This is a genomic window from Cryptosporangium phraense (assembly GCF_006912135.1).
In the GTDB taxonomy this organism is placed as follows: Bacteria; Actinomycetota; Actinomycetes; order Mycobacteriales; family Cryptosporangiaceae; genus Cryptosporangium; species Cryptosporangium phraense.
Map to the genome: position 1 here is coordinate 171338 of NZ_VIRS01000011.1, position 57671 is coordinate 229008.

The window sequence follows — 57671 nt, forward strand, 5'->3', positions numbered from 1 at the left end:
GTGCCCTCGTACATCACCTGGGTGACGCCGTTGCTCAGCGGCCCGTAGACGATGTAGCTGTGGCCGGTGACCCAACCGATGTCGGCCGCACACCAGTAGATGTCGGTCTCCGGCTTGAGGTCGAACACCGCGTGGTGGGTGTACGAGGCCTGCGTGAGGTAGCCGCCGCTGGTGTGCAGGATGCCCTTCGGCTTCGCCGTGGTGCCCGACGTGTAGAGGATGAACAGCGGGTTCTCGGCGTCGAACGTCGAGTACTCGTGGGTGTCGGGCTGCCGGTCGACGACGTCGTGCCACCACACGTCGCGGCCCTCGGTCATCGCCACGTCCTCGCCCGTGCGCCGGACGACGAGCACCTTCTCGACGCCGGTGCCGGCGATCGCCTCGTCGGCCGCGGGCTTGAGCGCGGACGGCTTACCGCGCCGGTAGCCGCCGTCGGCCGTGATGACGACCTTGGCCTGGGCGTCGTCGATCCGGTTGCGGAGGCTGTCGGCGGAGAATCCGCCGAAGACGACGCTGTGCGCCGCGCCGAGCCGGGCGCAGGCGAGCATCGCGACCGCGGCCTCCGGGATCATCGGCAGGTAGATCATGACCCGGTCGCCGGTGCGGACGCCGAGCTCGTGCAGCGCGTTGGCGGCCTTGGAGACGTCCTTCTGCAGGTCGCGGTAGGTGATCGTCCGGGTGTCGCCGGGCTCACCCTCCCAGTGGATCGCGACCCGGTCGCCGTTGCCGGCCTCCACGTGCCGGTCGACGCAGTTGTAGGCGACGTTCAGCTTCCCGCCGACGAACCACTTCGCGAACGGCGCGTTCCACTCCAGCGCGGTGTGCCAGGGCTCGGACCAGGCGAGCCGTTTCGCCGCGTCTTCCCAGAAGCCGATCCGGTCGTCCGCGGCCCGCTCGTAGGCGTCCGCCTTGACGTTGGCGGCCTCGGCGAACGCGGCCGACGGCGGGAACGTGCGCTCCTCGCGGAGCAGGTTCGAGAGCGTGGCCTCGGAAGAGGCTTCTTCGGTCATGTGCGGGACCTCCTCGTTGTGGCCGTTTTCAACTTAGTGCCGCTCGCGGTCGCGCACACCACGTGGGCGCAGGTTGCGGCGTCGAGCGGTGTGCGCGGAGCGGTCGGCGGCGTCTCAGCCGGGCGGATCGCGGCGTCTCAGCCGGGCGGATCGCGGTGTCTCAGCCGGGCGGATCGACCTCTCCGGCCGTCCGGTGGATACCTCGCTCGGTCGTCGATCCGCTGCAACCGGCGTGGCCTAGCGTCCGGGGCCGGTTGGGAAATTGGAGAGGCATGCGTTTACGCCCGGTGTTCGTGGTGCTCGTGTTGTCCGTCGTGGCGCTGCTCGCCGCCACCGGCATCGGTTTCGGGGCGGCGTTCGCGCTGCGGGGTGATTCCGGCGCCAGCCGTTACGCGAGCCCGCGGTATCCCACCGACACCGACGACCTGCCGCTGTTCACGTCCGACGTCAGCGAGTCCGCCCCCGGCCGGTCGGTCTTCCTGCTCGAGACGGTCGGGATGTTCAGCGACAGCCACGTCCTCTTCGCCGCCGACTCCGACCGCGTCCGCGGTGTCGACGCGATCACCGACCGCTCCGACCCGGAGTACGACATGGTCACCACGCAGCTCGCCCCGGACGGCAGCCGGCTCGCGATCGGCGACGCCACCGGCGACGGCACCGACGTGCTGGTGGCTGATCTGGCGACCGGCGCCGAGCGGCGCTTCCCCGTCGAGGCCGGCCCGGCCGGCCAGATCGAGGTTCTGGCCTGGTCGGCCGACGCTACGCAGCTCGCGGTCGCGGCCGGCAGCCTGTACGTCCTCGACGTGACGAGCGGACGGTGGACGCAGATCGGCACGCCGGACGCGCCCAGCGAGGAGACGTCCGAGCTGTTGCCGGGGGAGGAGCCGCTGCCCGACGGCGAGGATCCGCCCGCGCTGTCGTCGGGGTCGCCCGACGTGTACGGCGAGCCGGGCGGGGTGCAGGCCGCGTTCTCGCCCGACGGGCAGTCGATCGTGTACGACGACGGCGCGGACATCGAGGTGTACCCGACCGACGGATCCGGGTCGCCGGTGCTGCTGACCGACCGGGCCGTGCGGCTGGCCGGCCCGAACGCGTGGTCGCCCGATGGTCGTCGGGTGCTGGTTCTGCGCGACGAGTCCACCGATGTCGACGAGACGACGTCGCTGCTGGCGATCGACGTGCGGTCGAAGCAGGCCGATCGGGTGGCGCGGTTCGGGTACGTCGAGTTCAGCGATCCGGCGCTGGTGGGGTGGCGCGGGGCCGGCCAGGTGCTGCTGGCCGGGATCGACGAGAACGGGTCGGAGGTCGTGGATGCGTACGGGTTGGACGGAAAGCGCGGAGCGCGGGTTCTGACGTTCGGGTACTCGACGTTCTCGGTGCAGGTCGCGGCGAAGCTGTTCGAGGAGTCGACGGCTCGGGGCGGCGGGTTCTCGGGTGGGCCGACGCCGACGGGTTGGCGGGTGGCTGTCGGGGTGGCGGCGGGGGTCGTTGCGGCGTTGGGGTTCTCGGTGATCGGTGCGGCGGTAGGAGTACCGCTGGCCGTGCGTCGGCGCGCAGGGCGCCGGGCCGCGGCCTTCGGGACCGCGGCCTTCGCGCCGGTGGCGGGTCCGGGCGGCTGGTCCCCGCCGGTCGGGCCGGCCGGGCTCTGGCCTCCGCCCGGCGGGTCGGCCGGGCAGTGGCCTCCGCCGGCCACCGCGCTCCCGCCCTGGATGCCCCCGCCGCCTACGTCGCCGGCTGGGCCGCCGCACGGCGTACGGCCCGCGGCAGGCCCAGGGGCGGCAGGCGCGGCGGTGGCGAGCGGGGCGGCGGCGGGCGCAGGGTTCACCCTTGCGGCGCGGTCGCGCGGCGCGCAGTCGGGCGCTGCTCCGGCGGGCGGTGGAGGGTTGTCCTCGGCCGCGCTGGATGGTCTCGGCGGTGCGGAGCCCACCGCCGCATCGGAGGCCGCCCATCCGGATTCGCTTGCCGCCGGGCCGGCGGGATCGCTTCCCGGCCGACAGGCGGGTTCGCCTTTCGCGGGTCAGACGGGGGCGGTGCCCGCTGGGGAGGGGGTGGGGGCCGGGGTGGAGTGGGTGTTGCCTCGGTGATCGGGGCGGGCGGATAACGTACGGGGCGTGCCGGATCCCCTTGCGCCGCTGCTCGACCTGCCCGGAGTCGCCGACGCCGCCGCCGGGGCGCGGAAGCAGATCGACCAACTGTTCGGGCACCAGGTCCTGCGCCGGAACTCCGGCCCGGTGAGCGTCGAAGCCGCGCTCCGCGGCGCCCACGCCTCGGCGTCGCTCGAAGGCGCCCGCTACGACCTCGAGGCAGTCCGCGCCGGCGCGGTCACCGACCCGGTCGTCCAGGGCTCGCTCCGCATCGCCGGCGCGATCGGCTCCCTCGTCGACACCTGGCCCAAGGCGCCACTGCAGGTCCTGGCCCGCCTGCACGTGCTCGCCGCCCGCGACACGCTCCCGCCCGACGCGCTCGGTCGCCCGCGCACGGATCCCGAGGTCGCGGCCCGGTTGGCCGCGCTCGGCGACCTCGTCACCGGCGGCACCGACGCCCCCGCGGTGATCCTCGCCGCGATCGTCCACGGCGAGCTCCTCGCGCTCGCCCCGTTCGACGGTCCGGGCGGCCTCGTCGCCCGCGCCGCCGCCCGCCTGACGCTGATCGCCAAAGGACTCGACCCGAAAGCCGTCTCGGTACCCGAGATCGGGCACCTCGCCCGCGAACCCGAGTACATCGGCGCGGCCAACGCCTACGCGACCGGCACGTCGGACGGCGTCCGCAACTGGCTGCAGCATTGCTGCACGGCGGTCGCCCTCGGCGCCGACGAGGGTTTCGCGATCTGCGAGGCGATGTCTCAGTAACGGCGGGGAGGCCCGTAGCCTCCCGGCGGTCCGTAGCCGGGAATCGGCGGTGCCGGGTACGCGTCGGCCTGCGGCTCCGGCCGTCGCCTGCGCGTCCCGCCGCCCGGCGTCCGCATGAAGACCTGTCGGACGCCGCTCGGCGGCGGCCACAGCACGGCACCACCCGCACCGGACGCGGTGAGCACCGTTCCCAGCAACAGCACCACGGCGGCGAGCAGCATCAGGTAGCCGCCGAGGTCGAGTGACAAGGTCGAGGTGACCTTGATGCCGGTCGAGGTGGTGGCGGGTCGGTCGTCGCCGAACATCACGGTCTTGGACGAGACGCCGAGGCAGAACAGGATCAGCAGCGTCAGGCTGCTGAGCAGGACGCGGACCTGGGCGGGGCGGAGGCCGAGCACGCCGAAGCGGTCGCGCCGGAAGACCCGGAGCACGCCGAGCACGGCCGCGACCACCGCCGCGAGGATCGCGACCCAGCTGAGCGGGGCCAGGAACGTCGCCGAGGTCCAGGCCGTCCACGAGGTCGGGAGGTCGGCGCGGTCGGCGATCGCTGTGTAGCGACCGTCGGTGTAGGAGACGAACGGCAGCTTCGAGAACGCCAGCACCAGCAGGCCGCCGACGACCGTGAGCAGGTCGCCGACCGTGGCCGTGGGCGTGCCGGCGCGAGCGCTGCCGCGGGCCGTGAGACGACCGGCGGCGCCGGGGATGGGCTCGGTGACGCTCTCGGTCGGCGGCATCGGCCGCGACATCGGGGGTGCTGACATCGGGGGTGCTGACATCGGCGGGGGAGCCGGGCGGGCCGGCGGCCGGCCGGATGGGTGGCCGGGTGCGTGGCCGGGTGCGTGGCCGGGTGCGCCCGGCGGGGCCGGGCGGGGCATTCGGGCGGGGAACGACTGAGAGGGCTGCCTGGTGACCGCGGACCACGGGGGAGCGGAGTCCGACCGAGGCGGGGAATCGTCCTCCGGTAACGGCTTGACCAGGGGAGTGGTCAACGGGTCGCCGCCGTCGAACGGGTCCCGGGCCCGGGGTCTCTCCGGGCGTGGACGCGGATCCATCGTGGTGCTCCCCTCAAGCCACTCCAGCCCCGCAGGCAGCATATCGACGCATACCGAACCTGTGAGGAGTATTGAGGGAGGGCCGAGTATTGAGGGAGGCCGAGTATTGAGGGGGGCCGAGCGCGGGCGGGCGGCTCGCGCGCGTCAGGCGGGCCGAGCACAAGCGGACGGCGCCCCGCGTCGGGACGCCGTCACGCACAGACTGTCTGGGCTACCAAGCGTGCACCCTCTCCGACGAACGCGGATCCCGTCGAATCCGCCTCGACGCGCCGTACGCGGCTGGTCGCGCGTGGGTACCCCGGAGCCTGTGCCCGAGCTCCACGGTGTGGCGCCCGTCACACCTTTCTACGCCGGTTCCGCGGAACACGGAAGGCCCCTTGAGCAGTACGTTCATACTCCGACGGCGCGTCGCCGTCCGTACCAGACCATCCCGGCGAGCGCGGCCGCGCCGACTCCGAAGCCGACCGCGGCGGTGGCGAGCACCGGAGTGGACGGCCGGACGAATCGGGTCGGAAGGGTCACCGGACGGCGGAACAGCAGCACCGGCCAGTCGTGCTCGGCGGCCGCCTTGCGCAGGCCGCGGTCGGGGTTGACCGCGAACGGATGCCCGACCGTGCTGAGCATCGGGACGTCGCTCACCGAGTCGGAGTAGGCGTAGCAGTCCTCGAGGACGTAGCCCTCGCTGGCCGCGAGGTCGCGGATCGCCGCGGCCTTCGCCGGACCGGCGGCGTAGTACTCGATCTCCCCGGTATACCGCCCGTCGACGACCTTCATCCGGGTCGCGACCACCCGGTCGACGCCGAGCAGCGCGCCGATCGGCCGCACGACCTCGTCGCCGGATGTGCTGACGATGACGACGTCACGCCCGGCCGCGCGGTGTTCGCCGATCAGGGCCGCGGCCTCGGCGTAGATGGTCGGCTCGATGAGCTCGTGCAGGGTCTCGGCGACGATCTGGCGGACCTGGCTGACGCTCCAGCCGGTCATCATCGACGTCACCGCGTCGCGGATGCGGGCCATCTGGGCCTCGTCGGCCCCGGCGCGCTGGAACATCAACTGTGCGTAAGCACTTCTGAGCATCGCCCGGCGGGTGATCAGGCCGCCCTGATAGAACGGCCGGCCGAACGCGAGCGCACTCGACTTGGCGATCACGGTCTTGTCGAGGTCGAAGAAGGCCGCGCTGCGGGCCTGCGCCGGCTCGACCGTGCGGGCACTGTCCACAGTTGTCTGATCGTCGCCTGTCGGCTCGTCGCCCACGCTGGCGCTCTCGCTCATGCCTCGGAGTGTAAGACCGGACCTGAACCGACGGCCCCCTCGACTCCGGCGTTCGGTTAGGGCATTGTTGGCAGGGGTATGTGCCAGAGCGTTGGCGGCCTAAGAAAATTCTTACGAGACTTGTTTCCGACCGGGTTCGGTTGCAGATCTCCCTCGGTTTGTTGAAGAATGTCAGAGGGGCGCTCTGTGTCGGGAAGCGGAGAAGAGTAGGCGTTCTCAGTCGGCTTCGACACCTCTAACGGCCTGGTTGACCGCACCCCCCCCGCGGTCATCTGGGCGGGTTCGGCTCGGCCCCCCCGGAGCCGGACCCCGGACGGTCCCCGCCCACCCCCCCGGCGGGGACCGTCCCCTTTTCTCCACAAACACCTTCGAGTCCAAATCGGGCAATGTGTGCCGCTTTGTGAGCACTGGATTTCTCGAAAGTTCTTGCTGATGCGTTTCTGGATCGGTTCTTCCGGTCTGCTTCGGTAATGAGCAGCGAAAACGTCATCCGCGCAGTTTTGGTGTGATAGCACGCGACGCGAAGAATTCGGCAGTTGTCCACCGAGTGATCGCAGGTTTCTGTGGCCTGTGGACAACATTCCGACAGGTGCTGGAGTTCGCGACGGTTGGTGGGTCGAAACCGCGATCCACCCGCCGGAGGATTCATGCCGTCGCCCGAGGCACGCCCGTTGGTCTGCGTCCGCGATCCTGAGCTTGCGGATCACCTGTTGCGTTTGGCCGCCGCTGCGGGCACCGACGTGGAGGTGCCCGTCGATCCGGCCGCGGCCCGGCCACTGTGGACCGGTTCGGGTCTCGTCGTCGTCGGCGTGGACGTCGCGGACGAGTACGCCGCGGCCCGGTTGCCGTACCGGATCGGGGTGGTTCTGGTCGCCGACGAGCGGGTGCTCGGGCCCGACGATCCGGTCGTCTGGCGGCTCGCGGCGGACCTCGGCGCCGAGCACGTGGCGTTCCTCCCGACGGCCGAAGCGTGGCTGATCGATCGGTATACCGATGCGGTGAGTGACCGTTCGGTCGACGGGCGGGTCGTCGCGGTGATCGGCGGCCGCGGTGGGGCCGGAGCCAGCGTGCTCGCGACCGCCCTCGCGGTGACGGCCGCTTCCGACGGCGCGCGGACGATGCTCGTCGACGCCGACCCGCTGGGCGGCGGGCTGGATCTGCTGCTGGGCCGGGAGCGGGTGGCCGGTCTGCGCTGGCCCGACCTGGCCGCGACGTCGGGGCGGGTCAGCCCGCCGTCGCTGCACGAGGCGTTGCCCAAGGTCGGCGAGCTGCGGGTGCTGTCGTGGGACCGCGGTGACGTCCTGACGATTCCGCCGGAGGCCGCCGGTGCGGCGCTGGAGGCCGGTAAGCGGGGCTCGGACCTGCTCGTGGTCGACCTTCCGCGTCGGCTCGACGACGCGGCGGTCCTGGCGCTGCAGGCCGCTGATCTGACGTTGCTGGTCGTCCCGGCCGAGGTGCGGGCGTGCGCGGCGGCGTCGCGGGTGGCGCGGGCGGTGCGTCCGCACTGCGGGCGGTTGGCGTGCGTGGTGCGGGGGCCGGCGCCGGCCGGCTTGCGTTCCGAGGAGCTGGCCGCGGCCCTGGAGTTGCCACTGGCCGGAGTGCTGCGGGCCGAGCCGAAGCTGGCGACCGCGCTGGAGCGGGGCGATGTGCCGGCCGGCAACGGGCGCGGCCCGCTGGCCGGTTTCTGTCGCCGGTTGCTGGCCGACCTGGACGATCTGGTGGGGCCGTCGTGAGCGCGGAGGTCGCCACCGGAGGGTTGGCCGAGCGGGTCCGGCGTCGGTTGATCTCGGAAGGGAGCCTGCCGACGCGAGCGGCGGTGACGACCGCGGTGCGCGCCGAGTACGGCTCGCCGATCGGCGACCGGACGCTGCTCTCGCTCGGAGCCGACCTGCACGCCGAACTGGTCGGCGCCGGTCCGCTCACCGCGCTGCTGGCCGAGCCCGACGTCACCGACGTGCTCGTCAACGGCCCGGGCGAGGTCTGGGTCGATCGCGGCGCCGGGCTCCAGCGCGTCCACTGCGACCTCGGTGACGACGCGAGCATCCGCCGGCTCGCCCAGCGACTGGCCGCGTCGTGCGGACGCCGGCTCGACGACGCGTCGCCGTTCGTCGACGCCCGGCTCCCCGACGGAACGCGGTTTCACGCCGCGCTGCCGCCCGTCGCCGTCGGTACCGTGCACCTCTCGCTGCGGACGTTCCGCCCGCGCGGGTTCAGCCTCGACGAGCTGGTCGCGGCGGGCACGCTCACGCCGGCCGCGGCCGCGATCGCCAGGGCCGTGGTCGACGCCCACCTGGCGTTCCTGGTCAGCGGCGGAACCGGCAGCGGCAAGACCACGCTGCTGGCCGCGCTGCTCGGTGAGATCGCGCCGGACGAGCGGCTGATCGTCGTCGAGGACGCGACCGAGCTCCGGCCGGCTCACCCGCACGTGGTCTCGCTGGAGGCCCGGCCCGCGAACGCCGAGGGCGCCGGCCTGATCCCGCTGCGGACGCTCGTCCGGGAGGCCTTACGCATGCGCGCCGACCGCATCGTCGTGGGCGAGTGCCGAGGTGGCGAGGTGGTGGAGCTGCTGGCCGCGCTGAACACCGGCCACCGCGGCGGGGCGGGCACGCTGCACGCGAACACGCTGGACGACGTCCCGGCCCGGATCGAGGCGCTCGGCCTGATGGGGGGTCTGGGCCGTGATGCGGTGCATGCCCAGCTGGCGAGCGCGGTGCAGGTGGCGTTCCACATCGTTCGGTATCCGTCGCAGGCCGGTGGGCGGTTGGTGACCGAGATCGGCGTCCTGGCGGCGGGACGGGACGGCCGGGTTCGGGCGTGGCCGGCCTGGCGGAGGGACGGCGGTCCGACGCCGGGCCTGGACCAGCTGCGGGCGCTGCTGGAGTCGCGGGGTGGGGCGTGGTGAGCGGTGTGCTTCCGGTGGCGGTGATGTTGGCGGTGGTCGGGCCGTCCGGGGTTCGTGGGCGGCTGCGGATGGTGGCGGTGGCGGGGCGGGGACATCGGCCGGGCTCGGCGGGCGAACGAGGATTTCGGCGCGAGGGACGGCTGGTGGGGGCGCGGCGACTTCGGGATCGGCATACCCGACCGGGTGTGGGAGCGGCGGTGGCCATCCTCGCCGTCGCGGTCGGCGGCGTCGTGATCGGAGGCCCGGTGCTGGCCGGTGCTGTCGTCGCCTACGGGGTTGCCGGGCGGTACGCGCTGGCCCGGAGGCGCCGGGCGAAGGCCGAGGAAGCCGTGCGGGCGGCCGCCGCGGTGGCCCTGGCCGGGCTGGCCGACGACCTCCGAGCCGGCGCCACGCCGCACATCGCCCTACACACGGCGCTGGCCGCGCTGGACCGGCTCCCGGTGCCAGCGGCTGTGGCGTCCGCGTTGGCGGCCGTGCGCGCGGCCGTGGTGCGTCACCCGGCCGGGGACGTGGTGGCGGCCCTTCGAGCGGTGCCAGGGCCGCTCGAGCCGGCGTTCGGTCGGTTGGCCGCGGCCTGGGCCCTGACCGACAGCGGGATTCTCCTGGCCGACGTCGTCGCCCAACTCGACGTCGAACTCCGGCGACTACGGCGCGCGACCGACCGGGCCGCGTCCCAGACCGCGTCCGCCCGAGCGACGGCCCGGCTGATCGCCGCACTGCCGGTGTTGGGCCTGGGGGTGGGTGAGCTGCTGGGCGCTGCGCCGCTGGCGGTACTCACGAGGACGCCGGCCGGAGCCGCCTGCGCCGCGGCCGCGGTGGTGCTCCATCTGACGGGGTTCGCGCTGGCCGCCCGCCTGAGCCGGGTGACGACCGAATGAGGGCGGCAGCGGTGTTTCCGGTGGGACTGCTCCAGGGACGTGGACCTTGCGCGGCCTACGACCGTCGCTGTGACCGCGACCGGAGTGCCGCCTGCGACCGCCGGGCTGACCGCGATCGGAGTACCGCCTGCAAGCGCTGTCCCACGGTCGACGGTCACGCGGCAAGGGTCGTCCGGCGGCGGGTCGGGGAGCCGGGATCGGCGGTGGCGGGATGACGGCGCTGTCGATGGGTGCGGCGGTGACGCTGTTGATCGCGGCGGTGGTGGTGATGCTCGGTCGGCGGCCGTCGCCACGGCGGCGGCTGGCGCGCGCCTTCGGTGCGGATTCCGCGGCGCGGCGCGGCGGACTTCGTGGAGCCCCAACGTCCGGGGAGGTGGCCGGACTGCGGGGGCGGTCGGTGCGACCGTCTGAGCCGTGGTTGCGGTTGCTTCCGTGGCTGTCTCAGCCGGAGGTGCGGCGATGGCTGCCCGGGCTGTCTCAGCCCGAGCTGCAGCAGTGGGGGCCGTCGTCGTCTCGGGAGCGGTCGGGGGCAACGTCGGTCGGTCCGTCCGGGCGTCGGCCGGGTCCTCACCGGATGATGCAGGCCGGGGCGCCGATCGGCGTCGGGATCGTGGTGGCGCTCTTCGTCGGCGGGTGGGTCGGGCTGGTGCTCGGCGCGATCGCCGGCGTCGGCGGGTGGTACGTCGTCCGGAGGCTGCCGGCAGTCGGCGACGGACAGGCGGCCGCCGCCGAGCTGCCGTACGCCATCGACCTGCTGGCCGCCGTCCTGAAGTCCGGTGCACCACTCGACCGAGCGGTGTCGCTGGTCGGTTCCGCGGTCGGAGGCCCGTTGGGAGAGCGGCTCGAGGAGGTCGGACGGTCGCTACGGCTCGGCGTGCACGGAGAAGCCGGATGGTCCGCGCTAGCCGACGTCGCCGGTGCGGCCGGGTTCATCCCCGCCGCGGTCCGGGCCGCCGAGAGCGGCGCGGCGCTGGCCGCGGCCTGCGTCCGGTGCGCGGCCGACCTCCGCGAGCAGCGCGAAGCCCGAGTCGACGCAGCGGCCCAACGCGCGGGCGTCCTGGTCGTGCTCCCGCTAGGACTCTGCTTCCTACCAGCGTTCGTGCTGGTCGGAGTGGTGCCGATTCTGCTCGGGGTGCTCGATGACGTCCTGGGGTGAGCCGGGGAGGTCCCGGCGTACGAGAGGAGAAGGTCATGATTCGGAGGCTTCGGTTGCTCGGCGAGGCCGGGATGACCACGGCGGAGTACGCGGTAGGCACGGTAGCCGCCGTGGCGTTCGCCGGGATTCTGCTGAAGGTGGTGACGTCCCCGGCGGTGCAGACCGCGCTGACCGCGATCATCACCAAGGCGCTGAGGAGCTAGCCCACCGCCCAGGCCGCCGCCCGCCCAAGCGCCCCCGAGACCGACCCCGGCCGGCCGAGGACGCCCCAAGCGGGCGGCGGCCCCCACCGCCGCCCGACGCGCCGCCGCCCGACGCGCCGGTTGGACCGCCGGCCGACGCGCCGCTGGCCGATGCGCCGACCGTTGGGCCGCCGGCCGATGCGCCGCCGGCCGACCCGCCGCTGGCCGACGCGCGGACCGCTGGGCAGCCGACTGCTGGCGGGCCTGGCGGTGGTCGGCCTGGCGCCGACCTGCCGATGACCGAGCCGCCGATGACCGAGCCGCCGCGGGCCGAGCCGCCGCGGACCGCCGCGCCGACCGCTGGGCAGCCGACTGCTGGCGGTCCTGGCGGTGGTCGACCTGGCGCTGACCCGCGGGGCGCCCGCGCGCTGGGCACCGACCCGCGGGGCGCCCGCGCGCTGGGCGCTGGCCCACCTGCCGCTGGCCCGCATGGCGGTGGCTGGCCCGGTGCTGGCCGACTTATCACTGACCCGCCCGCCGCTGGGCAGCCGCGGGCGGGGTGCGCCGGCGCCAACGGTCGCTTGCGCGGCTGGTGTGCGGCAGCCACAGGGTTGCCATTAGATCGGTGCGTGGCTGTCCCGAGGGCGGCTTCCGATCAGTACGCGGCCGTCGTGAGAGCGGCGTCCGAGCGGTGGGCGGTCACGGCCGGGGTGCTGCTCGTTCTATGCCTGGCCATCGCCGATATGGCAGTTGGGTGGGTCATGGTCGTCCACGGGCTAGTGACCGGGCGGTGCGCGGCCACCGACCAGCCACCGCACGGGTTGTGCCCGGACGCCGACCGGCTGCCGCGCGAGTGGTACCCGGACGCCGACCGACCGCCGCGCGAGTGGTACCCGAACGCCGACCGGCCGCCGCGGGGGTGCTGCCCGGGTGCCGACCGGCCCCTGCACGGGGTGCGCGGGGCGCTCGCCCCGCGCGGGGCGCGCGGGGCGGCCCTCAATTGGTCGTCTCGCAGGAAGGCCGCGGCCGTGGTCGGGACGGTGCTTGCTCGACTCCGGGCGATTGGCTGGAGGGTGCGCCGCTTGGGTGCGGTCGCCAGCGGGGTGGTGCGCGGGCCGGGCGCGGCCGTGGGTGGGGCGGTCGGGTCGGTTACCGCGGAGTTGGCGGCCGCGATTCCGGTCGTGGTGTTGCTGTTGACGGCGGGGCTCACCGCGTTGGGTGCGACTACCACTCAGCTGCGGTGCGTGGACGCGGCTCGGGAGACCGCACGTGCGGCGGCTCGTGGGGATGCGGATCCCGTCTCGGTCGGGCGGCGACTGGCTCCCGCGGGCGCTTCGATTCGGGTTGAGGCTACGGAGGACCTGGTCACAGTGACCGTGTCCGCGCCCGCTGTCGGGCCTCTGTGGCCGGGTCGCATCGACGCGACTGCGGTTGTCGAGCCAGAGCCTCCGGTCGGCGGATGATCCCGCCACTGAAGGCCGACGCCTTCGACGGTCGGGCTGCGCGCTTCCGGGCTGCGTGCGGCGGGATTTTTCGGGTTCGGCGGGGTGGAGGTAGTGCTTCGGTGGTGGCTCTGGCGGTTGGGCTGGCGTTGTTGAGCGTTGGGCTCGGGCTTCAGGGGGTTGGTGCGGCTGTAACTGCGCGGCATCGTGCGGCTTTGGCGGCCGATCTGGCCGCGCTGTCTGGTGCGCTTCATGTCCCCGAGGGCGCGACCGCTGCTTGTGCGCGTGCCGGTGAGGTTGCTCGACTCAATAGGGCTCAGCTCAGTCGCTGTGAGGTGATTGGTCGCGACATCGTTCTGACGGCTGAGGTCGTGCCTCCCGGCCCAGCTGCCCGCGCAGGCAACGCCCAGGCCCGAGCCCGAGCCGGCCCCATCTAGAACGCCAGCGCCCGCTCGAAGCCGGGAGTCCGGCCAAGGTTGCTCGCCGACCCGGCCGAGGCCGAGGCTCTGGCCCGCCCGGATGCGACCGGCCGGGGACCGGTTCGCCGGGATGCCCACCCGCGGCGGTGCCGGCCTGCGGAATCCGCGCCTGCAAGGACACCGGCCTGTGGGGCTGCCGGCCCGAGTGTGCCGGCCTGCGGCGTTGCCCGCCGTCGGCGGCGCCGGCCTGCGGAAGTGCCCGCCTGCGGCGATTCGGGCCTGCGCGGGTGCCGGCCTGTGGGGCTGCCGGTCCGCGAGAGTGCCCGCCTGCGGCGTTGCCCGCCTTCAGCGATCCCGGCCCGCGGAAGTGCCCGCCCGCCAGGGTGCCGGTCCGCGGAAGGGCCCGCCCGCCAGGGTGCCGGTCCGCGGAAGTGCCCGCCTGCGGCGATGCCAGCCCGCGGCCGTGCCCGCCCGTGGAGAGGCCAGTCCGCCAGGGATGAGGCCGCCAGGAGTAGAGACCCGCCGGCCCGAGACCGCCGCCAGGCGCCCGGCCGATCAGGGCACCAGCCGCCTACCGGCGCACAACCACCAGCCCATAACTCCCACGCACTACGACGCCGGCGAAACGCTGCTCATGTTGAAATCCGGAACCCGCAAAGCCGGCATCGCCGTCCGATGAAAGTAATCCCCCCACTCCCGCGAAAACGCCGCCCCCGTCTCCGAAGCCCCACTGAACCTCGACAACAGATCCACCGGCGACTCATTGAACCGGAAATTATTCACCGCCCCCACCACTTCGCCACCCTCCACGAGATAGACCCCATCCCTGGTCAACCCCGTCAACAGCAGCGTCTGCGGATCAACCTCCCGGATGTACCAGAGGCACGTCAGCAACAACCCGCGCTCCACCCCACCCACCAGCGCATCGAGCCCACCCGACGCCCCACCGACCTCCATGACCAGGTTCCCGATCATCGGCGTGACCGGCAGCCCGGTGATCCCCGCGGAATGGCGCGTCTGCATCAGCGCGCGCAGCTCGCCGTCGCGGATCCAGTCCGTCGGCTCCAGCGCCAGCCCGTTGTCGAAAACGCTCGACGTCCCGGACGACGCCTGCGCCAGCACGAACGGGGCCGACTCCAAGCCAGGAAAAGACGCGTCGGACCGCAGCGTCACCGGGTGGGGCGTCAACCGCTCACCGACCCGCGTGCCCGCGCCCGGGCGGGAGAACACGGTCCGGCCCTCGAACGCCGACCGCGCGCCCATGTTCCAGTACGCGTAGATCATCAGGTCCGCCACCGCGGTGGGCGGCAGCACCGTGTCGTACCGGCCCGGCTCCAGCGACACCTTCCGCGCCGACCACTCGAGCCGCTGGGCCAGCGAGGCATCCAGGGACTCGACCGACACGTCGGAGAAGTCCCGGGTCGCCTGCCCGACCCAGGCCGACCGGCTCAGGTCGTCCGCGACCTTGCCCGTGATCCCGATGTGCCCCTGAGGCTGCACGTGCCGCAACCGCAGCCCGGTGGAGGATCCCAGGTAATAGGTGTCGACCTCGTGCTCGACGAACCCGTACAGCAGCCGTCCGGCGCTGCGCGCCGCGTCGAACGCGTCCCCCAACGCCGGCGCCACCGACGAGAAGACCTCGATCGACGTCTCCGACGGCGCCGCATCCCAGTCGGACGCAGCGCCGCCCGCAACCAACGGCTGGGCGTCGTCCGCGGCGCCGTTGCTCCGGGCGGTCTCTTCCGAGGCCCGGACCAGCGCTTCCAGCTCGTCCGACGACACCGCGGTCCGCGACACCGCGCCGCTGGCCACGCCGGTACCGGTGCCGACCGTCGAGATCACGGTGATCGACCGCGACCGCATGACGCCGTTCGTGGTCAGCGTGTTCGTGGCCCAGCGCAGGTTCGCACTCGTCGACTCCCCGGCGATGACGATGCACCCGTCGCTCTTCGAGAGCGAAAGCGCCTGCTCAACCAGATTCTGCGAGGTCATCGGCCGCCCTCCTGCACGGTGTTCAAAACAGAGATGTCCCGGAACAGCGCGCTCGGGCAGCCGTGCGACACCGGCGCGACCTGTCCCGGCTGCGCCTTGCCGCAGTTGAAGGCCCCGCCCAGCCGCCAGGTCGACGGCCCGCCGACCGCCTCCATCGAGCCCCAGAAATCCAGCGTGTTGCTCTGGTAGGCGACGTCGCGCAGCTGTCCGGCCAGCCGGCCGTCGCGGATCTCGAAGAACCGCTCGCCGGTGAACTGGAAGTTGTAGCGCTGCATGTCGATCGACCACGACTTGTCGCCGACCACATAGATCCCACGGGAGACACCCGCGATCAGGTCCGCCGTCGAAACCTCAGCCGAAGAAGGCGCCAGAGAAACGTTCGCCATCCGCTGGATCGGTACGTGCCCCGGCGAGTCCGCATACGCGCACCCGTTCGAGCGGGAGACGCCCAGCGACGAGCCCAGCAGACTAGCCATCCGCCGGTCGAGCTGATACCCGACCAGCGTGCCCTTCCGCACGATGTCCCACGACTGCCCGGCCACGCCCTCGTCGTCCCAGCCGACCGTCGACAGCCCGTGCTCGACGGTCCGGTCGCCGGTGATGTTCATGACGTCCGAGCCGTACTTCAGAACGCCGAGCTTGTCCGGCGTCGCGAACGACGTGCCCGCATAGTTGGCCTCGTAGCCCAGTGCCCGGTCGAGCTCGGTGGCGTGCCCGACCGACTCGTGGATCGTCAGCCACAGGTTCGTCGGGTCGATCACCAGGTCGTAGCGCCCCGGCTCGACGCTCGGCGCCGCCATCTTCTCGGCCAGCAGCGACGGCAGCGACGACAGTTCGGAGTCCCAGTCCCACCCGGTGCCGGTCAGGTACTCCCACCCCCGCCCGGCCGGCGGGGCCAGCGACCCCATCGTGTCGAACCGGCCGCTGGACGCGTCCACCGACAGCGCCGAGATCGACGGCGCCAGCCGGACCCGCTGCTGGGTGATCGAACTCCCGGCCGTGTCGGCGTAGTACTTGCCCTCGAGCACCTGGGAGAGCCCGGCCGTGACGTGGGAGACGCCGGAAGCCCCCAGCAACCGCTGCGAGTACTCCGCCAGCAGCGCGACTTTCTCCTGCTCCGGGACGTCGAAAGGGTTGGTCTCGTAGGAGGAGACCCACCGGGCGTCGCGGTAGACCGGCTCGTCGGCGAGTTCGACGCGTTCGGTGTTCATCCGGGCGCTGACCTTCGCCACCTGCACCGCGGTCTCGGCCGCGGCGACCACGGCCTCGACGGTCAGGTCGACGCCGGACGCGAATCCCCAGGCGCCGTCGTGGACGACCCGGACGGCGAACCCGACGTCCTCGCCGTCGTGGCTACCCTCCAGGCGGCCGTCGCGGAGCGACAGGCCCTGCGAGCGGATGCGCTCGAGGCGGAAGTCGGCGTGGCTGACGCCGAGGTCACGGGCCTTCTGCAGCGCCGCGTCGGCCAGAGCCGCGCGGGGGAGGGCCAGGAATCGCTCATCGATCTCGTGCGGCACGCCGCCGACACTATCCCGGAAGACCGCGCGACCTCAGTACCGAGGCGGCGGGGGCGGGTACTCGTCGTTCGGGGGATAGGGGTGGGCGCCGGACTGGTAGACCGTGCCGGTGGACCGCGGTTCGTCCCGGTACGGGTCGACCGTCGGGTACTCCTCGGTCTTGTGGTCCATCGTCGGGTACGCGTCCGTCGGGTGGTTGTCTCCGCGGTACGGCTCCGGCTGCCGGTGGCCCTGGTACGCGTCCGGCGAGGCCGGCGGGTACGGGTCGGGCTGCTGGTGGGTCTCGGCGCGCGCCCGGAGGGCGGCCTCCTCGTGCCGGGCCGCGTCCTCGCGGCGCGCGGCCTCGGCCCGCTCCCAGTTCGCGAGCTCCTCCTGCCGACGCGCCTCGTCCTGCCTGCGCGCCTCCTCCTGCCGACGAAGGTCGTCCTGCCGACGTGGGTCGAGATCGGGCTCCCGGGCCTCGCGGTACTCCCGAGGCTCTGGACGGTCGACGTCCTCGTGCTCGCGGGCATCGGCCACCGGAGCAGCCGCGGCCGCGGCCTTGCGGGCCTTCCGCTCCCGACGCCGACGCGCGGACACCGCGAAGCCCCACTTGATGAACCACAGGCCGAGCATGAACAGGACACCGATGGCCACCCCGACCAGGACCAGCGTCCGCCCGTTGAGGTTCGGGATGTTCAGGCCGAAGAAGTGGACGTTGGCGGTGTCGCCAGGCTGCAACGCCAGCCCCACCCCGAGGGCTATTGCCACTGCGGCGAGCAGCAGGCCCAGCAGAACCATGGTCCGCGTCCTCTCCGAATCAGCCCGGTTCCCCTGCAACCGACCCGTCGGTCACAGAGGGCGTTGCCCCCCGACTTGGTGGCCAAAACTACTCTGCTCAGCCCGGCCGCGCCGCACGCGGTCGACGACTGCGGTGAGCAATCGGATCGCCCCGGCTTTGTCCAGTGGATCATTTCCGTTGCCGCATTTGGGGGAGTGCACGCAAGAGGGGCACCCAGCAGCGCATTCGCACGCCGAGATCGCGTCCCGGGTGGCGGTCAGCCACTCGTCGGCGGCCGCGAAACCGCGCTCCGCGAACCCCGCCCCGCCGGGGTGCCCGTCGTAGACGAACACGGTCGCCAGCCCGGTGTCCTGATGGGACGCCGTGGACAGGCCACCGATGTCCCACCGGTCGCACGAAGCCACCAGCGGCAGCAGGCCGATCGCCGCGTGTTCGGCCGCGTGCGCGGCCCCGCCGACGTCGTCCACGACCGACGCCAGCTCCAGGATCGAGTCGGTCATCGTGTACCAGACGGCCCGAGTGCGCAGTAGCTGCGAGGGCAGATCCAGTGGCTGCTCGTCGATCACCTCGCCGGTCGCGATGCGTTTCCGCTGGTACGAGACCACCTGGTTGGTGACGTCCACGGTCCCGAAGCACAGTTCGACACCGTCGAACGACAGCGACTCGGAGACCGACACCACCGACAGATCCGTCACGTCCTGCGACTGCGTGTACCAGTCCGGCTCGGCCCGGTGCACCAGCGCGACCAGGTGCTCCAGGTCGAGCTCCTCCACCACGAACGTCTCGCCGCGGTGCAGGTGCACGGCCCCGGTGTGCACGCTCGACGGCGCCGACCCGGCGTCCACGGTCCCGAGCAGCCGCCCGGTCGACGCCTCGACGATCGACACCGGCTCGCCGCCGGTGCCCCGCAGGTCGGCGTCGGGCCGGCCGCGCGAGGTCCAGTACCACCCGGCCGGCCGCCGGCGCAGCACACCCTGCTCGACCAGCGCGTCCAGCGCGGCCCGGGCCGGCGGACCCCCGAACAACGGGAGGTCGGCCTCGGTCAGCGGCAGCTCCGCCGCCGCGCAGGCCAGCTGCGGCCCGAGCACGTACGGGTTGCTCGGATCGAGCACGGTCGCTTCGACCGGTCGGCCGAAGACGGCCGAGGGGTGGTGCACCAGGTAGCTGTCGAGCGGATCGTCCCGGGCGACCAGCACCGCGAGCGCGTCCCGGCTGCCCCGGCCGGCCCGGCCGGCCTGCTGCCAGAGCGACGCCAGCCGCCCCGGGTAGCCGGTCAGTACGACGGCGTCCAGCCCGGTCACGTCGACGCCCAGCTCGAGCGCGTTCGTGGACGCCAGGCCCCGCAGCGTCCCGGACCGCAGCGCCGCTTCCAGCTCGCGCCGGTCGTCGGCCAGATAGCCAGCTCGGTAGGCGTCCACCTGATCGACCAGTTCCGGGACGGCCTCGGCCAGCGCTCTCTTGGCGCCGAGGGCGACGGCCTCGGCGCCGCGGCGGGAGCGGACGAACGCGAGCGTCCGCGCGCCGACCGACACCAGGTCGGCGAGCAGGTCGGCGGCCTCGGCCGTCGCCGTGCGCCGGGCCGGAGCTCCGCGCGGACCGACGAACGGACTGACCGGCGGTTCCCACAGCGCGAACGTGGTCGCACCGCGAGGCGAGCCGTCTTCGGTGACCGCCTGCACCGGGCCCCCGATCAGCGCCGCGCCCGACGAGGACGGCGACGCGACCGTCGCCGAGGCCAGGACGAACACCGGGGTGGAGCGGTACCGCGCGCAGATCCGGCGCAGCCGGCGCAGGACATGGGCCACGTGCGACCCGAACACCCCGCGGTAGGCGTGGCACTCGTCGACCACGACGAAGCGCAGCCGGCGGAAGAACGACGCCCAGGCGTCGTGCCGGGGCAGGATCCCGCGGTGCAGCATGTCGGGATTCGTCAGCACCAGCCGGCTGTGGGCCCGTACCCAGTCCCGCTCGGTGTCGGGCGTATCGCCGTCGTAGAGCGCGGGCCGGACGCCGTCGGCGAGATCGAGCAGCCCGCGCAGCTGGTCCGCGGCCAGCGCCTTGGTCGGCGACAGGTAGAGCGCGATGGCCCGCGGGTCCGACAGCAGGGCCGTCAGCGTCGGCAACTGGTACGCCAACGACTTTCCGGACGCCGTCCCGGTCGCGACCACGACCGACCGACCGGAGTGCGCCGCCTCGGCCGCCGCCACCTGATGCGCCCACGGACGGGTCACCCCGCGGGCCGCGAACGCGTCACGCAGGGCCGGCGGTGTCCAACTCGGCCAGTCGACCAGGACGCCGGGCCGGGCCGGGATCCGCTCCACGTGCGTGACCGGGTCGTCGGAACGGCCGGCCCGCACCCGGTTCAGCCACTCCTCGGGGCCGGCCGTCAGAGTCGGATGCAGGGACACGGCAAGCACTCTGCCAGATTTGTTGCCACGTATGTTCGAGGGATCGCGCCGCGCCCCCGCATCGGATCAACTCGTAGTTGCGGGCGAGGTGGTTGAATCGAGCCCAGCTGGCACCGGCATCCTGGAGGGGTCTTCGTGGAGCTGTCGTTGACGACACGTGCCGTGGGGCGCCACACGGTCCTCGCGGTCGGCGGTGAGATCGACGTCTACACCGCGCCGCAGCTCCGGGCGGAGCTCATCCGCCTGGCCGATGCCGGCTACGCGCACATCGTCGTCGACATGGAGCGGGTCGACTTCCTCGACTCGACCGGCCTCGGTGTGCTGGTCGGTGCGTTGAAGCGGGCCCGGGCGGTCGGCGGCTCGGTGGAGCTGGCGTGTTCGCAGCCGAAGATCCTGAAGATCTTCAACGTCACCGGGCTGGAGAAGGTCTTCGGCATTCATCCGACCGTCGAAGAGGCGGTTGCGGCCGGTTGATGCGCACCGTGAGGCTCGCGTTCTCTCCGACACCCGCTCACGTCCGTACCGCCCGGTTGGTCGCGGTCGCGACGGCGCGGAATGCGGGCGTGGCCGAGAGTGTGCTGGACGAGATCCGGCTCGCTGTCGGTGAGGCGTGCTCTCGGGCGGTGGGGCTGCACGTGCAGCACAAGCGGTCCGAGTTGATCGAGGTGGAGTTCACCGACGGGCCTCGGTTCGAGGTCGTGGTGCGTGATTCGGCGCCGGCCGATCAGGCGCTGCAGGCCGATCTCGCGGTTCCGAGTCCGTTCGTGGCCGGTCCCGCGTTCGCGGAGACCGAGTCCGAGGAGGAGGTGGCCGCCGGCGTCGGCCTGGCCCTCCTGACGGGCTTGGTGGACGACGTGACGGTGACTCCCGCCGTCGACCGCGACGGCACCGTCGTCCACATGACTTGGGCCGTCGCGGCCCGCTAGCAACTAGCACGTGGGTGACTAACGCGCGGTGACCGGGCCGGGTGGTGTCCGGCGGCGGTGAGGGGCGAACCGGATCGATTCCGACGTACCGGGATCGTAGTCATTAGGGCCGGTCACGGCAGATGTGATCGATCTCGCACCGCAGGTCGCGATGCACCCTGTGGTCAACGTCACCTAGACTCCCCAAATCCCGGCGGAGAGATCCCCAGTCCCCATTCGTTACCGCCGGGCCCCCAGCGCAAGCTTCTGGTGCAGCGCGTCGTTGCGCTCGCCCGTTTCAGGAGGACGCATGGATGAGGGCGTAGACCTCAGTGGCAGCAATGTCACGTATGTGGTCATAGCCGCCGCGATCGCCCTACTCGCTCTCGGCGTAGCCGCCGCTTTGGTTCGGGTAGTGCTGTCAGCGGGCCAGGGCACGTCGAAGATGCAGGAGATCGCGGCCGCGGTCCAGGAGGGCGCGTCCGCGTATCTGGCCCGGCAGTTCAAAACGCTCGGGATCTTCGTCGTTGTCGCGGTGATCCTCCTGTTCGTACTGCCGGTCCCGGGCGACGAGACCTCGGTGCGCATCGGGCGCTCGATCTTCTTCATCGTCGGGGCGGTGTTCTCGGCGTTCATCGGCTACGTCGGCATGTGGCTGGCGACGCGGGCGAACGTCCGGGTGGCGGCCGCGGCCCGGGAGGCCGGCGGTGCGCCCACCGCGATGCGGATCGCGTTCCGCACCGGCGGCGTCGTCGGCTTCTTCACGGTCGGGCTCGGCCTGCTCGGTGCGGCGGTCGTCGTCCTGATCTACCGGGGCGACGCGCCGACCGTGCTCGAGGGCTTCGGCTTCGGCGCCGCGCTGCTCGCGATGTTCATGCGGGTCGGCGGCGGCATCTTCACCAAGGCCGCCGACGTCGGCGCCGACCTCGTCGGCAAGGTCGAGCAGGGTATTCCCGAGGACGACCCCCGCAACGCGGCGACGATCGCCGACAACGTGGGCGACAACGTCGGTGACTGCGCGGGCATGGCCGCCGACCTGTTCGAGTCCTACGCGGTGACGCTGGTCGCGTCGCTGATCCTGGGCAAGGTCGCGTTCGGCGAGGAAGGCCTGGTCTTCCCGCTGATCGTGCCCGCGATCGGCGTCGTGACCGCGATCATCGGCGTGTTCATCACCCGCCTGCGGGCGAGCGACAAGAACGGCATGACCGCGATCAACCGGGCGTTCTTCATCTCCGCGCTGATCAGCGCCGTCCTCTGCTCGATCGCCGCGTTCGCGTACCTTCCCTCGAAGTTCAGCGACTTCGACGGCGTGAGCGACACGATCGCCAACCACGACGGCGACCCGCGGGTCCTGGCCGTGGTGGCGGTGCTCATCGGCATCGTGCTGGCGGCGGCGATCCAGCTGCTCACCGGTTACTTCACCGCGGTCGGCTCGCGCCCGGTGCGTGACATCGGCAAGACCGCGCTCACCGGCCCGGCGACCGTCGTGCTCTCCGGCATCACGGTCGGCCTGGAGTCGGCGGTCTACACCGGCCTGGTCATCAGCGCCGGCGTGTTCGGCGCCTACCTGCTCGGCGGTGGCGTCACGGTGATCTCGCTGTTCGCGGTGGCGCTGGCCGGTACCGGCCTGCTCACCACGGTCGGCGTCATCGTCGCGATGGACACGTTCGGCCCGATCTCCGACAACGCGCAGGGCATCGCCGAGATGTCCGGCGACATCGACGAGGCCGGCGCCCGGACGCTGACCGACCTGGACGCGGTCGGCAACACCACCAAGGCGATCACCAAGGGCATCGCGATCGCGACCGCGGTGCTCGCCGCGACCGCGCTGTTCGGTTCGTTCACCGACGCCGTCCAGACCGCGGCCGCCGAGGCCAAGGGCAAGGTCACCGACGAGTTCGCCGGTGTGCTGAACGTGGCCGACCCGAAGAACCTGGTCGGGCTGATCATCGGCGCCTCGGTCGTGTTCCTGTTCTCCGGTCTCGCGATCAACGCGGTGACGCGGGCGGCCGGCGCGATCGTGTTCGAGGTGCGTCGGCAGTTCAAGGAGATCCCCGGGATCATGGAGGGCACCGGGAAGCCCGAGTACGGCCGCGTGGTCGACATCTGCACCAAGGACTCGCTGCGTGAGCTGGCGACGCCGGGTCTGCTCGCGGTGATGGCCCCGATCGCGGTCGGGTTCGGGCTGGGCGTGGGGCCGCTGGGCGCCTACCTGGCCGGAGCGATCGCGACCGGCACGCTGATGGCGGTGTTCCTGGCCAACTCCGGTGGCGCCTGGGACAACGCGAAGAAGATGGTGGAAGACGGGGCGTTCGGCGGCAAGGGCTCGTCCGCGCACGACGCCACGGTGATCGGTGACACGGTCGGTGACCCGTTCAAGGACACCGCCGGGCCGGCGATCAACCCGCTGATCAAGGTCATGAACCTGGTCTCGCTGATCATCGCGCCGGCCGTCGTCGCGCTGTCGACCGGCGTCGACGAGAACGTCGGGGTGCGGGTGGCGATCGCGCTGGTCGCGGCCATCGTCATCGTCGCCGCGGTGGTCGTGTCCCGCCGCCGCCCGATCTCGATCGCCGAGGACGCCGAGGAGACCCCGGCGGCGCCCAAAAGTGAGCCGGTGAACGTCTGACACACGCAGAAGGGGCCCCGGTCGGAAGACCGGGGCCCCTTCTGCGTGTCAGAGGCCGGCTGGAGGCAAGCGCACTACGGTCAGGAAGAACTCGTCTACCTGGCGGACCACTCGGACGAACGCCTCGAAGTCCACCGGCTTCGTCACGTACGCGTTCGCGTGCAGGTTGTAGCTGCGCAGGACGTCCTCCTCGGCCTCCGAGGTGGTCAGCACCACCACCGGGATCCGCCGGAGCACCTCGTCCTTCTTGATCTCCGCGAGCACCTCGCGGCCGTCCATCCGCGGCAGGTTCAGGTCGAGCAGCACCAGGTCGGGCGTCGGCACCCCGGTGTACTCGCCCTCCTTGCGGAGGTAGGCCAGCGCGTCGACGCCGTTGTTCACGACGTGCAGCGTGTTCCGCAGCTTGTGGTCGTCGAACGCCTCCTTGGTCATGAGGACGTCCCCGGGATCGTCCTCGACCAGCAGGACCTCGATGGGTAGCGGTTCCGGCTGCGTCACGCGTTGCTCTCCGTTCCGGCCCCGCCGACGGCGACGGGCTCCCCCTCCGTCGCCGACGGTACCGGCAGCGTCCACCGGAACGTCGTGCCCCCGGTCGCCGGGCCGTCCGTGTCGAGCCAGATCCGGCCGCCGTGGTGCTCGATGATCTTGCGCACCATCGCGAGCCCGATGCCGGTGCCGTCGTACTGGTCCTTGCCGTGCAGGCGCTGGAAGATCACGAACACCCGCTCGGCGTACTGCGGCTCGATCCCGATGCCGTTGTCGCTGCAGGCGAACTCGTAGACGCCGTCGCGCTCCTCGACCGTGATCCGGACCCGCGGGGCGGCCATCCCGTGGAACTTGATCGCGTTCCCGATCAGGTTCTGGAACACCTGGGTCAGCAGGATCGCGTTACCACGCACCTCGGGCAGCGGATCGGACTGGATGACCGCGTCGCTCTCGTCGATCGTGCTGCCCAGGCTGGTCAGCGCGCGGTCGAGCACACCGTCGAGGGAGACGTCCTCGAACTCGCCGGTCGTGCGGCCGACCCGGGAGAACGCCAGCAGGTCGTTGATCAGCCGCTGCATCCGCTTGGCCCCGTCGACCGCGAAGTCGATGTACTGCTGGCCGCGCTCGTCGAGCTGGCCGGAGTACCGGCGGGAGAGCATCTGGCAGAAGCTCGCCACCTTGCGCAGCGGCTCCTGCAGGTCGTGGGAGGCGACGTAGGCGAACTGCTCGAGCTCGGTGTTGGACCGCTGCAGGTCCTCGGTCTGGGCCGCGAGCTGATCGGTCTGCTCCCGGAGCTGGACGGTCTGCTCCTTGAGCTGCTCCTGGGCGGCGACCGCGGTCGACAGTGCGGCCACCAGCGAGCTGCGCATCGCGTCCACGTGCCCGGCCAGCGCGGTGATCTCGCGCGGGCCCTCGACCCGGACCTGATGGGTCAGCGCGCCCCCCACCACCGCGCGGGTCTCGGTGCCGATGTCGGCCAACGGCCGCAGCACCCAGCGGCGCAGCGCCCGCCACAGGATCGCGCCGGCCAGCAGCAGCAGCAGCAGCGCGGCGATCGCGATCGCGATCAGCGTCTTGATCGCGGTCTGCAACTCGTCGTAGGTGGTGTTCCGGATCGTCGTCAGGTCGTCCTGGAACGCCCCGATCGCCTTCCGGACCGTGTCGAAGAGCGCTTTGCCCTGGTCGTCCTGCACCGCCGTGGCCGGCTGACCGGCCTTCACCGCCGCGATCAGCGGCTCGGCATACCGGCTGCGCCAGGCGTCCGCCGCCGCCTCGACCTCGTCGAGGTCCTGCAGCAGTTCAGCGTTCCCCGCCGCCGAGGTCCGCAGCGTCTTCAAGTTCGACGTCTCGGACTCCCGGCCGTCGTCGTAGGGGCCGAGGAACGACGTCTGCTTGGTGAGCACGTACCCGCGGACGCCGGTCTCCTGGTTGAGCAGGGCGGCCTCCATCTGGTACCCGGCGATCCGGGCCGGGCCGATCCGCCCCAGCAACGAGTCGTTGCGGTTGATCACCCGGCCCAGCGCGGTGGCCGTGATCAGCGCGATGACCGCGGTCAGGGCCCCGGCGACGATGAACGTGACGACGAGTCGGCGGCGGAGCGTCCACTCGCCGGTCTGCGGGCTCACTCGGACTCTCCTTCGCGGCGCGAGAGCACGACCAGCGCGGCATCGTCGGCCAGCGCGCCACCGTTCCGCTCCTCGACCGCGTCCAGCAGGCTTTCCGGCCACCCGTCGGTGACCGGCAGATCCGGCCGGTGGGCGGCGATCAACTCCACGAGCCCCTCCTCACCGAGCCGATCCGTGCCGTTCCCGACGCGGGCCTCGAACAAACCGTCCGTGAACAGCAACAGCGCCCACGACGGCGGGAGGTCGAGCTGGACCGCGGGCCAGCGGCCCTCGGGCAGGAACCCGAGCGCCGGGCCGCGCGGCCCCATCGGAAGCTGCTCCACGCCCTCGGACACGAGGATGGGGGAGGGGTGGCCGGCCAGGTACATGTCGGCCGAGCGCCGGTCGGGCGTGATCACGACCATGCAGACGGTCGCGAACGCGAACGGGCTGTGTCGCTCCCGCACGACGAGCATGTCCAGCACCGGCAGCATCCCGGCCGCCGGAACCCCGGAGAGCACCAGCGTCCGCCAGGCGATGCGCAGGCAGACGCCGAGCGCGGCCTCGTCCGGGCCGTGCCCGCTGACGTCGCCGATCAGCGCGAACACCGTGCCGTCGCGCTCGATCACGTCGAAGAAGTCACCGCCGAGCAGCGCCATCCGGCGGCCCGGCCGGTAGGCGTGGGCGAAGTGCACCTTGTCGTCGTCGAGCAGCGGGGTCGGCAGCAGCGCGCGTTCCATGCGGGCGTTCTCGCTGGCCAGCAGCTCGGCCTCGCGCAGGCGCAGCGCGGCCGAGTCGGCCCGCTTGCGCTCGATCGCGAACCGGATCGCCCGGGCCAGCAGCTCCCCGTCTACCTGGCCCTTGACCAGGTAGTCCTCGGCGCCGGCGGCGACCGCCTCGACCCCGCGGTGCTCGTCGGCCAGACCGGTGAGCACGATCACCGCGGCCTGCGGCGCCAGCTCCAGGATCCGCATCAGCCCGTCCATGCCGGTGGCGTCCGGGAGGTTGAGGTCGAGCAGGATGCAGCGCACGCCCGCGTCGATCGCGGAGGTCGCGTCGGCGAGGTTCTGCACCCAGGTCAGTTCGAACGCCACTCGGGCGCCCGCCAGCAGCTCCTCGACCAGGAACGCGTCGCCGTGGTCGTCCTCGACCAGGATCACCCGGACCGGTCCGGCGTCCGCCGGATCGACCGGGCGCCCGCTCAGGCCGTGCGTGGGCGGGTAGGTGGCAGCGCTCACCGACAACTCCTTCTTTCGGCGTCACCGAGGATAGGTGGACGCCGGGCCTACCGGGTCGACTGGGCGCTATGCCTGCCTTGCCGCGAGCCTCGCACCTCTATATCGATAAGCGTTTTACCGCCGCAAAACGTAACTGCTCGATCCGGACGCGTTTGCCGGAGCCGGATTCTGGATAGAGGGGAGCCGACGGTTGTCTGCTCGTCGGAGGTTCGCGTGTCATTGCAGGTGAGTGTGGAGCACGTCGACGACGTCGCACGATGCGTCATCGTCGGTGAGGTGGACATGGCCACCACGCCGCAACTGCGGGACGAGCTGCTGGGACTGGTCGACGCGGGTGAGCGGTACCTGGTGCTCGACGTGTCCGGAGTGCCGTTTCTGGACTCCACCGGCCTCGGTGTCCTGATGGAGGTCCATCGTCGGCTGCGTGACGTCTCGGGTTCGGTCGCGCTCGTCGGCGCACGTCCGGCGCTGGTGCGCCTGCTGACGATCACGAATCTGTCCCGTGCGCTGCCGGTGTACCGGTCGGTCGAGGACGCCACCGATGCGGTGGGCGGTCATTCGGCGGCCGAGGTCTCTGGGTGAACCCGGGGTTCCAAACCGCCACGGACGAACCCGCCGGCTGGGACAACGCCGGACAGATACGGTGTGAGCCCGCCTGGTCGGGCTACCGGGTGATCCTCGTCGGCGAGGTCGACCTCACGCTGGCCGACCGGTGGGAACCGGTGTTCGCGATGCTGGCCGACGCCGACCCCGCCGACGTCACGATCGACCTCTCGGCAGCGACGTTCATCGACTCGAGCGTGCTGGGAGCGTTCGTCCGGCTGCATCGGACGGTGTCGGGCCGAGGTGGCGAGACCACGCTGACCGGCGCGGACGGGCCGGTGGCGCGGACGATCTCGCTGGCCGGGATCGACCGGGTGATCCCGATGGTCCCGGTCAGCGAAACGTGAGCCACTTGGGGCTTTGGTCGCTTTTGGTCGGGTAACGTCCCGCCCGTGCAGGCGAATGCGGCGTATACGCGGTTGCGAGAGGCCATCGTCGACGGTCAGTACTCGGCCGGGAGCCGGCTGACCGAGGTGGAGTTGGCCGATACCCTCGGCATGTCCCGCACCCCGGTCCGGGAGGCCCTCCGGCGGTTGGCCGGCGACGGGTTGGTCCGGGCGTCCGACCGCGGGGTGATCGTCGACCTGATGGACGACGCCGAGGCGCGTCACGCGCGGGCCGTCCGCGCCGCGCTCGACGTGCTCGTGACCGAGCTCGCCGCCCGGCGGCAGAAGGCCGGAGAGATCTCTCCGGCCGCGCTGCGTGCGGCCGAGGAGGCCGCGGCGGACGCCGAGGCGGCGCACCGGCACGGGGACGCCGACGCGGCCTACCAGCACGACCAGCGGCTGCACCGGCAGATCGCGGAGATGGCCGGTAACCCGGTCGCGCTGCAGATGCTCGACCGGCTGGCCGACCGGCTCGAGGTCGCGCGCCTGGCCGCCGACTCGCGGGCGGCCCGGGCGGCCAGCGGGGAGAACGTGGTGAAGCTGGTCCCGGTCGGGGCCGGGCTGGTCGTCGCCAACGGAACGAACGGCGTTCACCTGGAGGCCGTCCCCGACGACGTGACTTCCGTGGCGTCCGCCTACGAAGAGGAGCACGCCGCTCCGGTGCTCTCGCCCGACCTGGTGGAGGAGCACCGGCGATTGCTGGCGGCGATAGCCGCCGGACAGCCCGCGGCGGCCTGGCTCGCGGCTCGTGAACACGCGCACGGCTGAGGAACCATCCGGCGTCCGGAGGCGTTCATCTGGCGGCAACCGTAGAGGTCGACGCGTTTCCTACGGTTCGGTAACCTACGGGTCCGTAGTAACCGAGGAGCAGAGGGCGCTGTATGGCCGAATTCGTGTACCCGCCGGTCATCAACGCCGCAAAGGGCTACTTTGCGGCTATCGGGGTCAAAGTGACCGAGGTGGGTGGCGAGCACATCCCGCGCACCGGCGGCGCCGTGCTGGCCAGCAACCACGTCAGCTACCTCGACTTCATGTTCTGTGGGCTGGCCGCGCAGCCGTCGAAGCGGCTGGTCCGGTTCATGGCGAAGAAGTCGGTGTTCGATCACCGGATCTCCGGGCCGCTGATGCGCGGGATGAAGCACATCCCGGTCGATCGGGTGGCCGGGGCCGGGGCCTACAGCGCGGCCGTGAAGTCATTGCGCGATGGCGAGATCGTCGGCGTGTTTCCGGAAGCCACGGTCAGTCGGTCGTTCCTGCTGAAGGACTTCAAGAACGGCGCGGCGCGGATGGCCGCGGAGGCCGGCGTGCCGCTGGTGCCGATGATCCTGTGGGGTACTCAGCGGTACTGGTCGAAGGAGAACCCGCGCCAGCTCACCCGCCGGAACAACCCGGTCCAGCTGCGGGTGGGCGAGCCGCTGCACCCGACGCTCGACGACGACGCCGGCGAGGTCACCGAGGAAATGAAGAGCCGGATGGCGGTGTTGCTCGACGAAGCCATCGAGGCCGACACGTACCGTTCCACCGGGCCGGACGACCTCTGGTGGTTGCCCGCGCCCCGCGGCGGCACCGCGCCGACCCCCGAAGACGCCGCCGTCCTGGAGAAAGCCGAGGTCGAGGAGCGGATCGCCGAGGCCAAGGCGAAGATCCGAGCCGAGGCGCTGGCCCGCGTCCAGGCCCGGAACAAGGCCAAGGCGAAGGCCGAGGCGAAGGGAAAGCCCAAGACCTGAGCTGTGGATAACCGCGAAAGATTCGCGGGGGAGTGCCACTCTGGGACACCTGTGCCGGGCCACTCGTACCGAATCCACCGGCCGGACCGGCGGCCGGGCGGACATCGAACGGCCTCGGCGGCGCGTTACGTTTGACAGCGGACGCCCGTTGGGTTGCACACTGCCCAACGGCTGTCCACCCGAGCCATGTTGACCTTGGAGACCCGTGAGCGCTCCCACCACCACCGCTGCCGCCGCCAAGCGGGGCCGGCGTACCGGCACCCCCGCTGGCGACGACGGCCTGCGTTTGGTGATCGTCGAGTCGCCGGCCAAGGCGAAGAAGATCGCCGACTATCTCGGTCCCGGCTACGTCGTCGAGGCGAGCATCGGCCACATCCGTGACCTCCCGCGCAACGCCGACGACGTACCGGCCAAGTACAAGGGCGAGGCCTGGGCGCGCCTCGGCGTCGACGTCGACCGCGAGTTCACGCCGCTGTACGTCGTCAGCCCCGACCGCAAGCAGCAGGTCTCCAAGCTGAAGCAGCTGGTCAAGGACGCCACCGAGGTCTTCCTGGCCACAGATGAAGACCGCGAGGGCGAGGCGATCGCCTGGCACCTGGTCGAAGAACTCCGCCCCCGGGTTCCGGTGCGGCGGATGGTCTTCCACGAAATCACCCGTCCGGCGATCCTCGAGGCGGTCGCGAACCCGCGCGAGCTGAACCTCTCGCTGGTCGACGCCCAGGAGACCCGGCGCATCCTCGACCGGCTGTACGGCTACGAGGTCTCGCCGGTCCTGTGGAAGAAGGTCATGCCCCGCCTGTCGGCCGGGCGGGTGCAGTCGGTCGCGACCCGCATCGTCGTCGAGCGCGAACGGGCCCGGATGAAGTTCCGCTCGGCCGAGTACTGGGACATTCGCGGTCATTTCGCCGTCTCCGAGGCTGCTCCGGGTGAACCCGGCGACTTTCTGGCGACGCTGGTCGGCCTGGACGGCGACCGGGTGGCCACCGGCCGCGACTTCGAGCCGACGACCGGGCAGCTCAAGAACGAGGTCCGGGGTGACGTCGTCCAGCTCGACGAGGCCGGTGCGCGTGGCCTCGCGGCCCGGCTCGAGGGGGCCGCGTTCAAGGTCGTCCGGGTCGAGGAGAAGCCGTACCGGCGGAAGCCGTACGCGCCGTTCATGACCTCCACGCTGCAGCAGGAGGGGAGCCGGAAGCTCCGGCTGACCCCCGAGCAGACGATGCGGATCGCCCAGCGGCTGTACGAGAACGGCTACATCACCTACATGCGTACGGACTCGACGAACCTGTCGGAGACCGCGCTGAACGCCGCCCGGCAGCAGGTCCGCGAGCTCTACGGCGATCGCTACGTGCCCACCGAGCCGCGCCGGTACGCCCGCAAGGTCAAGAACGCCCAGGAGGCCCACGAGGCGATCCGGCCGTCCGGCGAGCACTTCCGGACGCCCGGCGAGCTGGCCCGCGAGCTCTCCAGCGAGGAGTTCCGGCTCTACGAGCTGATCTGGAAGCGCACGATCGCGTCGCAGATGATCGACGCGGTGGGCCAGTCCGTGTCGGTGCGCCTGTCCGGGACGTCGTCGACCAACGAGGTGGCCGATTTCGCCGCCTCCGGCCGCACGATCACCGAGCCGGGCTTCCTGCGGGCCTACGTCGAAGACATCGACGAGTCGCACGAGAACGACGGGGAGACCGACGATCAGGAGCGCCGGCTGCCCCGCCTGGCCAAGGACGACCCGCTGACCGCCCACGACCTGCTCGCCGAGGGCCACAACACCCAGCCGCCGCCCCGCTACACCGAGGCCAGCCTGGTGAAGGCGCTGGAGGAGCTGGGCATCGGACGCCCGTCGACGTACGCGTCGATCATGCGGACGATCCAGGATCGCGGTTACGTCTGGAAGAAGGGCACCGCGCTGGTGCCGTCGTTCGTCGCGTTCGCGGTCGTGCAGCTGCTCGAGCAGTACTTCCCGCGGCTGGTCGACTACAAGTTCACCGCGAACGTCGAGGAAGACCTGGACGACATCGCGGCCGGTGAACGCCGCCGGGTCGACTGGCTGACCCGGTTCTACTTCGGGGCCCCAGAAGACGCGAACGTCCGCGAGGAGAGCGTCTCCCGGGCCGGCGGCCTGAAGCACCTGGTCGCGCTCAACCTCGGCGACATCGACGCCCGGGGCGTGAACTCGATCCCGCTGTTCACCGACGAGCAGAAGCGCAACGTCGTGGTGCGGGTCGGGCGCTACGGGCCGTACCTGCAGCGCACCAGCGGCCCGGACGACGAGGGCGACCGCGCGTCGCTGCCCGACGACATCGAGCCCGACACGCTGACCCCGGAGAAGGCCGAGGAGCTGCTCTCCGCCCCGCAGGGTGGCCGTGAGCTGGGTACCTCGCCGGTCACCGGCGAGCCGGTGGTCGCCAAGGCCGGCCGGTTCGGGCCCTACGTCCAGAGCGGTGAGCACACCTCGTCGCTGTTCAGCTCGATGTCGCTCGACACGCTGACGCTCGACGACGCGCTCAAGCTGCTGTCGCTGCCGCGCACGCTCGGGGTGCACCCCGACGACAAGGAGCCGGTGACCGCCCAGAACGGTCGCTACGGGCCCTACGTGAAGCACGGCACCGAATCCCGGTCGCTGGGCTCCGAGGACGAGCTGTTCACGGTGACGCTGGAGCAGGCCCTGGCGCTGCTGGCCCAGCCGAAGACCCGCGGACGACGGGCCGCCCCGGCCGCTCCGCTACGCGAGATGGGTGCGAACGACCCGGTGAGCGGTCAGCCGATGGTGATCAAGGACGGCCGGTTCGGGCCGTACGTCACCGACGGCGAGACGAACGCGAGCCTGCGTAAGGGCGACGAGGTCGCCGAGCTGACGAACGAGCGGGCGGCCGAGCTACTGGCCGACCGTCGAGCCCGCGGCCCGGCGAAGAAGACGGCCCGCAAGAAGGCCGCGCCCGCGAAGAAGGCGACGGCGGCCAAAGACACCACCAAGAAGGCCGCGGCCAAGAAGACCCCGGCGAAGAAGAAGGCCGCTGCGAAGAAGGCCTGAGAAATGGCCGTGTGGGCGAGACGCCCACACGGCCATTCGCGGTCAGGGCCGGCGTCGCCGCGACGACGATAGGAACGGGCTCACCGCCAGGGAACGGCCTTCGTGCACTTCGAAGGGTCGGTGGTCTTCGTGCCGTGGATCGCCTTGCCGTCCGGTGTCACTAGGCAGCCGCCGGCCGTCTCCTGGTAGGTGCCGACCTGCTTTCCGGCCCGGTCGAACGTCCGGACCGTCGTCTTGCTGGGGCCCGACGGTTCGCCGGTCAGGTCGATCGTCGCGATGTACGTCCCGTTGACGACGTCCGCGGCACCGCTGTGGCCGTCGAGCGTGACCTCGACCCGGGTGACGCCGGCCGGCACCTGCCCACCGAGCCGGGCCCAGCGCGAGCTGCTGGTTCCGTCATCGACGCTCGCCGCACCGGGTAGCCAGTTCGGATCGTTGTCGTTGAAGCCACCGGAGCTCGTCTGGTTCGGCCAGTGGGCCGTTCGGGGGCCGTCCCACGTACAGCTGGCCCGTCCGTCGGTCGTGTAGAGCAGGATCGTCGTGCCGATCCGGTCCGACACCGCGTTGTAGACCCGCAGGCCGTCGACGTCGATCTGGTCGCGCATCGGGGTGATGCCGACGCCCGTCGGGTCGACTTCGCCGTAGTGCTGCAGATCCTTCAGGCAGGCGTCGTGCAACTCGGTCAGCTGGGCGTCGCTGAAGCCCGGCACCGGCAACTGAGCCGCTGGGTGCCCGGCGAACGGTGCGGCGTTGTCCCTGGCCACGCCGATGAAGACGCCGGCGACGAAGACCACCGCGGCTACGGCGGCGGCCGCCGCGACCGGGATCGCGGCCCGGACGAACCGCGGAAGAGGCCGGCGCGAGCGTCGCGCTCCGGCGATGCCGCGCAGGATCTCCTCGCGCATGGACTGCTGGCGGCCGGGCGGCAGGTCGCGCTCCGGCGGCGGCTCGAGCAGAGTCATGAGTCCTCCCTCCCGATCATCAGCGGGGTCAGGGTTCTGGCCAGGCGCGACTTGGCCCGGCTCACCCGGGAGCGGACGCTGCCCTCGGCGATTCCGAGCACTTCGGCGGCGTCCGCATACGAGACGCCGGACCAGACGCACAACGCGAGCGCTTCGCGTTCGGCGGTGGGTAGGTCGCGGGACGCGGCGAGCAGCCGCGCCATCTGTTCTTCGTCGTCGAGACGCTCGACGACGTCGTCGGCATGGTCGGGGGCGGGGTCGGGCGCCGGAAGGCGCTCGAGGAGCGAGAGGCGTCGTCTCAGCGAGCGACGCTCGTCGCGGATCGTGTTGGTCGCAACGGTCAGTAACCAGGGCAGCGCCGAGTCGTGGACGAGCGTGACCGAGCTCCGGCGGCGCCAGGCCGCCAGGAACGTGGCCGACGTCGCGTCGTCGGCCAGCGTCCAGTTGCCGGTCAACCGGAAACAGTGGTTGTAGACCGCCTTGGCGTGGCGGTCGAACAGCGTCCCGAAGGCGTCCTGATTCCCGGCGGCCGCGTCAGCCCACAGCTGCCGGTCGGTTGGCGGGGAGGTCGTCACACCTCTTCAGTGGCCGGGCCGGGTGCCGGTGTTGCGTCAGGCTTTCGCCGCCGCCATCGCGGCACCCACGATGCCCGCGTTGTTCTGCAGGCTCGCCGGGACGATCTCGGCGTTGATCGAGACCTCGTCCAGCCACTTGTCGGCCTTCTTGCTGACGCCGCCGCCGACGATGACCAGGTCGGGGGAGAAGAGCATCTCCATGTGGGTCAGGTACTCGTTGACCCGCGAGCCCCACTTGCTCCAGCTCATCTCGTTCTCTTCGCGGATCCGGTCGGACGCGCGCAGCTCGGCGTCCTTGCCGTGCAGTTCGACGTGGCCCAGCTCGGTGTTCGGGATGAGGTCGCCGTCGCGGAACATCGCGCTGCCGATACCGGTGCCGAACGTGAAGAGCAGCACCGTGCCCTTGCGCCCCTGCCCGGCGCCGAACGACATCTCGGCCACGCCGGCCGCGTCGGCGTCGTTCAGCACGGTCACCGGACGGTGGGTGAGCTCGGTGAACACGGTTTCGGCGTCGACGCCGATCCAGCTCTTGTCGAGGTTGGCGGCGGTCTTGATGACGCCCCGGACCACGACGCCGGGGAACGTGACGCCGATCGGCCCGTCACCGGGGAAGTGCGAGGCGACCTCGGCCAGCACCGGGTACATGTCTTCCGGCGCGCCGCCCTTGGGGGTCTCCAGCCGGAACCGCTCGGCGGTCAGCGCACCCGAGTCGAGGTCGACCGGGGCGCCCTTGATGCCCGAACCGCCGATGTCGATGCCCAGGATCGTCATTGCCCGCCTCCTACGTACACAGTTCCCGTAGGTGACCTACCTACTTGGCCCGCCGCGGAAACGTATCAGTCGCTTCCGCGTCCGAGGGCGTCGGCGAGGAGGGCGTCCACGGCGGTGAGCGTCGGGCAGGCGCCCTGCCGTCCGCAGGCGAGACATCGGCCGTTGGCGTCCGGCTGGTGGGCCTGCCAGAGCTGGACGCAGCCTCGCCAGTAGGTTCGCACCCGGGCCTGCGGCGGAGGATCCATCGGAGGCGGCTGCTTTCGGCTGTAACCGCTGTACGTCACGACTGCTCTCCCGGTGCTTTGCGCAGTAGTCACTCTGGGTTAATCGAGTACTACCTTTTGCGACACTCGCAGACTGATCGGGTGTTACGCAAGTCGCGAACGGGGCTAGCGATACTTACTCAATGAAGTCCGAAAGGGATGATCGAGTAGCCGGAACGTTGCTGGCCGCGGCCTGCGGTGATGCGCTGGGGGTCCACTACGAGCCCTCCCAGCGGGGTCCGGCCGACGGCGATCCGCAGATGCTCGGCGGTGGCTACGGCCACTACGCGCCCGGCGAATACAGCGACGACACCCAGATGGCCGTCGTGATCGCCCAGGTCGCGGCGTCCGGTGCGGATCTGCGGTCGGAGGACGCGCTCGACCGCGTCGCGTCCGGATTCGTGCAGGACTGGTTCGGTGGCGGCGCCACCGACGTCGGCGCCCAGACCCGGGCCCTGCTCGGCCGGGCCGCGGCGCGGCCGCCGGTCGACGCAGCTTCGCTGCGGTCCATCGGTGCTGACCTGCACCGGGAGTCCGGCCGGACGGCCGGGAACGGCTCGTTGATGCGGACGTCTCCGGTCGCGCTGGCCTTCCTCGGTCAGGCGGACGCGATGGCCGAAGCGGCCCGGGCGGTGAGCGCGTTGACCCACCACGATCCGGTGGCCGGGGAAGCGTGCGTGCTGTGGTGTCTGGCGATCTCACACGCGGTTCTCACGGGTTCTGTGGACCTGTCGGTGGGTCTTTCCCGGGTGCCGGAGTCCTGGGAGGACCGGATCCGCGAAGCGGAGACGCGCCCGGTCTCGGACTTCGCGGCGCAGTCGGGCTGGGTCGTCGCCGCGCTGCAGGGCGCCTGGGCGGCGGTCTTCGGGGTCCGGGACATCGCCGACCCGGCCGAGCGACTGCGAAAAGGCCTGGTGGCCGCGGTGAACGGCGGAGGAGACACCGACACGGTGGCGGCGATCGCCGGTGCGCTGCTCGGGGCGTCCTGCGGAGCGTCGGCGGTGCCGGCCGAGTGGCGGGCGATCGTGCACGGCTGGCCCGGTCTGGACGCCGACGGCCTGGAGGCGCTGGCACTGGCTTGTCGTCGGGGCTGAATGGGTGGACTCGCGCAATTAGTCTGATGTCGTGGTGAGCAGACGGGCAGTTCTGGGCGGTGGGGTGGCCGGGCTCGGGCTGGTGGCCGTCAGCGGCGTCGGGCTGGTCGGCACCGGCGTGCTACCCGGCCAGCACCAGCTGCGTCGGGCGCTCGGCGCCTGCGACGTCTACGCGCCCCCGCCCGAGGCGGCGGCCGGGCCGATCGTCCGGGGCGCGTTCCGGTCGACGCATCGCCGGACCACCGTGAACTACCGGATCGCCTACCCACCCGGCGCCCGCGACACCGACTCGCTACCGGTCTGCCTGGTACTGCACGGTTTTCACGGCGACGCCGGGGTGCTCGGCGACGGCATCGCGCTGCCCGGCTACCTCGCCGACGTCGTCGCGGCCGGCATCCCGCCGTTCGTCCTGGCCGCGGCCGACGGGGGAGTGGGGTACTGGCATCCGCGGGCCGACGGCGACGATTCGCTCGGCATGCTCAACGACGAGTTCCTGCCGCTGCTGGCCGGCCGGGGTCTGCAGGCCGGGGCCGGGCAGCGGATCACCGTGCTCGGCTACTCGATGGGCGGGTACGGCGCACTGCTCTACAGCGAGACCTATCCGACCCGGGTCGCCGCCTGCGCGGCCGGCAGCCCGGCGGTGTGGCTCTCCCACGACGAGGCCCGGAGGGCCTCGCCGACCGCGTTCGACTCGGCCGCCGACTGGGCGCGCTACGACGTGCGAGCCCGGGCATCGGCGCTGGCCGGCATCCCGGTGCGGGTCGACTACGGCCGCGACGACCCGTTCGCCCCGAACATGCCGGCGCTGAAGCGGGCCCTGCCGGTGGACGCGGTCGTCCGCGAGGGCGACGGCTGCCACGACTCGACGTTCTGGCGCTCGGTGGCCCCGGAGGCGCTGACGTTCCTCGGACGCGCGTTCGCCCGTCCTACTTGATCAGGTGTTTCGGCGGTGGCGGCGGCATCAGCGGGTTGTCGTCGGTGGTCACCGCGGCGCCGCCGACGAACTTGGTCAGCTCGTCGCCGTGCAGTACCCGGGTCGGCGCGACCGACCGGGCCAGCAGCCGGGTGAGGTCGAGGATCGGCAGCGGCGCCGGTGACGCGATCAGCGTCAGGTTGCCGTAGCGGCGTCCCTTCAGGACCGGTGTCTCCGAGACCAGCGCGACGTGCGCGAACGTCGCCCTGGCGGTGGCCACCTCGGCCCTGGCCAGCCCGAGGGGTGGCCCGTCGGTGACGTTGGCCAGGTACAGGCCGTCCGGACGCAGCACCCGGGCGACGTCGCTCAGGAACTCGACCGTGGTCAGGTGCGGTGGCACGATCGGCCCCACGAACGCGTCACGCACCAGGACGTCGGCCGAAGCGCTGTGCTGGCCGGCGACGACGTCCCGGCCGTCACCGGCGCGAATGCGCAGGCCGGGGCCGGTGCGGATGCCGAAGACCTCGCGGATCAGCGCGATCAGCTCGGGGTTGTACTCGGCGACGAGCTGCCGGGCGCCGTCCCGGGTGGCCGCGACGTAGCGGGGGAACGCACAGGCCCCGCCCCCGACGTGCACGAGGCTGATTTCCGTCCCGGGTTTGTGCAGGTCGACGGCTCGCGCCATCCACTGCTGGTACTCGAACTCGAGGTGCGTGGGGTCGTTCAGGTTCAGGTACGAGTTCGGGACGCCGTCGAGCAGCAGCATCCAGCCGTCGTCCGCGTCGAGGTCCTGGACGATCTCCGCGGTGACGTCGGTCAGGTGGTGGGTGCCGGGCTGGGGAGTCGTCGGTCGCTTTCGTGCCACGAGCCAAGGATGCTACGTCGTCATGTTCCATGCGCTGGCGCGGATCGTCGTCTGGCCCGTGGCCGTCGGTGCCGAGACCACCAGTACGACCATCTTCTGCGAGATGTTCTCGCCGATCGCCTTGTCGGCCGACGTCTGCACGCAGATCACCTTCGTGCCGTCGAGCGAGATCGGGTTGTCGGCCGGCGCGTTCTTGATGCTGGTCGCGCACTGGGCCGGGCGGACCGTCGGGCGGTTGACGACCGACGCCGTGATGCCGTTGATCAGGTAGAGCTGGGGCGTGCCCCAGCAGCCGGTGCGGGCCTTGTAATAGAGGTCGGCCCGGGACGCGTCGGCGTCCACCCGGGGTTCGTCCAGGTCCAGGTAGCGGGTCATCGTCGACTGGCAGGGCGGGAGCGAGAGCCGGAGCGTCTGGGCGCCGTAGGCCTGCGAGTACGTCGGGACGGCCGGAACCTGGTCGAGCGGCTCCTCCGGCAGCGGGGCGACGGCCTGTCCGGTCGGAGCCTCCTCCGGCGCGGTGGAGGCTCCGGTCTGCACCGGCGTGTTCGTGTCCGAGGCGGCCACGATCGTCTGCAGGTCGGCCACCGACAACCAGGTCAACACCGCGACGCCGAGCGCGACGGTCGCGAACAGCGCGGCCACGCCGGCCAGCGCGATCGCGATCGGGTCGCGGTTGCTCGGATCGGCCGGGGCCGGGGGCTCCTCCGGCGGCTCGGCCAGCAGATCCATCAGCGGGCTGCCGTTTCCGGGCAGGGGCGGGTGGGGCCGGACGAGACCCGGATTGTGATGTGCGGCCATCGGGTTGTTGGCCATCGTGCGGTGCCCCCCAGGCGGTGAAATGACCGTTATGCCAGTTTACCGACGATCGCCCGCGGAGTCGATCGACTGTTGGCCCGCGTAGTAGACGCCGAGCCGGCTGAGGGCGCCCGACGCGATCAGAGCGACACCGCCGCCCAGAGCGGCCCAGCGACCGGGCCGACCGAACCGCTCCCGGCCGAGCAGGGCCAGGCCGACTCCGGCCGCGGTCAGCGCGGCCGCGCCGGTCAGCAGCCGGCTCGCGCGGCCGCTCCGGAACGCGACGCCGAGCGAGCCGGGCGCCGCCCGCAGCCGAGCCGCCGCGACCAGCTCCATCGCCGCACCGGCCAGCGCCAGCCGCCGGGCCGGCGCCGGGTCGCCGGTGAGCGTGGCCAGCAAACCGATCCCGGCCGCGCCGCTGATCCCGCTGCCCGCGAACAGGAACGGCAGCTCCCGGTAGGCCTCGTGCCAGGCCGGCACCTCCGTGTCGACCAGCGCCACCGCGGTGTACGTGCACACGGCCGGGCCGAGTACGCCGGCCGCGGCCCCGGTGATCGTCGCGGTGATCTTCCAGCCCGCTGCCTCGGCGCCCGCAGTGATCGTCGCCAGGCCCGCGAACGGCACGGTCAACCACGTCCCCAGGCTCAACGGGAAGCTCGGATCCTGCGCGCGGAGGCCGCTGAGGAACCGCTCCGGCCGTCGGTGGTCGCGGACCAGCGCCGCCACCGCCGCGCCGGCGCACCCGGCGGCCGCGAAGCGGGCCGCCCGCGCGAGCCGTCGCTCGCCGCTGAGCTCGGCCAGGGCGGCCAGGCCCGCGGACGCACCCGCGACGCCGCCGAAGTACAGGTAGGCCGGAATGTCGGGAGCTTGTCGGGCAGGGGCGACCCGGATCGGGCGGTGGATGTAGAACGTCGGCGCTGATCCGGTCATGACCAACCCATCGGTGCAGTTGCCGGAAATTGGAGCAATTCACAGCATTACTGCACGTCAGCGACCTTGTTCCAGACGCTCATCGGCCGACCGGTGGAGAACTCGTGACCGTCCGGCGCGAATAGTTGGCCGGTCACCGCAGACCCACCAGCCACAGCCGACACGTTCTCAAGAGTGGGTTGCAGAATAGTTTCGGACGCCGGGGCGGGCGTTCTCGTCGCCGGTGCACTTCCAGGAGGACTTCGAATGTCGCGCTACTCGTCAGCCATCCGCCCCGCCGTGCCGGGCAGCGCCTGGACGTAGGGGCTGACCTGGATACGCTTCCAGGGCCAACCCCCGGTATCCAGGAGATGTAGCCATCAGCGCGGCACCGGGCCCCCCGGGCCCTCCCGATCCCCGACCCCTCGCGACCGACGCGTCGCAGGTCCGGGTGGTCCTGCGTAACCGGCCCTTCCGCCGGTTGTGGCTCACGTTCGGCCTCTCCAGCCTGGGTGACTGGCTGGGCCTGCTGGCCACCAGCCTCTTCGCGGCCGGTCAGGTGACCGGCTCGACGGCCAAGGGCCTCGCGTTCGGCGGGGTCGTGGTGGCCCGTCTGCTTCCGACGATCGTGCTCGGGCCGCTGGCCGGCGCGTTCGTCGACCGGTTCGACCGACGTCTCACGATGGTCGTCTGCGACCTCGTGCGCTTCGTGCTGTTCGCCTCGATCCCGCTGGTCGCGGTGGTGGGGTCGGCTCCGGTCGCGGTCGGCTGGGCCCTGGTGGCGACGTTCGCGATCGAGGTCGTCGGCATGTTCTGGAATCCGGCCAAGGAAGCGTCGGTGCCGAACCTGGTGCCGAGGGAGCAGCTCGAGGCCGCGAACCAGCTCAGCCTGATCGCGACGTACGGGGCCACGCCGTTGCTGGCAGTGGCGATCGGGGCCGGGCTGAACCGTCTGCTGCTGTCGCTGGCCTCCGACGACCCGTCCCGGGTGCTGGTCGACCCCAACGACGCGGCTCTCTACCTGAACGCGGTGACGTTCCTCGTCGCCGCCGTCGTGGTGTTCTTCATCCCCGAGATCAGCACCGGCGAGGGCCGGCTGCGCCGGTCCGGCCCGGCCGGGGTACCCGAGCCCAGCCTTCCTTCCGCGTTGATCGACGGCTGGAAGTACGCCGGGCGGACGCCGCTGGTGCGTGGCCTGGTGCTGGGAATCCTCGGCGCGTTCGCGGCCGGCGGGGTCGTCGTCGGCGTCGGGCAGTTCTTCGCCCGCGGCCTCGGCGGCGGGGACGCGACGTTCTACCTGCTGTTCGGCGCGCTGTTCGTGGGGCTCGGGGCCGGGATGGGGCTGGGGCCGTCGCTGGTGCGGGGGCTGTCCCGTCGGCGGTGGTTCTGCGCCAGCATCGGGCTGTCCGGGCTGGCCGTCGCGCTGCTGCCGCTGTCGGTGCACATCGTCGTGGCGTTGCCGCTGACCGCGCTGGCCGGCGCCGGGGCCGGAATGGCCTACCTGGCCGGCACGACGCTACTCGGCGCCGAGGTGCCGGACGCGATGCGCGGCCGGGTCTTCGCGTTCGTCCAGTCGACCGTGCGGGTCGTGCTGCTGCTCTCGATCGCGGTGTCGTCGCTGCTGGTGGGCATCGGGGGCGGTCGGAAGATCTCGCTCGGGGCGTTCAACCTCGACCTCTCCGCGGCCCGTGGGTTGCTGCTGCTGAGTGGGGTGCTGGCGATCGTCGCCAGTGTGTTCTCATTCCGGGCAATGGATGACAAACCTGGGGTTCCGCTGTTCCGGGATCTGTGGGCGACGCTGCGCGGCCACTCGTTGCCGGTGCCGGGGGACCGGTCCGGCGACGGGCTGTTCCTGGTCTTCGAGGGCGGCGAGGGAGCCGGGAAGTCGACGCAGGCGTCGGCGCTGGCCGAGTGGCTGGCCGGGCGGGGCTTCGAGGTCGTGCGCACGCGGGAGCCGGGGGCCACTCCACTCGGGCGTCAGATCCGCTCGTTGATCCTCGATCACTCGGACGACGCGCCCTCGGCGCGGTCGGAGGCCCTGCTGTACGCGGCCGACCGGGCCCATCACGTCGCGACCGTGATCCGGCCGGCGCTCGAGCGCGGGGCGATCGTGGTGTGCGACCGGTACGTGGACTCGTCGCTGGCGTACCAGGGGGCCGGGCGCGAGCTGGCGGTCGAGGACGTCGAGTGGTTGTCGCGCTGGGCGACCGCGTCGCTGGTGCCGGACCTGGTCATCCTGCTGGACGTCGACCCGGGGGTCGGGCTCTCCCGGGTGGAGCGTCGGGGTGCGGCCGACCGGCTGGAGGCCGAGTCGGTGTCGTTCCACGAGCGGGTGCGCCGGGGTTTCCTGGATCGGGCGGCGGCCGATCCGCGCCGCTACCTGGTGCTCGACGCGGGCGCGTCGGCCGGGATGCTGGCCGATCGCATCAAGGTCCGGGTGGCGCCCATGCTGAAGGTCCACGCGGACGTCATTCCTGTCGTACCCGAGGCCGATGATCAGCCCAACGTGAGCACACCGACGGAGGCGAAATGACGACCGCTCTGGCCCCCGCGGTCTTCGCGGACGTCGTCGGGCAGGACGACGCGGTCGCGATCCTCGCGCGTGCCGCCGCCGCGGCCGGTCACATCGTCGCCGGCGACCCGGTACCGCCGGGCGAGATGACCCACGCCTGGCTCTTCACCGGCCCGCCCGGCTCCGGCCGCTCGGTGGCCGCCCGCGCGTTCGCGGCCGCGCTGCAGTGCCCGCGCGGTGGCTGCGGCGAGTGCGTCGAGTGCCACACGACGCTCGGCGGCACGCACGCCGACGTGCGGGTGGTCGTCCCCGAGGGCCTCTCGATCGGCGTCAACGACATGCGCGCGCTCGTCCTGCGGGCGGCGAGCGCCCCCTCTGGCGGGCGCTGGCAGATCGTCCTGGTCGAGGACGCCGACCGCCTCACCGAACAGGCCTCGAACGCGCTGCTCAAGGCCGTCGAGGAACCGACCGACCGCACGGTCTTCCTGCTCTGTGCCCCGTCCGCGCACCCGGACGACGTCTCGGTCACGATCCGGTCCCGCTGCCGGGTGGTTCCGCTCCGGACGCCGTCGGCGGCTGCGGTGGCCGACGTGCTGGTCCGCCGGGACGGCGTCGACGAGACCACGGCCCGGTGGGCCGCCGCCGTTGCTCAGGGCCACGTCGGCCGCGCCCGCCGCCTGGCCCGCGATCCGGACGCCCAGGCACGGCGCCGAGCGGTGCTGGCCGTGCCGCGCTCGCTCAGCAACATCGCCGCCTGCTATGACGCCGCCGAGGCGCTGATCGCCGCGTCCGAAGCCGAAGCCGCGGCCGCGACCGAGGGCCAGGCCGCCACCGAGAAGGCCGAGCTGGAGCGGGCGCTCGGGGCCGGAGGCACCGGAAAGGGCGCGACGACGGCGACCCGGGGCACGGCCGGCCAGATCAAGGAGCTGGAGCGGAAGCAGAAGTCCCGCGCGACCCGAGCCCAGCGCGATGCCCTGGACCGCGCCCTGGTCGACCTGGCCGCGTTCTACCGGGACGTGCTGATGGTGCGGCTCGGTGCGGCGGTGCCGCTGGTGCACGTCGACATCGAGGAGATGGTGCGGGCGGCGGCGGCCCGGTGGGAGCCGGAGGCGATCCTGCGCCGGATCGAGGCGGTGCTGAGCTGCCGGACCGCGCTGGAGGAGAACGTGAAGCCGCGGATCGCCGTCGAAGCGATGATGGTGACGCTCTTACAGGGCTGAGCCGGTCGCTCGGCACGGCGACCGGCTCAGCCGGTCAGGTCCGGCGGCGGACGGCGCGCCGGACGATCCAGCCCGCGCCGAGGAGCACCAGCCCGACGGCGGCGATCACCGCGAGGTTGGTGCCGGTCGTCGGAAGGGCGGAATCGGCCGTGGGTGCCTCCTCCGACGGAGTCTCGGTCGGCGACGCCACGGTCGAGGTCGGTGCCGCGCTGGCCGGCTCCCGCCCGGCGGCCGGCTCCCGCCCGGCGGCCGGCTCCCGCCCGGCGGCCGGCTCCCGGCCGGCGGGCTGCTCCCGGCCGGCGGGCTGCTCGCGCTGAGCGGGCGCGCTTTCCCCAGCCGGGCGTCCGGCCGCCCGATGCCCGATCACCGCGCCGCCGCGGGCAACCGTCGGAGGCTCGGAACAGTCGCACGGTTCCCCGCCGAGCCCGCCCAGCGGCACCCGGGCCGACACGTCCAGATCCCCGACCGTCGCGTCCAGCAGCCCGCCGTCCGCGCCCAGCACCTGCAGCCGGAGCGCGGCCGCGGTCGCGTCGACGCTCGTGTGCCCGACCCGCTCCCGCACCCCGCCGAGGCTGATCCGCACCACCCCGCCCGGCCCGTCCGAGTCACAGCACCCCGGCCCGGACAGCGGAATCTCCACCTTCTCGCCGACCGCGTCCAGCCGGTAGCTGCGACCCGCGGCCGCGGTCACCGCCACGGTCGGCGCCGCGTAGTGCACCGACGTCCGCGACGTACCGGCGGCCACCGCCACCAGCGACGGCGACGACAGGAACCGGATCGTCAACTCGCTCGGCGACCCGCGGAACAGCGTCACCGCGCTCACGTCGGCCCGCGCCGTCGCCCGCAACCCCAGCGCCGACTGCCCCGGCACCGCGACCCGCTGCGTCTGCGCCGACGAGTGACTCCCGCGCCAGACCTGCAGCAGCGGAGCGTCGTCCTCGGGGTTCAGTACCAGCTCACCGGGGCGCGCCAGCGCGGAACTGAGAAAGCCCCGATCAGCAGTTGCCGTCAATCGCGCGCTGCCGAGCGTCAGAAAAGGTAGTTCGACAGCGGGGCTGGTGCGCGTGACGGAACCGGGCTCCTCATAGGACCGCGTAGCGGTCGTGGGCGGAACGCCGGGCGGTCCGACGGCCTGGGCCGCGGTCGCGGACGTGCGTGGCCCGCGGGCGCTCGACACCCCCAGTCGGAGGCCGCCGAGCGCAACCGAATGCGGACCGGTGCCTGAAGTGGCCAGCCGCAGGACGCTCGCGGACGCGCGAGCCGAGTACGAATCGGGACGGTCGACGACGTGGGCGACCGGGGCAATTTCGGAGTTGTTCATACCGCTTAATCCGATGGAGCCGACGCTGACCGCCCAGATGGCCGTGAGAGCCACACGACGCCACTGGTGCATGAGGAACCCTGTTCTCCGGAGGGGACAGTACGGGCAAATCAACGCCCGCCCCAGCGCGCCGTGACGGGTCGGCCGCGATAAGCGGTGTACCGTGCCGTCTTTGCTGTCCGAATGGCCCTACGTGTGGGGTAGCGCGACGTACCGTGAGCACATGGGCATGCTGTGCGCAGTGACCTTCACCAGGCACGGCCGGCTCTATTACTGCGATCCCGGCGAGTTGTCGCTGAAGGTGGGGGATCACGTCCTCGTGCCGACCGAGGACGGCGTCGAAGTCGCGCAGTGCGTGTGGGCGCCGCAGTGGGTGTCGGAGGAAACGTCCGGATTCCCCGCGCTGGCCGGGCTCGCGTCGGACGCCGATCTCGACCGAGATCGCGTTCTGCGGCGGAAGAAGGCACAGGGCAAGGTCGCCGCGCGACGGTTGATCCGCGAGCACGAGCTCCCGATGAAGGTCGTCGCTGTGGATCACGCGCTCGACGCGAACCGCACCACGATCTACTTCACCGCGCCGCACCGCGTGGACTTCCGCGCCCTGGTGCGAGACCTGGGCGCCACGCTGAGCGCCCGGGTCGAGCTGAGGCAGCTCAACCCGCGCGACGCGGCCAAGGCGCAGGGTGGAATCGGCCCCTGCGGGCGGGACCTGTGCTGTTCGACGTTCTTGACCGACTTCGAGCCGGTCACGATCCGGATGGCCAAGGACCAGGACCTGCCCCTGAACCCGATGCGCATCTCGGGCGCCTGCGGCCGCCTGATGTGCTGCCTGAAGTATGAACACCCGCTCTACCAGCAGTTCGAAGCGACGGCACCCGCAGTGGGGTCACGCGTTACTACCTCATCCGGCCCGGGCCGGGTAGTTGGTAGGTCGGTGCCGTCCGACTCGCTGACCGTCCGTCTGGACGCCGACGGATCGCGTTGCGTCTGCAGCCGAGCCAGCGTCTGCGGCTCCCGCCAGGCCTACGAGGGCTCCCCGGCGTCGGAGGGCCCGGTCGGGGGATGATCCCTGTCCATGGAGCAAGTTGATACGCGGGTCGCGTACCAGAACCCCTGGCTGAGGGTCCGCGAGGACACGGTTCGGTGGCCGGATGGATCGACCGGAATCTACGGAGTCATTGACAAGCGCGACTTCGCGCTGGTCGTGCCGTACGACAACGGCGGGTTCCATCTGGTCGAGCAGTACCGGTATCCGGTACAGGCCCGCTGCTGGGAGTTCCCTCAGGGCGGCTGGCCGCCGGGGTCTCCTGGCGGGAGCGGGCTGGAGTTGGCGCAGGCGGAGCTGGCGGAGGAGACGGGGTTTCGCTCCTCGTCTTGGACGAGGTTGGGGTTCTTGCAGGCCGCGCCGGGGGTGATGAGCCAGTACTTCGACGTGTACCTGGCTACGGACCTGGTGGCCGGGGAGGTGGCGCGGGAGGTGTCGGAGCAGGACATGCGGCAGAAGTGGGTGTCGGTGGCTGACCTGGAGGAGATGATCCGCGAGGGTGAGCTGAGGGATGCGCACTCGATCGCGGCTTACGGTCTGTTTCGGTTGGGGTCGTAGATTGACGCCTGCCTGGCTGATGTCGGGGGACTCGCCGCGGTGGCTCAGTGGTGGAGGTCGGGACGCTCCGCTCCACCGTCGTGGCGCGCGAGGTCGCCTCGCGTCCCCGTCAAACAAGTGCAGCCGGCGTCGATCAAGGCCGACGCTCCCAGCCGGCGGCCGCCCTGGTGGCGGGGCCGAGTCGGCGGCCCCGGCCGGCGGCCGCCCTAGCGGCGGGGCCGAGTCGGCGGCCCCAGCCGGCGGCCGCCCTAGCGGTGGACCAAGCGCGGTTTGACGGGAAATCGGCGCTTCACGGCCGGCCTTAGCGCCGATTTCCCGGCAATCCGCGCGCAGGCGGACGTCGGCGGGCGGCCGCGATGGTGGGTCAGTCGTGACGGCTGATCAGTCGCGGTGACGGCGGGTCAGTCGCGGTGGCGGCGGGTCAGTCGCGGTGGCGGCGGGCTCGAGAGACGAGCACGATCGCGACGAGCAGAACCACAATGATCCCCACGGCAGCGATAACGCCCTCGATCGGCATGAACGAATCCTCCTCGATCGCCTCGGATGAACTAGCCGCGTCAAGCGGCCGAGCAATAGCCGGCGACCAACCCCGACCGACCTAACTTCCCCACGGGGCTCTTCGCATCTCCCGCCGTAAGCAGGCGAGTACCACCGCATTGACTCACGAACAAAACCCCACCCGAGTCGACCGCGTACACCACGTACCGCCGACCAACCTCGAACTCGACCCCACAGGCGTCCGCGCTGGCGTTCGTCTGAACCCGAGTCACCCGAGCACCCTTGATGACCCGCTCGACCGAGAACTCGTAAGTCACCGGCTCCGGCGAGTCCGGATCTTTCGTACCGATGAGCCGCCGAACAGTCCCAACAAAAATGAAGCCGGCCTCCGCCCGAGCCTCCGTCGGCGTGACCGGAAGGCACTCACAAGCGCAAGCGGCCTCCGGAGCCGGCAGCGCCCCAGCCGCAGTGCCCAGCAAGAGCCCGACCACCGCCACCCGCCGTCGCACCCGCGTCCCCTCCTAAGCCCGCGCGGACGCGGGCTGCTTCAGGCGTTCGGACGACGATAGCGGCCCGCCGCGTACGCCGGGAGGACCACAGCCTGGGCCACCAGCACCCGGTCCCCAGCAAACGTGATCGCCGGCGACCCGTAGAGCTCATACCCTTCGTCGAGCGCCTCGCTGACCCGAACGGCCAGATCGTCACCGTCCGGCCCAGTCAACAGAAGGTAGCGGAGGCGTTCCGCAGTGTGGTCCATCCGGTATTCCTCCGGTCAGTGGGGGCCGACCCTAACCGTAGGGGCGCCCACACAGATGTGCACGAGGCTGCCCCAACCGGCGCGGCGCCCGCCAGAGCCGTGGACCGAAGCCATGAACCGGAGTGCGAGCCGATGGCGCGAGATGGAGCTGCGAGCCGGCGCCGCCGGAGACCGAGCAGCGCGCAGCGGCACGCGCCGCCGAGCCGCGTGCAGGGCAGCGCAGGCGGAGCGGCGAGCGAGCTTCCCCCCGGGAGGCAGCGGCCAGCGTAGGGCGGCGGCGACGGGCGCAGCGCGTCGTCTGGTGCGGGCCGGTACCGATTCGGTCGCCGGCGAAGGACCCGCTACACTTGGCTCGCACGTTGCCGCCTTAGCTCAGTCGGCCAGAGCGACGCACTCGTAATGCGTAGGTCCCGGGTTCGATTCCCGGAGGCGGCTCCATGCTCAGGCATTGCCGAAGCCCAGAAGCCCCGCAGCCCACGGCTGCGGGGCTTCTTCGGTCTGATCGGGGAAAGAAACCGAGCCAAGCGTCCTCGATGCAATCTCTGCAGGTGTGCGACGCCGACGACCGGATGCTCACCAGACACCACGACGCGAAGGATCGGCGTGCCCGCCAGCTTCGGAGTGGCTGTGGCTGTGGCTGTGGCAGGCGTGCAGGGGGGAGCCCCCATCCCCGAAGCGCGGGAGGAAGCCGATGAGGCCGCCAGGGTCGACGCACTCGTGGGGACTAGCGCATTCGAATTCCGATTTGAGTCATCAAAATGCGCCCTGGGATTGATGTGAAGTCCCGACGCGGTAATACTGCACTTCACTGGAGCCAACGCGCGGTTCCCCGCGCTAACCCGTTTTACATTTTGTCGGTGGCGCTGTTTAAGATCGGATCCACTCGCGAACGCACCGGTCAGCACTGATGGGGGTGATCTGTGCCTGCGTCCACCGCGTTTCCCGCTGTCAGGCTCGCGCTTTCCGAGGATCCGGCCGCGCCGCCCACGATTGCACCGTGGATTGGCGGGTTCGTAGCACTCGGTGCCCGGATTCGGCGATACGCCGCCGTGAACGATCAACGGCAGTTGATCGTCGCAGTCACCGTTCCGCGACGAGACTTCGTTGCGGCGCTCGTGGGAAGCGGATGGGCGACGGTGAGCGAGAAGATTCGACACCAAACGGCGGCCACCGACGTACTAGAGATTGCCCGAAATATCGATCCGGGTACGCCTGTTCGATTGGTGGTGGGAAACACTGTTGTCTCGGACATCTTTGAGAGGCTGTCGGAAGAGGCGACTCCGCCCCGAGTCTGCCTCAGCGAGTCGCAATGGCAGATACCCGCCATCCGAGCCATCGCCGTGCTCACAAGTCTCGCCAAGCCTGCACGGGCGTCGAAACCCTTGCCAGGAGGCCTCGGTCGCCTGGCCCACCTGGAAGAGACATGGGATGCGCGCATCGCGGCGCCGGCCGCCGACCTCGCGATCGTGGGAACGCTGAAGTGGCTCAAGGCCGATCTCGCGGCGTTGCTCAGTAATCCAGACGAGCATGCAGCTGGCCAGCCCAGGGTGCCGGGGACGATCGCCGACATTCTGCTTCCTGACGAACCCGGTGCGGCGACGTGGTCTACGCGCTTGTACTCCTCCGCACGATTCGCGGAAGTGTCGTCCTTGCCCGGCGACCTCCGCGCCGTCGTGCTAGATGGCGCACCGGCAGTCAAATATTTGAACGAGATCGAGACCCCGGTCGTCGTCTGTGTGATCGACCGGTCTGTCGCGGATGAGACGGCCGCGGAGATCGTCGTCCAGCTTCGGAACACCAGGGGGGAAGCGCTGTCCGTCCGCGACGACCTGGGGTGGTCCACGCCGGACGGGGTAGAGGCACTGACATTCACGGTGCCGCTGTGAACCGCATCGATGCGCTAGATCAGCGTTACCGGGCATCCGAGTCGCTCGTCCATCACGGAGTCGAGATCGTCGCGGTGGGCGACCCCGCCGGAGCACGGCTCAACCAGGCGATCCGCGACGTTTTCTACGTGGCGCAGGACGACCTGCACGACGGCCCGTGGGGCAATGTCGTTGGTGCGGCGAAGTCGCTGCGCTGGCGCCGGATGACGCATCCGCAGCCGGTGATGCTCAACAGCGCGGTGACTGAGATGGCGGAGTTGGTTGCGAAGTACGCGTCGCTCCTGCACGGCGCGGTGGAAGACGTAGCGGTCCTCGACGAACTGGTCGCTGCAGCCATGGCGGCGGCGGAAACCGATTCGCCGCTGGGGTCACTCCTGCTGTCCTCGGTCGAGGAGGTCGGCACCAACGAGTGCGTCGTCGTGGCCGCGAGTAAGCGCGCTCAAGTCGCGCTTACCAATTGGCTGGGCGAGCTGGGCATCCTGGTGCTCACGGCAGGAGAGCTCGAGCGGCTGCAGCCCCCGGTGGACCAGTCCTACCTGATTGGGCCTCCGCGCTTCTTCCGGTCGTCGGTCGTGACCGCGCCGGTGACGAGCGAGATCAGCTTCCTCATTCCGGCCTGGTTCGGCGACCGGACTGTTCCACGGTCGGCGATGGCTCGATACGCCGAAGGAGCATTGGAGATAAAGACTCGGGTGTTCGTGGTCGGGAACACCAGCGAACCAGGTAGCGCAATAGCGCCGAGCGGGTCTGGGATCGAAGACGACTTCTTGCCCGAGCCGGTTTGGGGCCGTTCCCAAGCGCCGAGCCGGTCGCCGAAGAGCGACGAGGTCCTGGCCCATCGGGTGCTGCTGAGCGGCGGCTGGTCCATGTGCCTGGAGGACGACGGAGAGCGCATCCGCGCGCTCGACCCCGATCAGCCGCCCGGCGAGCGGATCATCTATGTCGGCGTATCGACCGTGCGGCCCGGGACCTACCTCGTGCTGCGGCAGGGCGAGGGCGAGCGGTCGGCGCTGTACCGCGAGGCCTACGCCCGGCTGGGCGCCGACGCGTCCGCCGTTGAGGCGACGCAGAACGCTTGGAAGCAGAAGCTCCAAGAATGTCTGTTTTGGATCGGTCAGCAGGAGGTCGTTCGCGAGTTGCGGGCCCGCGGCGTGACGACGGCGGCGAATCAGGCTCGCGCGTGGACGGACCCATATCTGGTCCGGCCGACGAGCGACGCGGACTTCGCTGCGCTGCTCAAGTGGCTCGAGATACCGGCAGAGCCGACGGCCGTGCACGCGAACCGGCTCAGACGGGCGGTGCACCAGGCCGCGGCGGCGGTCCGTGAGCGGCTCGAGGCTGAGGTGTCGGCCGCGGATCTTTCGCAATTGGAACTAACCGGAAGTTTGAGTCTGGGCGTCGCGACCGGTGGTTTCCGGTCCATCCTCGCGACCCGCGTCCTCGCGATCTCACCGCACCCGGAGATCGTGGCTCGGCACGAGACACGGGTGCTCGTAGTCGATCGGAGTGCGCAGTGGCTCGAATGATGCCGGCCTACTGCCCGGAGGACGCGCCCCCTGGGGAGAAAGCGGTGCACGCGGCCTTGGCTTCCAGCCCCGAGACCAAGGGTTGGATCGTGCTGCACTCACTGGGGATCGCCGAGCACGTGCGTCAGGTCCAGGGCGAGGCCGATTTCGTCGTGATCGCGCCCGGTCGCGGAGTGCTGGTGATCGAAGTCAAATCGCACAAGTCGGTGCACGTCGCAGGCGACGGGCGTTGGCGGCTCGGCACCCAGCCGGCGTCGTCCCGCAGCCCGTTTCAGCAGGCGTCCGAAGCGATGCACAGCATCCGTGCCGCGCTGGAGAAAAAGGTCGGGCTGCGGTCGGTTCCCGTGTTGTACGCGGTCTGGTTCACACACGTCCGGGCCAGGAGCGAGCTTCCCGCGAGCGTCGAATGGCACGACTGGCAGGTGCTCGACTCCGAAGATCTACGGGCGGGCGGCGTCTCGGCGATCCTGCGGACGTTCGCGGCCGGAACCGAGCACATCGACGATCGGATCCGTCATTTTTCCTACGGCGGCGTCGGACCCGATGATGAGACCGCCGAGCGAATCGCGTCTGTACTGCGGCCGCGGTTCGAGACGGCGATCACTGCGGGCGACCGCCGCCGGGCTCGGGAATCACAGCTCATCACGTTCATCGAGGAGCAGTACCTCGCGCTCGACTCGATGGCCGACAACCGGGCCGTGCTGTTCACCGGTCCGGCCGGATCGGGCAAGACACTGCTGGCGATGGAAGCGGCGCGGCGCGAGGTAGCGATGGGCCACAGCGGGCGCCTCCTTTGCTTCAACCAGCTTCTCAGCCGTCGGCTCAAGGACGAGCTCAGCGATGTCGCCGGGCTTATCACCGGCACCTTCCATCAAGAGCTCGTGCGGCTGGTCGGCGTCAGCCCACCGCACGGCGCTGGATCGGCGTTCTGGGATCAAGAACTGCCTGATCGCGCACTCGAAGCGCTGCTCGACGGTCGCGAGCAGCCGCGAGACTTCCTCGTCGTCGACGAGGCGCAGGACCTCACCCGAGGGCATTTTCTCGACGCCCTTGACCTGATGGTTAAGGGCGGCCTCGAGAGTGGTCGGCTGCTGTTCTTCGGCGATTTCGAGAAGCAGGCCGTCTATGAGGGCGCGAGCCGCGAGTTGCTGCAGACGCGGTCGCCGCGACTGGTGAGCAGGCGGCTGGTCGAGAACTGCCGGAACCTTCCGCGCATCGGCTACCAGGTCAACCTGTTGACGAGGCTGGAGCCGGGTTATCGGCGCTTCCGGCGGCAGGACGACGGCGTCGACCCCGACGTGCTTGCGTACAAGGCCGACCACGACCAGTCACCCATGCTCGTCGATGCCGTGCACAAACTTCGGGACGAAGGCATGGAACTGAGCGACATAGTGGTACTCAGCCCGCTGCGAGGTGGGTCCACAGCTGAGACCACGACCGACCCGTGGCTGCGACAGGTACTGCGGGCCGCCGACGGCAGCCCCGTGCGCCCGGGTCAGCTGAGGCACTGCACGATTCACGCGTTCAAAGGACTGGAGGCGCCCGCGGTCATCGTCACCGATCTCGATCAGCGCCGGGTGACCAACTTCGAAGCCCTGCTGTACGTCGGCCTGACGCGCGCAACCGATCGACTGATCGCGATTGTCGAGACCGGCACGATCCGAACCGTTCTGGGGGGAAAATCATGACGGGAATCGAGGCACGGGCCTCCGTGGAGGCGGCCGTCCGCCGAGAGCTTTTCGGGCCGTTGCCGGGGGAGGAGCCCGCCGGAAAGCCGCTGGACTGCTCGAGCGGCTCGGTCCGCTTCGACACGGCCGAGGAGGCTTGGTCGCAGTTCCACGATGCGACCACACTGCAGGAGGTGCTGACCCAGTCAGATCCGCTACGGCGGTACGGCATCGGGGTGCTGTACAGCGGCGCATCGGTGGCGGTCGGCAGCGGCGGGGAGGACGCGCTGCTGGTCAACGTCAGCAGCCAGGGAGAAGATCTACCGGCACCGCCTCCCGAAAACAAGGCGCCTGCGAGTGGGTACGACCAAGCCGACTCGGACGACTTCGACCTGACCGACGCCAATGAGTTCAAGCCGTCGGCGATGGCGATCTCGTTCAAGTGCCGGGTACCAGCCGACGGGTACTTGACAGTGACGGTTCGCGGTGCGAGCTACGGCAAGATCAGCGCCCAACTGCCCGCCGGGAAGCCCCGGGAGTGGTGGCTGCGCAGGCCGTTCGAGCTATCCGGGTCAGTTGCGGGGGAGACGCTCCTGACCAAAATCGGCAGGCTGGCCACCGTCGCGACCGCGCCGGTCGTCGAGGGCGAGCCGGCCGCGGAGCTGACCAGATTGGGAGTCGAGCCGACTACCAAGGTGTTCAGCCGTCCGGTGCCTGGTGACTCCGACCCGGACGTGCGGCTGGTCACCGTGGTGGTGCTTAACCAGGCGGCCGGTTCCGGTCCGGCCAGCGCGCTGTTCCAGATGGGCTTCACCGTCACCCCGGCCGGCGGGCTGACGATCGAGCCATACCCCGAGGCCGAGCAGGCCGAGCGCGACGAGGAGGAGCAGTCGATCGACTTGCTCTACCGCAATAAGCGTACGTACGCGATCGGACACGGTTGCGCAGCCGAGTGGCGCCACGGCGAGCAGCAGACTGCGACGTTCGTCCAGGCCGAGCCGATGCCGGCCTACGAGGTCGTAAGCCTGACCCCTGATGTCTACGTCGCCGACGCCTCCGGCGTCCGGACCCGCGTAACGGTCAGCATGAAGGCGCTGGCCGACGGCGATCCGGACGGCGATGTCCAGGTCGAGACGGTCCTGCGCCTGTATGACGAGTGGATCGCGCGGCAGGAGGACGCGGTGCCCGATCTCCCTGAGAGGTTCCACGACGCGGCCAACCGGCATCTGGCCGGGTGCCGCAAGGCGCTTGACCGGATGCGGGCCGGCTGGGAGCTGGTGGGTGAGAGCCCGATCGCCGCGCGGGCGTTCCGGCTGGCCAACCACGCAATGCTGTTCCAGCAGATCCGGTCAAGGCTGCCGCTGCGCGAGGTGAACGCCGGAAAGGACGGGATCAGCCGTCCCACCACACCGCACCCGGAGGTGGAGCCGGTGCCGGGTGCGAACACCTGGCGGCCGTTTCAGATTGCATTCATTCTGGCCAGCCTGCCGGAGCTAGTCGAACCCCGGCGCGCGGAACGCTCTTTGGTGGACCTGATCTTCTTCCCGACCGGTGGCGGTAAGACCGAGGCGTACCTGGGGGCCTCGGCGATCAGCTTGATTGCTCGTCGGCTCCGTGACCGCGACGACGCCGGCACCGATACGCTGATGCGTTACACGCTGCGGCTGCTGACCGCCCAGCAGTTCCTACGGGCCGCGTCGCTGGTCTGCGTGCTGGAAGACCTCCGGTCGAAGAACGCCGAGGAACTGGGCGCGGAGCCATTCGGTATCGGGATCTGGCTGGGTAGCAGTTCCACGCCGAACACCTGGCAACAGGCAGTCGAAGCGCTGAAGCAGCTGCGGCGCGACGCCCAGCAGCAGAACCGCTTCCTGCTGCTGCGCTGCCCCTGGTGCGGCATGCAGATGGGCACCAAGCCGAAGGGCAAGAGCGGGCAGGACGTCTTCGGCTACGAGCAGGTCGGTTCGCGCGTGATCTTCCGCTGCGTTGACAACTCGTGCCGATACGCGGGGAAGAAGGGAATGCCGGTCCACGTCGTCGACGAGGACATTTACGACACCCGACCGTCGATCGTCATCGGCACCGTCGACAAGTTCGCGATGATGGCCTGGCGTCCGGATGCTCGGCGGCTGTTCGGCCTGGGTGAAGACGGCGACCGCGACGTGTCGCCGCCGAGCCTGATCATCCAGGACGAGCTGCACCTGATCTCGGGGCCGCTGGGCTCGATGGCCGGCCTGTACGAGCCGGTCATCGACGATCTCTGCACCGACCGGCGGGGGACCGCGCCGGTGCCGGCCAAGATCATTGCGGCCACGGCGACGATCCGCCGGTTCGAGGATCAGATTCGCGGATTGTTCGGCCGGGAATCGGTGGCGCTGTTCCCGCCCCACGGGCTGGAGGAGGGTCACTCATTCTTCGCCGAACCGGCCACCAGCGAGGACGGCGCGCCCGAGCCAGGCCGCCGATACCTCGGCATCATGTCGCCGTCGCTCGGCTCACTGCAGACCGTCCAGGTGCGGGTCGCGGCGGCGACGCTGCAGGCGGCCGAAAACCTGCCGGAGGCCGACAGAGACGGCTACTGGACCAACTTGAACTTCCTGAATAGCCTGCGCGAGCTCGGTAACACGGTCTCGCTGCTCGAGTCCGACGTCCCCGACTACCTCACCGGGCTACGGCGGCGGGACAATCGGGAGACCATGCGCTGGCCGCGCATCACGATGGAGCTGACGTCCCGGCGACGCAGCGACGAGATCCCGAAGGCGATCGAGCAGCTCCAGCTGGAGCACGACCAGCCGGGCTGCGTCGACATCTGCTTGGCGTCGAACATCATCGAAGTCGGCATCGACATCGATCGGCTCGGCCTGATGACGATCGTCGGTCAGCCCAAGACCACCGCGCAGTACATCCAGGTCAGCGGTCGCGTCGGTCGTAAGCCGGACAAGAGCCCCGGGCTCGTCCTGACGATCTACGGCGCGGCAAAGCCGCGCGACCGCAGCCACTACGAACGGTTCCGCACCTACCACCAGCAGCTTTATGCGCAGGTGGAGCCGACATCGGTCACGCCGTTCGCTGCGCCGGTCCTCGACCGGGCCTTGCACGCTGCAGCGGTGGCGCACATCAGGCAGGTCTCGCCCCATACAAAGCCGGAACCGTTCCCACGCGCGGAGTACGAGGACGCGATCGCACTGCTGCGGCGCCGGGCCGAGATCGCTGATCCGGATGAGCTGCCGACGCTGGACCGTGTCGCGGCCGAGCGGGCCCGGCAATGGGGTGCTTGGGAGCGCACCATGTGGGACGCCAACGCGTTCGGCAGCGACAGCGACCCGAGACAGGGCCTGATGCGGTACGCCGGGACGCTGCCGGTCAACGACCCGAAAGGCATGATCTGGGATGTCCCGACGAGCATGCGGAACGTCGACGCCGAGTGCCGACTGAAGGTCTCGACGGCGTACGCGCTGGACGACGCCAAGCCGACGGAGGAGGGCCAGTGAGTACCGGCAACATGCGACGAGCGCAGCTCGTCACGCCGTTCGGCGTCGGCGCGATGAGCGTGCTCGTTGACGGCACCTCGGTAATCACCGCCGGGCTCGATCACTGGTACGACGTCGACAACCCGGACACCCTCAAGATCGACGAGTACCAGGCGCATGATTGGCGGCTAGAGGCCCGGCTCAAGGTCGCGGAGTTCCGGCTGCCGCCGGACTACCGCTACAAGGGTGCGGGCAACGACCCACGGAACGTGGGGCTGACCGTGCCGGTGCTGCGGTTTCCGCGTTGGTCGTTCTGCATGTATTGCAAGCGGCTGGAGAAGAGTCCGCTGACCCTGCAGACGCGCATGTTCTGTCCGGACCCGAGCCACACCAGCAAGGGGAAGAAGGGGCCGCGGATGGCGCAGGTGCCGTTCGTCGCGATCTGCGCGCGCGGACACCTGGACGACTTCCCGTTCAACGAGTGGGTGCACCGATCGCACACCCCATCGTGCAGCGGCCAGCTGTACCTCACCTCGCGTGGCGGCGGCGGCCTGGAAGGGCAGATCGTCGAGTGCCGCAAGTGCAACAAGGAGCGCTCGCTCCGGGGAATCACCGAGGGCGGCCGCGGCGACGGGAGCAGCGGGGAGCGGACGGTGCTGACCGACCAGCTGGTGTCCCGCGACGAGCCGTACAACTGTCCAGGGTCGCGGCCCTGGCTCGGGCAGGGCGCGGCGCCTGGCACGTGCGGCGAGCCGATCCGCGGCGCTCTGCGGGCGGCCGGGAACGTCTATTTCCCGAAGGTTGAGTCCTCGATCTACCTGCCCAGGAAAGAGGGGGCGGTCAGTGCCGAGGTCCATGCCCTCCTGAAGCAGCCCGCGGTCGAGGTAGCAATGAAGTTCGTCCACCGATTCGTCGGGGCGCAGGCAACGGCGGACATGCTGCGGGAGAACCTGGAGAGCGCGCTAGCGGCCGAGCTGGTCACGCCGCTGAGCCACGAAGATCTGCTGGCCGGCTACCGCGACCGTTTCGGCATCGGGGAGGACCAGCCGGAGGCCGAGGAAGAAGGCGAAACCGAACTGCTGACCGGCAGCGACGAGTGGCGCTACCCCGAGTTCCAGCACATCCGGGAGAAGCCGAAGGACGCCCTGCTGTCCGCGTCTGACCCGGGGCTGGACTCGGCGCTCACGAGCCATCTCGGCCGGGTTCGCTCGGTCGACGTGCTTCGGGAGACGCGGGCGCTTCGGGGCTTCACCCGTGTCCGCGACGACGCGCTGCGGCTTTCGGCCGGCAAGCAAATGCTGCGGCGGAAGTCGCTGGTGCCGGCCCAGGACTGGCTCCCGGCCTACGTTGTCAAGGGCGAGGGCATCTTCTTCGAGCTCGACGCAGAGCGGCTCGCGGCTTGGGAGAAGCGGGCCGAGATCCAGCATCGCGCGACGATGATTACCGACCGATACGGCGAGGTGGCGGCCAGCCGCGGTCTGCAGAAGCGCGTCCTGATCCCGCGTTTCGTCTTGCTGCACACGCTCGCGCACCTCGTGATCAACGAGTTGGTGTTCGCCTGCGGCTACAGCTCGGCCTCGCTGCGCGAGCGGTTGTACGTG

The 57671-nt window shown here is 71.1% G+C and carries 47 protein-coding genes and 1 tRNA gene (2 of these 48 running past the window's edge); 29 read left to right on the forward strand and 19 right to left on the reverse strand.

Annotated features, from left to right (window positions below):
- A protein-coding gene (gene acs, locus FL583_RS17595; protein ID WP_142705750.1) for an acetate--CoA ligase crosses the window boundary here: on the reverse strand, positions 1–1010 show its 5' portion. Its footprint begins 958 nt before the window's first position; 1010 of the gene's 1968 nt are visible here — the first part of the coding sequence; its start codon is at positions 1008–1010; its stop codon lies beyond the left edge, outside the window.
- Positions 1011–1282: 272 nt separating this feature from the next.
- On the opposite strand from acs, the gene FL583_RS17600 reads away from it, so the two are divergent.
- Positions 1283–3094, forward strand: a complete 1812-nt coding sequence (locus FL583_RS17600; protein WP_142705751.1) for a TolB family protein — start codon at positions 1283–1285, stop codon at positions 3092–3094.
- A gap of 27 nt (positions 3095–3121) precedes the next feature.
- Positions 3122–3859 carry a Fic family protein gene (locus FL583_RS17605; protein ID WP_142705752.1) on the forward strand — a complete coding sequence of 246 codons (738 nt, stop codon included), beginning with the start codon at positions 3122–3124 and terminating at the stop codon, positions 3857–3859.
- Here the strand turns inward: FL583_RS17605 and FL583_RS17610 are convergent.
- Both FL583_RS17610 and FL583_RS17615 read right to left on the reverse strand, forming a co-directional pair.
- Positions 3853–4620 (reverse strand): hypothetical protein, encoded by a 768-nt coding sequence (locus tag FL583_RS17610; RefSeq protein WP_142705753.1) that lies wholly within the window; start codon positions 4618–4620, stop codon positions 3853–3855. The two genes, FL583_RS17605 and FL583_RS17610, sit on opposite strands and share 7 nt — an antisense overlap.
- 681 nt (positions 4621–5301) lie before the next feature.
- The gene (locus FL583_RS17615; RefSeq protein WP_142705754.1) at positions 5302–6183 is read right to left on the reverse strand and encodes an HAD family hydrolase; all 882 of its coding nucleotides are present in this window, start codon (positions 6181–6183) and stop codon (positions 5302–5304) included.
- A 647-nt stretch (positions 6184–6830) separates the two neighbouring features.
- Between FL583_RS17615 and ssd the strand changes: the two genes are divergently transcribed.
- From ssd to FL583_RS42970, 7 genes are all read left to right on the forward strand, one after another.
- Positions 6831–7916, forward strand: a complete 1086-nt coding sequence (gene ssd / locus FL583_RS17620; protein WP_142705755.1) for a septum site-determining protein Ssd — start codon at positions 6831–6833, stop codon at positions 7914–7916.
- On the forward strand, positions 7913–9085 hold the full coding sequence (locus tag FL583_RS17625; RefSeq protein WP_142705756.1) for a TadA family conjugal transfer-associated ATPase: 1173 nt from the start codon (positions 7913–7915) through the stop codon (positions 9083–9085). Before ssd ends, FL583_RS17625 begins: the two co-directional genes overlap by 4 nt.
- Positions 9086–9282: 197 nt before the next feature.
- Entirely contained in the window at positions 9283–9963 is a 681-nt protein-coding gene (locus FL583_RS17630) for a hypothetical protein (protein WP_142705757.1), read from the forward strand.
- A gap of 574 nt (positions 9964–10537) precedes the next feature.
- Entirely contained in the window at positions 10538–11119 is a 582-nt protein-coding gene (locus FL583_RS40190; protein ID WP_170323705.1) for a type II secretion system F family protein, read from the forward strand.
- A 35-nt stretch (positions 11120–11154) separates the two neighbouring features.
- A complete protein-coding gene (locus tag FL583_RS17640; protein ID WP_170323706.1) occupies positions 11155–11322 on the forward strand; it encodes a DUF4244 domain-containing protein in 168 nt (55 codons plus the stop codon).
- Between the two features lie 740 nt (positions 11323–12062).
- Complete coding sequence (locus tag FL583_RS42965; protein WP_142705759.1) at positions 12063–12764, forward strand: TadE family type IV pilus minor pilin; 702 nt, start codon at positions 12063–12065, stop codon at positions 12762–12764.
- Positions 12761–13180: an Rv3654c family TadE-like protein gene (locus FL583_RS42970; protein WP_142705760.1), complete on the forward strand. Its 420-nt coding sequence runs from the start codon at positions 12761–12763 to the stop codon at positions 13178–13180. The genes FL583_RS42965 and FL583_RS42970 overlap by 4 nt, the downstream gene beginning before the upstream one ends.
- Before the next feature lie 591 nt (positions 13181–13771).
- On the opposite strand, the gene FL583_RS17655 is transcribed toward FL583_RS42970, so the two are convergent.
- The 4 genes from FL583_RS17655 to FL583_RS17670 are packed head-to-tail and all read right to left on the reverse strand — an operon-like array spanning position 13772 to position 19869.
- The gene (locus FL583_RS17655) at positions 13772–15154 is read right to left on the reverse strand and encodes a metallopeptidase TldD-related protein (RefSeq protein WP_142705761.1); all 1383 of its coding nucleotides are present in this window, start codon (positions 15152–15154) and stop codon (positions 13772–13774) included.
- Positions 15151–16671, reverse strand: a complete 1521-nt coding sequence (locus tag FL583_RS17660) for a TldD/PmbA family protein (protein WP_142705762.1) — start codon at positions 16669–16671, stop codon at positions 15151–15153. Before FL583_RS17660 ends, FL583_RS17655 begins: the two co-directional genes overlap by 4 nt.
- A gap of 33 nt (positions 16672–16704) precedes the next feature.
- Positions 16705–17451 carry a hypothetical protein gene (locus FL583_RS17665; protein WP_142705763.1) on the reverse strand — a complete coding sequence of 249 codons (747 nt, stop codon included), beginning with the start codon at positions 17449–17451 and terminating at the stop codon, positions 16705–16707.
- A 51-nt stretch (positions 17452–17502) separates the two neighbouring features.
- The gene (locus tag FL583_RS17670) at positions 17503–19869 is read right to left on the reverse strand and encodes a DEAD/DEAH box helicase (protein WP_420843154.1); all 2367 of its coding nucleotides are present in this window, start codon (positions 19867–19869) and stop codon (positions 17503–17505) included.
- A gap of 126 nt (positions 19870–19995) precedes the next feature.
- Here FL583_RS17670 and FL583_RS17675 point away from each other — a divergent pair, with 126 nt between their 5' ends.
- The 3 genes from FL583_RS17675 (at position 19996) to FL583_RS17685 (ending at position 23394) form a co-directional block, all read left to right on the forward strand.
- Positions 19996–20334: an STAS domain-containing protein gene (locus FL583_RS17675; RefSeq protein WP_142705765.1), complete on the forward strand. Its 339-nt coding sequence runs from the start codon at positions 19996–19998 to the stop codon at positions 20332–20334.
- Entirely contained in the window at positions 20334–20786 is a 453-nt protein-coding gene (locus FL583_RS17680; RefSeq protein ID WP_142705766.1) for an ATP-binding protein, read from the forward strand. The genes FL583_RS17675 and FL583_RS17680 overlap by 1 nt, the downstream gene beginning before the upstream one ends.
- Positions 20787–21075: 289 nt before the next feature.
- Entirely contained in the window at positions 21076–23394 is a 2319-nt protein-coding gene (locus tag FL583_RS17685) for a sodium-translocating pyrophosphatase (RefSeq protein ID WP_142705767.1), read from the forward strand.
- Positions 23395–23442: 48 nt separating this feature from the next.
- On the opposite strand, the gene FL583_RS17690 is transcribed toward FL583_RS17685, so the two are convergent.
- The 3 genes from FL583_RS17690 to FL583_RS17700 form a co-directional block, all read right to left on the reverse strand.
- Positions 23443–23826 carry a response regulator gene (locus tag FL583_RS17690; RefSeq protein WP_205752236.1) on the reverse strand — a complete coding sequence of 128 codons (384 nt, stop codon included), beginning with the start codon at positions 23824–23826 and terminating at the stop codon, positions 23443–23445.
- Positions 23827–23888: 62 nt separating this feature from the next.
- Positions 23889–25505: a sensor histidine kinase gene (locus FL583_RS17695; RefSeq protein ID WP_142705769.1), complete on the reverse strand. Its 1617-nt coding sequence runs from the start codon at positions 25503–25505 to the stop codon at positions 23889–23891.
- Positions 25502–26722: a PP2C family protein-serine/threonine phosphatase gene (locus FL583_RS17700; protein ID WP_205752224.1), complete on the reverse strand. Its 1221-nt coding sequence runs from the start codon at positions 26720–26722 to the stop codon at positions 25502–25504. The genes FL583_RS17695 and FL583_RS17700 overlap by 4 nt, the downstream gene beginning before the upstream one ends.
- A gap of 213 nt (positions 26723–26935) precedes the next feature.
- Here FL583_RS17700 and FL583_RS17705 point away from each other — a divergent pair, with 213 nt between their 5' ends.
- The 5 genes from FL583_RS17705 to topA all read left to right on the forward strand — a co-directional run bounded on the left by FL583_RS17705 (position 26936) and on the right by topA (position 32466).
- The gene (locus FL583_RS17705) at positions 26936–27304 is read left to right on the forward strand and encodes an STAS domain-containing protein (protein ID WP_142705770.1); all 369 of its coding nucleotides are present in this window, start codon (positions 26936–26938) and stop codon (positions 27302–27304) included.
- Positions 27301–27672 carry an STAS domain-containing protein gene (locus FL583_RS17710; protein WP_142705771.1) on the forward strand — a complete coding sequence of 124 codons (372 nt, stop codon included), beginning with the start codon at positions 27301–27303 and terminating at the stop codon, positions 27670–27672. Before FL583_RS17705 ends, FL583_RS17710 begins: the two co-directional genes overlap by 4 nt.
- A gap of 45 nt (positions 27673–27717) precedes the next feature.
- The gene (locus tag FL583_RS17715; RefSeq protein WP_205752225.1) at positions 27718–28479 is read left to right on the forward strand and encodes a GntR family transcriptional regulator; all 762 of its coding nucleotides are present in this window, start codon (positions 27718–27720) and stop codon (positions 28477–28479) included.
- Positions 28480–28592: 113 nt separating this feature from the next.
- Positions 28593–29438, forward strand: coding sequence for a lysophospholipid acyltransferase family protein (locus FL583_RS17720; RefSeq protein WP_142705772.1), 846 nt, complete (start codon positions 28593–28595; stop codon positions 29436–29438).
- 205 nt (positions 29439–29643) lie between these two features.
- Positions 29644–32466: a type I DNA topoisomerase gene (topA, locus tag FL583_RS17725; protein WP_170323708.1), complete on the forward strand. Its 2823-nt coding sequence runs from the start codon at positions 29644–29646 to the stop codon at positions 32464–32466.
- An 80-nt stretch (positions 32467–32546) separates the two neighbouring features.
- Here topA and FL583_RS17730 read toward each other — a convergent pair whose 3' ends face one another.
- The 4 genes from FL583_RS17730 to FL583_RS17745 form a co-directional block, all read right to left on the reverse strand.
- Entirely contained in the window at positions 32547–33428 is an 882-nt protein-coding gene (locus tag FL583_RS17730) for a hypothetical protein (RefSeq protein WP_142705773.1), read from the reverse strand.
- Positions 33425–34003: an RNA polymerase sigma factor gene (locus FL583_RS17735; protein WP_142705774.1), complete on the reverse strand. Its 579-nt coding sequence runs from the start codon at positions 34001–34003 to the stop codon at positions 33425–33427. The genes FL583_RS17730 and FL583_RS17735 overlap by 4 nt, the downstream gene beginning before the upstream one ends.
- A gap of 36 nt (positions 34004–34039) precedes the next feature.
- Positions 34040–34774 carry a polyphosphate--glucose phosphotransferase gene (gene ppgK, locus FL583_RS17740; RefSeq protein WP_142705775.1) on the reverse strand — a complete coding sequence of 245 codons (735 nt, stop codon included), beginning with the start codon at positions 34772–34774 and terminating at the stop codon, positions 34040–34042.
- Between the two features lie 65 nt (positions 34775–34839).
- Positions 34840–35019, reverse strand: a complete 180-nt coding sequence (locus FL583_RS17745; RefSeq protein ID WP_142705776.1) for a hypothetical protein — start codon at positions 35017–35019, stop codon at positions 34840–34842.
- Between the two features lie 161 nt (positions 35020–35180).
- Here FL583_RS17745 and FL583_RS17750 point away from each other — a divergent pair, with 161 nt between their 5' ends.
- Both FL583_RS17750 and FL583_RS17755 read left to right on the forward strand, forming a co-directional pair.
- Positions 35181–36131 (forward strand): ADP-ribosylglycohydrolase family protein, encoded by a 951-nt coding sequence (locus tag FL583_RS17750; protein ID WP_142705777.1) that lies wholly within the window; start codon positions 35181–35183, stop codon positions 36129–36131.
- A 31-nt stretch (positions 36132–36162) separates the two neighbouring features.
- On the forward strand, positions 36163–37065 hold the full coding sequence (locus FL583_RS17755; protein WP_142705778.1) for an alpha/beta hydrolase: 903 nt from the start codon (positions 36163–36165) through the stop codon (positions 37063–37065).
- On the opposite strand, the gene FL583_RS17760 is transcribed toward FL583_RS17755, so the two are convergent.
- The 3 genes from FL583_RS17760 to FL583_RS17770 are packed head-to-tail and all read right to left on the reverse strand — an operon-like array spanning position 37058 to position 39634.
- A complete protein-coding gene (locus tag FL583_RS17760) occupies positions 37058–37909 on the reverse strand; it encodes a spermidine synthase (RefSeq protein WP_142705779.1) in 852 nt (283 codons plus the stop codon). The two genes, FL583_RS17755 and FL583_RS17760, sit on opposite strands and share 8 nt — an antisense overlap.
- 12 nt (positions 37910–37921) lie before the next feature.
- The gene (locus tag FL583_RS17765; RefSeq protein ID WP_205752226.1) at positions 37922–38707 is read right to left on the reverse strand and encodes a hypothetical protein; all 786 of its coding nucleotides are present in this window, start codon (positions 38705–38707) and stop codon (positions 37922–37924) included.
- Positions 38708–38764: 57 nt separating this feature from the next.
- Positions 38765–39634 (reverse strand): polysulfide reductase NrfD, encoded by an 870-nt coding sequence (locus FL583_RS17770; protein ID WP_142705781.1) that lies wholly within the window; start codon positions 39632–39634, stop codon positions 38765–38767.
- Between the two features lie 430 nt (positions 39635–40064).
- Here FL583_RS17770 and tmk point away from each other — a divergent pair, with 430 nt between their 5' ends.
- Both tmk and FL583_RS17780 read left to right on the forward strand, forming a co-directional pair.
- Positions 40065–42146 carry a dTMP kinase gene (gene tmk, locus FL583_RS17775; RefSeq protein WP_205752227.1) on the forward strand — a complete coding sequence of 694 codons (2082 nt, stop codon included), beginning with the start codon at positions 40065–40067 and terminating at the stop codon, positions 42144–42146.
- Entirely contained in the window at positions 42143–43345 is a 1203-nt protein-coding gene (locus tag FL583_RS17780; protein WP_142705783.1) for a DNA polymerase III subunit delta', read from the forward strand. Before tmk ends, FL583_RS17780 begins: the two co-directional genes overlap by 4 nt.
- A gap of 34 nt (positions 43346–43379) precedes the next feature.
- Here the strand turns inward: FL583_RS17780 and FL583_RS17785 are convergent, their stop codons facing one another.
- Entirely contained in the window at positions 43380–44357 is a 978-nt protein-coding gene (locus FL583_RS17785) for an LPXTG cell wall anchor domain-containing protein (RefSeq protein ID WP_142705784.1), read from the reverse strand.
- A gap of 532 nt (positions 44358–44889) precedes the next feature.
- Here FL583_RS17785 and FL583_RS17790 point away from each other — a divergent pair.
- Both FL583_RS17790 and FL583_RS17795 read left to right on the forward strand, forming a co-directional pair.
- Positions 44890–45732 (forward strand): PSP1 domain-containing protein, encoded by an 843-nt coding sequence (locus FL583_RS17790; protein WP_142705785.1) that lies wholly within the window; start codon positions 44890–44892, stop codon positions 45730–45732.
- 9 nt (positions 45733–45741) lie between these two features.
- Entirely contained in the window at positions 45742–46269 is a 528-nt protein-coding gene (locus FL583_RS17795) for an NUDIX domain-containing protein (RefSeq protein ID WP_142705786.1), read from the forward strand.
- A 1045-nt stretch (positions 46270–47314) separates the two neighbouring features.
- Here the strand turns inward: FL583_RS17795 and FL583_RS17805 are convergent.
- Positions 47315–47524: a DUF1737 domain-containing protein gene (locus FL583_RS17805; RefSeq protein ID WP_142705788.1), complete on the reverse strand. Its 210-nt coding sequence runs from the start codon at positions 47522–47524 to the stop codon at positions 47315–47317.
- Positions 47525–47885: 361 nt separating this feature from the next.
- On the opposite strand from FL583_RS17805, the gene FL583_RS17810 reads away from it, so the two are divergent.
- From FL583_RS17810 to drmB, 6 genes are all read left to right on the forward strand, one after another.
- A tRNA-Thr gene (locus tag FL583_RS17810) sits at positions 47886–47962 on the forward strand.
- Between the two features lie 482 nt (positions 47963–48444).
- Positions 48445–49410: a hypothetical protein gene (locus tag FL583_RS40965; RefSeq protein ID WP_205752229.1), complete on the forward strand. Its 966-nt coding sequence runs from the start codon at positions 48445–48447 to the stop codon at positions 49408–49410.
- Positions 49407–50936, forward strand: coding sequence for a hypothetical protein (locus FL583_RS17820; RefSeq protein WP_142705789.1), 1530 nt, complete (start codon positions 49407–49409; stop codon positions 50934–50936). The genes FL583_RS40965 and FL583_RS17820 overlap by 4 nt, the downstream gene beginning before the upstream one ends.
- Before the next feature lie 44 nt (positions 50937–50980).
- Positions 50981–52624 carry a nuclease-related domain-containing DEAD/DEAH box helicase gene (locus FL583_RS17825; protein ID WP_205752230.1) on the forward strand — a complete coding sequence of 548 codons (1644 nt, stop codon included), beginning with the start codon at positions 50981–50983 and terminating at the stop codon, positions 52622–52624.
- The gene (locus FL583_RS42975) at positions 52621–56091 is read left to right on the forward strand and encodes a helicase-related protein (RefSeq protein ID WP_142705808.1); all 3471 of its coding nucleotides are present in this window, start codon (positions 52621–52623) and stop codon (positions 56089–56091) included. The genes FL583_RS17825 and FL583_RS42975 overlap by 4 nt, the downstream gene beginning before the upstream one ends.
- A gap of 11 nt (positions 56092–56102) precedes the next feature.
- A protein-coding gene (drmB, locus tag FL583_RS17835; protein WP_142705809.1) for a DUF1998 domain-containing protein crosses the window boundary here: on the forward strand, positions 56103–57671 show its 5' portion. It continues 348 nt past the right edge of the window; the window shows 1569 of its 1917 coding nt (coding positions 1–1569); the start codon lies at positions 56103–56105; its stop codon lies off the right edge, out of view.

Excerpts from the sequence above, each read along its gene's own strand:
- FL583_RS17600 (WP_142705751.1), top strand. The coding sequence starts at position 1,283 with ATGCGTTTACGCCCGGTGTTCGTGGTGCTCGTGTTGTCCGTCGTGGCG.
- FL583_RS17610 (WP_142705753.1), bottom strand. The coding sequence starts at position 4,620 with ATGTCAGCACCCCCGATGTCGCGGCCGATGCCGCCGACCGAGAGCGTC.
- FL583_RS17615 (WP_142705754.1), bottom strand. The coding sequence starts at position 6,183 with ATGAGCGAGAGCGCCAGCGTGGGCGACGAGCCGACAGGCGACGATCAG.
- ssd (WP_142705755.1), top strand. The coding sequence starts at position 6,831 with ATGCCGTCGCCCGAGGCACGCCCGTTGGTCTGCGTCCGCGATCCTGAG.
- FL583_RS40190 (WP_170323705.1), top strand. The coding sequence starts at position 10,538 with ATGATGCAGGCCGGGGCGCCGATCGGCGTCGGGATCGTGGTGGCGCTC.
- FL583_RS17640 (WP_170323706.1), top strand. The coding sequence starts at position 11,155 with ATGATTCGGAGGCTTCGGTTGCTCGGCGAGGCCGGGATGACCACGGCG.
- FL583_RS42965 (WP_142705759.1), top strand. The coding sequence starts at position 12,063 with ATGGTCGTCCACGGGCTAGTGACCGGGCGGTGCGCGGCCACCGACCAG.
- FL583_RS42970 (WP_142705760.1), top strand. The coding sequence starts at position 12,761 with ATGATCCCGCCACTGAAGGCCGACGCCTTCGACGGTCGGGCTGCGCGC.
- FL583_RS17655 (WP_142705761.1), bottom strand. The coding sequence starts at position 15,154 with ATGACCTCGCAGAATCTGGTTGAGCAGGCGCTTTCGCTCTCGAAGAGC.
- FL583_RS17665 (WP_142705763.1), bottom strand. The coding sequence starts at position 17,451 with ATGGTTCTGCTGGGCCTGCTGCTCGCCGCAGTGGCAATAGCCCTCGGG.
- FL583_RS17680 (WP_142705766.1), top strand. The coding sequence starts at position 20,334 with ATGCGCACCGTGAGGCTCGCGTTCTCTCCGACACCCGCTCACGTCCGT.
- FL583_RS17685 (WP_142705767.1), top strand. The coding sequence starts at position 21,076 with ATGGATGAGGGCGTAGACCTCAGTGGCAGCAATGTCACGTATGTGGTC.
- FL583_RS17690 (WP_205752236.1), bottom strand. The coding sequence starts at position 23,826 with ATGACCAAGGAGGCGTTCGACGACCACAAGCTGCGGAACACGCTGCAC.
- FL583_RS17720 (WP_142705772.1), top strand. The coding sequence starts at position 28,593 with ATGGCCGAATTCGTGTACCCGCCGGTCATCAACGCCGCAAAGGGCTAC.
- FL583_RS17730 (WP_142705773.1), bottom strand. The coding sequence starts at position 33,428 with ATGACTCTGCTCGAGCCGCCGCCGGAGCGCGACCTGCCGCCCGGCCGC.
- ppgK (WP_142705775.1), bottom strand. The coding sequence starts at position 34,774 with ATGACGATCCTGGGCATCGACATCGGCGGTTCGGGCATCAAGGGCGCC.
- FL583_RS17745 (WP_142705776.1), bottom strand. The coding sequence starts at position 35,019 with ATGGATCCTCCGCCGCAGGCCCGGGTGCGAACCTACTGGCGAGGCTGC.
- FL583_RS17750 (WP_142705777.1), top strand. The coding sequence starts at position 35,181 with ATGAAGTCCGAAAGGGATGATCGAGTAGCCGGAACGTTGCTGGCCGCG.
- FL583_RS17765 (WP_205752226.1), bottom strand. The coding sequence starts at position 38,707 with ATGGCCGCACATCACAATCCGGGTCTCGTCCGGCCCCACCCGCCCCTG.
- FL583_RS17770 (WP_142705781.1), bottom strand. The coding sequence starts at position 39,634 with ATGACCGGATCAGCGCCGACGTTCTACATCCACCGCCCGATCCGGGTC.
- FL583_RS17780 (WP_142705783.1), top strand. The coding sequence starts at position 42,143 with ATGACGACCGCTCTGGCCCCCGCGGTCTTCGCGGACGTCGTCGGGCAG.
- FL583_RS17790 (WP_142705785.1), top strand. The coding sequence starts at position 44,890 with ATGGGCATGCTGTGCGCAGTGACCTTCACCAGGCACGGCCGGCTCTAT.
- FL583_RS17795 (WP_142705786.1), top strand. The coding sequence starts at position 45,742 with ATGGAGCAAGTTGATACGCGGGTCGCGTACCAGAACCCCTGGCTGAGG.
- FL583_RS17805 (WP_142705788.1), bottom strand. The coding sequence starts at position 47,524 with ATGGACCACACTGCGGAACGCCTCCGCTACCTTCTGTTGACTGGGCCG.
- FL583_RS42975 (WP_142705808.1), top strand. The coding sequence starts at position 52,621 with ATGACGGGAATCGAGGCACGGGCCTCCGTGGAGGCGGCCGTCCGCCGA.